This window comes from Flavobacterium sp. GQ95 (assembly GCF_059758655.1).
Map to the genome: position 1 here is coordinate 115,343 of NZ_JCAXEB010000007.1, position 57,671 is coordinate 173,013.

Below are 57,671 nucleotides of genomic sequence, written 5' to 3' on the forward strand. Positions count from 1 at the left end.
GGATATAGAAGTCATCGAGCGTTAAAAAAATAATCTTATGGAAACATTATTAGAATTAAACAGCTTCGCAAAAATCCTGACTGACAAAGGATATAACGAGTATTTCCATACGCAGGGTGCTTATGCAGGAAAGCTGAAAGAAAGCTTAAGCGAATTCTTTGAAAGCTGCCAAAAAGGTACAGATAGTATACCTAAGCATGATTTACTGCTGACAAGCTACCTGCAATGGTCAGGTGATAAAAAGCCACGTATAGAATGTGCAATGTGGGTGAAACACCTTAATGAAGAACTCTCACTAAGCCGAATGGAAATAATAAAAAAAGACCAATTCGGGCAGATCCTAAAAAAAATCGAACTGAAAGACCTTTCTGTAATATCCACACCAAAGTTAACCGAAGCAATTGCAATGGTCAATGACGAGCCAAAGCAACAGACAGGTCAAAGTCCGAAGCGCTTCAAGCTATAACACAGAAATAATAAGGCTATGAAAACAATAAGAACCAATATAAACAAGTGGTTTGACAGGCTGGAAGAAAGCTGGCAGGCATTGCCTTTATATAAACAGCAGCGGTATACACTTTATTTTTTTGGAGCATATCTGCTGCTTACTGCAGGGGTAATTTTTAAAGTATGTTATGATACGGCAAGCCCAGAGCATAACATCAAAATTGAGCATATTAAAAATCCCTTGCTCAAAAAGAAAGAAATTCCCACATCCTTGCGGGACACATTAGTAACAATTTTAAAAGACAAGATTTATGAAAGAAGATGAAAAAAGAGCCGTCGTCCTGTTAGAAGGAGACGGCCCAAGCAGAGTATCCACGGAGACCAATGATAAAAGGAGTATGATTGAAAGATTTAAAAAACCACTGATATTCGTTTTAATGGGGATCGTGTTTTTAGGTTCTATGTACCTCATATTTAAACCATCGTCAGATAAAAAGGGAATCGAAAATATTGGAATGAACGATACTGTTCCTCAAGCGACCGAAGATGGAATGCAGGCAGACAAGCAAAAGGCTTATGAGAAGCAAATGCTGGAAGAAAAAGAACAGCAAAAGCGCGATGCCATTACTACTCTGGCTGATTATTGGAACGAAGGAAGCACAACTAGTGAAGGGGAAGAGGGACTAAATGATGACGAGAACCAAAATCAAAACAATAGCAATAGCAACAGATCGGAAAAACCCATGAATCCGGCATTAAACAGTTATCGAAATGCACAAAGTACACTGGGTTCTTTCTATCAGGATGATAATGGTGAAACACAGGAACTCCGTAAGCAATTGGACGAACTAAAAGAAAAACTGGTTGAAAAGGAAATACCTGCCGGAGTAACGGTAAATGACCAGTTGGCACTCATGGAGAAATCCTATCAGATGGCTGCAAAGTATCTTCCTTCAGGTACAAATGCTGCGGAAAATGCAGGCAATAAGGTTAATGCACCTGTCGTTTTGGATGAGTCGCCGAAAAAATATTTTGCAGCATTCACCAGTGCAAGAAAAAATACGGTATCATCATTATACCGTGAGCCTGCTGATAGTGCTTTTATAGCCGACTGGAGCGAAATCAGAAACCGTAGTTTTTACACAGAAGGTTCGGTGGAGCAGGTGATACAGCCAAAGAACAGCATTAAAGCCTGTGTACAGGAAACACAGACCATTATTGGGGAAAGTAGTGTACGACTTCGTTTATTGGAGCCTGCCCAAGCGGGTAATCTTACCATTGCGAAGGGAACAATCCTAACCGCTAATGCCAAGCTTCAGGGTGGACGCCTTGATTTAAAGGTTACTTCCATAGAACAGCAAGGAAACATCATCCCAGTAGACATCACCATTTATGACCTTGATGGACAGCAGGGATTGTACGTACCGTATTCTCCGGAAATGAATGCCCTTAGTGAAATGGCAGGCAACATGAGCCAAACGTCCGGAACAAGCCTGATGCTTACCCAATCTGCAGGACAACAGGCAGCGGCTGATTTAAGCCGTGGCGTAGTTCAGGGAATTTCAGGTTATTTCTCCAAAAAAGTAAGGACACCAAAAGTTACCCTAAAAGCAGGACATCAAGTATTCCTTGTTTCTAAAAAATAATAATAACTCAAATAAACTAAACAATGAAAAATCATTTTAAAACCTTTTGGGCAATTGCCCTAATGATTGGCTTTGCGATATCTTCTTTTGCACAGCAAAGCGCAAAAACTTCCCTTGCTGTGGGCAGGATAGAACCATACCAAATGGAAGTTACTTATGATAAAACCTCCCATTTGATTTTCCCAACAGCTATACGCTATGTGGATTTGGGCAGTGAATACCTGATCGCAGGGAAGGCAGAAGATGCGGAGAACGTACTTCGTGTAAAGGCTTCAGCAAGGGATTTTGAGCAGGAAACCAATTTTTCGGTCATTACCGATGACGGACACTTTTACAGTTTTGATGTGTATTACAATTCCAACCCTCAGACGCTCAGCTATAACCTGCTGACGATGCAAAAGACAGTAGATAAATATACTGGAAACGATGTGCTTTTTGAAGAATTGGGCAATACTGCACCTTCACTGGCAGGCTTGCTGTTGGAAACCATCTATAAAAAAGATAAACGCATTGTCAAACATATTGGTGCTAAAAGTTTTGGCATCCAGTTTATACTCAAAGGAATTTATATTCATAATGACAAGTACTATTTCCATACACAGCTAACAAACCGAACAAATGTTCCTTTTCAGATTGATTTTATCAATTTCAAGGTAACGGACAAAAAGATTGCAAAACGCACCGTCATACAGGAAAGGTCAATAGTACCACTTCGCAGCTACAAACCACTTAGTGAGATTGGAGGAAAAACTGCCCAGCAGAACGTGTTTTTGTTAGACCAGTTTACCATATCCGATGACAAGTTACTCCTGATCGAAATTTTTGAGAAGAATGGCGGCAGGCATCAAACCATGCAGGTAGAAAATTCCGATTTGATAAAAGCCCGATTGGTTAGCGACATGCATTTGAAATTTTAGTAACGTAATAAAAACAACAATAGAGAAATGAAAAAATATATTTATACAGTGATGTTCGTTTTGATGAGCATTACAATATCGCAGGCACAACGTATGCTTCCCAAACAAAAAGGACTGGAATTGAGTGCGGGAAGCTTTTCGGGGGATTATCCCGGCAGGAACTATTACCTCAATATTGGCATGACCGTAAACGGCAAGAATGGCAATTACCAGCTTTGGGCTTTGGAATATTCCCATCAGTATTACAAATACAAAGACTTGCGAATCCCACAGGAAACCTATACTGGCGAAGGAGGTTATAGTTTCTTCCTTTTAGGTGATGCCGGTAAAAATATTACCCTGAATGCAGCTATCACTGGGGTTGTCGGTTATGAAAGTATCAACAGGGGAGAGGATTTATTATACGATGGAGCTAAAATACTCAGCCAGGATCACTTCATCTATGGTGCTGGTGGGAGGCTGTCTATTGAAACATATTTGTCCGACCGATTTGTACTGTTACTGCAGGTATATACAAAAGTTCTGTTGGGTACAGATCTGGAACAGTTCCGACCATCGGCAGGAGCAGGAGTAAGATTTAATTTTTAAAATGTAAAAACGATGATAGTATTTTTAAATAAATTCACATTAGGATTACTGCCCGTATTTGTGGCAGTCCTGCTAAGTTGCATTACTTTGGTATCTTGCAGTACAGAAGAACTGGAAATACAGAATGATTTTCCTTTTGAAGTGAAAATAATGCCAGTACCCTCAGCTATTGCAAAGGGGAACACAGTAGAGATCAGGATTTCAATAGAGCGAAGCGGTAATTATTCAGGCACGCAATATTTTATCCGTTATTTTCAGTTTGAAGGTCATGGAACTTTACGATATTACGATGAAATGCCATACCTCCCAAACGATTTGTATCCGTTGCAGAAGGATCAATTCAGGTTGTATTACACTTCCAATTCGACCGTTTCCCAATCCTTTGAAGTATGGATTTCTGATAATTTCGGGAACGAAAAACAATTGATTTTTGAGTTTAACAGCACCGATTAACTATTAGATATTGTCTTAAATTTGCATTTAATCGCAACCCGAAGCTCACAGCTTCGGGTTGTTTTGTTTGCTATATTACTATAAGTTGCTAAAGAGATAATTACGTAACTTTAGTAACTTAATACTGATTTGTGATACCCAGTAAATATTTTTAGAAGTGGAACTTTAATTCTATTCTTATGAAAAATATTATAGACCGCACCAATAGATTTTATATCGAAATGTCCAGAAAAGTACTCTCTGATAGGGAGTATGATATACTACAAAAGCTTCTGATCGAAAAGAAGACCCTTCAGGAAGTGGGAAGCATATATGGCGTTACCGGAGAACGGGTTCGTCAAATTTATGAAAGAACCTATAAAAAAGTAAAGAGCATAGCCCAATTACTTGGTGAAATTGACACCTATAAACGCAAATTGCAACAGTTGAAGCACGATTTTAATTTCGAAATCCAGCAAAAGAAAAAAGAAGATAATAAAAATGAAGTTGATTTGTGTAAAAAGCTTTATGCGAGCCATTTTCCTTTCAGTAAGAGAATGTACAGTCTGTTCGAGGTTTTGGATATTCATACTGTAGGAGAACTCGCTGAGATCCCCTTAAAAAGTTTTGAGTGTTTCAAAGGATTTAAAGTGCAGTGTAAAAAAGAGCTGATTGAATTTATAGAATTTGAAAATATCGAGCATCTTTTTGATGATTTTTCTGTTTGGAAAACACAGCCAATTAGTTAGCAATGATAAAATTCAATTATAGTGATGTGGATCTCTTTTACCTCTTTTTTGGTTGCTAATAAGAGAATAAAGTAGAATAAGTAAACGATAAGAATTTAATCATAAAATGAATATAACAAATTGGGTGGAGATTTATTCGTTCATCTTAATAAGTGTGCATAAATATTAAAACAATAACAATAATTGTGAAATATTTCTGATATTTTAGCTATTTTCGGTAAATTATTTAAGATTATATGTTTATATCAAAATTGTCACTAAGAAACTTTAGAAATTTCAGAAATGTATCTCTAGATTTTAATAAAGGGGTAAATACCATTATCGGAGAAAATGGTTCAGGAAAGACAAATCTTTTTCATGCTATTAGGCTACTAATTGATGAAAGTATGCCTAGAGGTATAAGATTATATGAGAACGATTTTAATCGTTCAATTGGAAAATGGGCTGGACATTCCATAATAATTCAAATTGAGTTTCAAGAACTCGACTCCAGTGAGGAAGCGCAGTCAATAGCAATGCACAAAATGGGTGCTGTGAACGATTTTGATGGCTCTCAGGGAACCTATTGTATGTTCTTTCGTCCTAGAATTGAAATAAGACGAAATCTATTTAAACTTTCTCAGAGTGATGATAAGACACCCGAACAATTGGAAACATTATTGAGTGAAATTTCATTAAATGATTATGAATCAGTTTTTACAGGAAGAGGAAATGTAGATTTTTCAGATGATGAAGTATATTCTCAATATATAGGTAATTTTACTGAAATTACATTTCCTGATCCTGACGACGAACAAACGGATGTATATGGTATAAAAATGTACGGTATTTCAATTCCAAATGAATTCGCTTGTACTTTTGCAAAAGCACTTCGTGATGTAGAGTCTGATTTACGCTCGTACAGAGACAATCCATTATTAAACCTGTTACGGGATAAAGAAAAAAATATTTCCATTGACAAAAAACATGAAATCGAAGAGCAAGTAGATACTTTAAATAAAAATATTTCAGGTTTAGATGAAGTAAAAGGTGTTTCTAAAGGTATTACCCAAACCATTAAAGAAGCCGTTGGTGAGACATATGCACCTAATGTAAATATTAAATCGGAGTTACCTTCAGAAATGGAAAAGATACTTCAATCTTTAAAATTATGGGTTGGAGACCCTGATGAAGAAGGGCACGAAGGACGACTATGGGAATTGAGTCTTGGAGGAGCAAACCTGATTTACCTATCCCTGAAATTATTAGAATTTGAAAAAATAAAGAAAGAAAACAAGATTGCAAATTTCATTTTAATTGAAGAGCCCGAAGCGCATATACACACCCATATTCAAAAAACACTTTTTCAAAAGTTAGATAAAGAAAAAACACAGGTGTTTATTTCTACACATTCCACGCATATATCCTCGGTATGTGAAATAAGCTCTATGAATATTTTAGGACGTGGAAAACAAAGAGCTCACGTATATGCACCGTCGCGGAATCTTAAACCAGACAAAATAACAAAACTGGAACGATATTTAGATGCCAACAGAACTAATCTCTTATTTGCAAAAGGAGTTATCCTTGTCGAGGGAGATGCTGAACATATATTGATTCCTGAAATTATAAAAAAGGTGTTTGGGGTATCTTTAGATGAACTTGGTATTTCCATAATAAATATTGGAAGTACTGGATTTGAGAATGTTGCTCAATTATTTCATAAAGACAGAGTACATAGAAATTGTAGTATTCTGACTGATAATGACCTTTCGATTGTTACCTTACCTAAAGACCCAAAGGATGATAATCAATACGAGAGAGATTGTCGTAATTCTCAAATCTCAGGAGTAGAAAGAAAAGAAAAATTAGAACTTTTTTGTAAGGATAATGATTTCGTTAAACCATTCTATGCTAAACATACTTTTGAGGTTGATTTTTTACTTGGAGGAAATTCTCATGAAATTATTCAAACAGTTGAAAAAGAATATAAAAAACAACCCGATAAAGATCGAATTAAAGGATTGCTTGGAAATAAGGATGTTTCCATCTCTGGAAAAGAAGTTTTAAGATTAGCTGAAAAATTTGGAAAAGGCTGGTTTGCAATCATGGTTTCTGAAAAAATAAGTAATATTACAGCTATTCCTAAATATATTTTGGACGCCATAGTATTTGCGTGCCCAACTCTTAACCAAAGTATATTACTTACCATTGCAAAATATAGGCTTATAAAATTAAAAGATAATCATTATATAGGAGATATAACCGATTATGAGTCAATCCTTGATGAGATAATTTTAATTGAAGATGGAGCGGAAGCATTAGAATTCTTTATTGAAAAGTTACCTAAGGATGTGTTATCTAAATTAATCAGTAAATTAAATGCTTAAAGGTTTAAATCCCCAGCAAACTGATGCAGTAATTGAGCCGGGAAATGTTCTTTTAACTGCTTGCCCTGGGAGTGGTAAAACACGTGCGCTTACTTATAAGATTGCTTATGAATTAGAACGTCTTACTAATTCTAAAAAAATTATTATAGCAGTTACCTTTACCAATCGAGCTGCTGATGAAATAAAAAAGAGAATACGTGAACTAAATGCTGATGATACTAATTTGTGGGCCGGCACAATTCATTCCTTTTGCTTGGAGTGGATTCTCAGACCCTATATGTGCTATTTGGATGAACTTAAAAGTGGCTTTTCAATATCAGATGAATACAATTCTGAAAATTTGATGAGTGAGTTGAAAAAAACTTATGGACTCAATTATTGGGATTCCGTCTCTACTAAATATCTGCCAAATGGACAAAAAGAAGAGACAGCTTACAGAAAATTACTAGATGAATACCATGAATCATTAGCCAGTAAAAAATTGATCGATTTTGATCAAATACTTCATTATGCACATAAGTTAATTTTGACGTATCCGAAAATATCTGAAATCCTTAAAAACATGTTTCATTTGGTGTGTGTTGATGAGTACCAAGATACACAACAATTACAGTATTCAATTTTGGCAAAAATAATGAAGGGTGCAACTGGGAATTGTAAGATGTTTTTTGTTGGCGATTCAGATCAGGCAATTTACGGTTCATTGGGAGGTGTGGCAAAAGAAATTCAAGAGATTAAGAAAGAATTTGGTGTTGTTTTCACAAGTAAAGAATTATCGGGCAATTATAGGTCAAATCAACAAATTATTGATTATTACCGTAACTTTCAAACTACTGACATTGATATAAAAGCATTAGGAATAAATGCAGATGATAACGCTGTGATAACCTATAACAGAATAGTTCATAAGGATAATTTGACTGTTAGTATTTCGGAAGTAATAAAGCAGAAAATTGCTGAAGGAGTTCCCGAACATGAGATATGTGTTCTCGCTCCAACTTGGTATCTTGTAATTCCTATGGGAAGGAAATTAAAAGCGCTTTTGCCCGATGTCAAATTTGATGCAGTCGGTTTATCTCCTCTACTCAAAAATAAAGAGAATACTTGGTTTAAGATTGCAAGATTATTTCTTGTTTTACCTTCTCCAAAAGCTTTCCTGACAAGAAAGCGATGGGCATCAGAACTTATCAACGAATTAGAAAGTTTTGGAATTATATTGTTTGAAGATAGAGAATTTAAAGCAAAAACATTATTGAAGTTAATAAACTCTATTTCATCTCAGGAGACCGATGGATTAAAATACTTAGAGGAATGTTTTTTTGAATTATTTGAGAAGTTAGAAATTTCAATTTCTTCAAATGTTATGCTTGAAGTACAATGGGGAGCTTTTTTTGATGGAGCAAAATCAAGACTTGATAACCCTGATTTTGATTTAGCAAAAGACATTGAGAGTTTTAGAAAAATGTTTAAACATGAGGAAGGAGTTGTTATTAATACTTGTCATGGCATTAAAGGAGAGGAATTTGATACAGTCATTGCTTTTGGATTATTACATGGAAAATTACCTAATTGGAATGAAACAGGAAATAGGGCTGCTGAAAAATTATTGTATGTAATTTGTTCAAGAGCAAAACGTGAATTACATCTTGTATCAGAGACAGGTCGTGTAACAAATTCTGGCAGAGCTTATAATCCCACTTATCAACTTAGTTCGCTTGAGTATGATTATGATTGAAGTGAGGGGTTCGCAATCTGATTTACTTATTAATAAAAAGCAGATTTTACTTTGGTATAATCCAGCGAGGTTGTTTTAATATTAGTGTTGCTAATTCGCTCATTTATCAACCTTCCAATCAAATGCTGAGCAAGAGAATTTTCCGTGATAAAAATAAACTGCATTTAATACGGAATCTATTGTCGTCAGTATTAAGAATGAGAGTAAGTTGAAATTTTTTTCACAGTTTTTTTCTCTCCAAAATGATTTAACGAAAAAAGTAATAAGAACGGTACCTCCAAAATGACCTTCTTTTGCTTCTTTTCTTTGGTCGCTATATGGAAAGAAAAGAAGCATTGCAAAAACAACAAAAGGGATAACAAATCCCTTACAAAAATTTACCAACCTGTTTGATAAAATGGCGTAGCATTTCATTTTTGTCAAAGAGGTTGTACCGCTTAAAATGCAAAAAGACTGCCCCGACCATCGGAAGGGAGTGTCTTTTTGCCGCCCGATTTCGGGTCAGGCAATTTTTAATGGATGGGAACTGAAATTTTTAAGATTGAGAAAAAATCCCCTGTTCTCTGTCATACCATAACGGAATAAGTTCCATAAAAGTGAGCATCCCATCTGAGCTAAAGCAGAATTGATAAACAAATCCTGTTTTTCAAGGGCTTCAGCTAACGAACAACTTGGCGTGTCATCCTGCTCTTGGGACTGTATTAATAAATCTCCAAATTCATCGGTCACGAATGGCAGGCTTGCCACAGTTTCGTGTTTTTCAGAATTGGGTTGCTTAACCTTTCCGACAGTAGACAAAATAACCTGACCTGTATACTGGCTGTTTCCAAAGTCCATCCAATATTTTGGTGCGTCCCTTTGGAACCTGTGATTGTTTACAAGGTTTAAAATATCCGCAATATCAAAGCGGGATTTTACACTGTCCACACAGGAAATATAAATAGATGCTTCCGCATTTTTTGGTAATTTGCATAAATGGTTCTTTTCAAATTTTACAGTTTCTGCTTTCCAATTCGTTCCCATAAAACGGTTTACACGATTTATCAGCGTAACGGATTTGTATAACCCAACCTCACATTCTGCAAAACGCTGTCTGCCCAAATTGGCACTCGTTACAATATCATCATCCCATAAGCGAACACATAATCCAGCGTGTCCGAGTTCAATAAGGCTATGGTTCATTTCCATGAGCGCAGTCAACACTTTAGAGCCTGTTCCGCCTGCACCAATTACATTTACGGTAATGGGGTTAGTGGGATTTATTAAATATTCATCCGTAAAATGTATTTTTGTTTTTTCTGTATTCATCACAATAAATTTTCAAGTATTTTATTATTCTTTTTTAATACTTCTTTGGGAAAGGGTTTTCCTGTTTCGATAAGGTCTTTCCAAAGGTTTACACAATTGCCTTTTATAGGACTGTTGCTTCCTAATAAATGGCTGAAATAACTATTGAAAAAATAGTCTTCCCAAGCAAACACAAATTCCTCTATAGAAGCGCAGTTTTTAATGTTAATATTGACTGTACCCATACATACCCTGCCGTATTCATAGATGTTGAAAAATGGTGCGTAATATAAAGGCGTTTTTTCTGTAGGTCTTCGCTCGCTTGCAAGAGCAAAGACCGAAAGACTGTTTTTGGTGGCATACCAAACCATCGGCGGTATATTTGCTATTGCACTGGGAATGTTCAAACTATTCACAAAATATAGTTGTCGCTTTTGCGCCTTAGTATACCACAAAACCGCACCTTTATCCTTGTTCGGATTGATATGCAGAATGTTTGGCGTTAAAATCCCACTTGATTTTAAAAAGGCTTTATCTTTTTCTTTTTCCGTCTGCAATGCCCTTGCTAGCTTATTAGCTTCCCTAATTGTCAAAGGGTGTGCATTGACAGGACTACCATTTTTATCCATATCAAAATGTTCCACATATACCTCTGTATCTGATCCTTTAGTTTCATAGAACATTAAAGCTGATTTAGGATGGTATAATGTTCCAAAACTTGCTGTTATGTTATTTATAGTATTCATCTTCTTGTCGTTTCATAGTTATACAGTACGCTACACATATCATCCAAAAGTGCAAACAACTTATTCTCAAAATCAAGGCTGTTATTTGTTACATTTGCTTCTTTAAAATATTTGCAAATGGTAGGTTCTTCCATTGCCCCGTACTCGTTAAATTCGTTATTGATGGTCTCGGCAATACTTTCATATAACCATCCTTTTGTTTGCGATATAAAGGAAATATACTTTTCCATGCCAATAGTTTCATACTCTTCGCTTTCGTTGTCTTCCTTTTTAGGTGCGTTTCGAAAAATGGTTTCACTTGGATATTCTGTATATAAAGCAAATGCATTCTTTACCATCTTTAAACATTCAAGGTCAAAGCTGTCGTGACATTTAAAAGAATTGATACGCTGTTCAAACACAGATAAATTGATACGGTTAAAAATCTTCTGTTCCATACAATCCCCAATCGATTCTACTTTTTCAAACTCACGTTTGTACGTTTCGTTTTGTTGTGCTTCATCGTCCTGCTCCATCCAATCTTTGTGCATTTCGTACATCCAATACAAATAGGTGTCTTCCTGTCTGAAATAGGGAATGTCCGCAATATTGTACAGGTAAGAGCAAATAGAAATAAGCAATTGGGCATTTCTTTTACGCTTTGGGTCGTGCAACATTTGATACAGCGGTTCAATTGGAATATAATACAGGGTTGTACCTGTATTGTATTTTTCCTCACTGATAAAGTAGGTTTTCTGTTTATCCTGTACCAAACGTATTTCCTGCCAGTTTAAAACATTATGCTGTAGCTTTTCTTCTATGTCCCAAATGGCCAATGCTATATTGTTAGGATATTCAAATTGATTGGTCTGCATCGGTTCAATCTTGTAATGATTGGCAAGTTTAGAAAGAGAATTATAAAAATCTTTCTGCATTTTTTCTGTTTTCTGACAAGCCTGTACCGTTTTGGTTTCTTGCAGTTTAGGCAGGAAAGACGTTCTTAGAAAACCATTGGAAGCATTTGAGCAGGTACTGATTTGCGTTTGTCTTTCTGAACTTCGTGAGCGTCTTTGGGTTTTTGCATCCAATTGGCAAATTCGTTCAATTGTCGATGTAACTGCCTTTGCTGTTTTTGTTCGGGTGGATTGATTTTGCCCGCTATAATAAGTTTCTGCATTGTTCATTGTTTTCAAATTTAGTTTAACCTTTCGTTCCCATTACACTTTCAAATCTGTATTCTACCGCATCGTCCTTAATAACGGGTGCAGATATTTTGGCGGTTGTCAAAATAGCGTAGCTGTTGGCATAAAAATTCAGTACTGCATCCACGCTCCAACGTGGTTCAGGGTCAGTAAGTCTAATTTCCTGTCCCTTATCTTTGAGTACAAACACTCGTTCTAATTGAGTTGCTAATAACATGATTTCCTAATTTTAGAGTTATACATTCTGTACCTGCTCTGCTCCAAAAAGGCTTGGGGCAGAAAACTTGTCGGATAGTTCTGTTTTACGTTTGCGTATCTCGTCAGCCTTTTCGGGAAACTCTGCTATGTCGGGAACTTTCATCCATGCTTCACGATGTTTGCCTTCTTTGTCCAATTCATCAGCCTTTGCCATTCCGTCTTTAAACTTCTTGTCTTTGGTTTCCTGTTCTTTTTTCTGCTTTTCTTCTTTTTCTTTCTCCATTGCCGATTGCTTTTTGGCTTCTTCCAATTGTTTCATAAAGGCTTCAATATCCACCATTAAACCTGAAGCAGACTTTAAGGGTGTGGCTATCTGCTCAAAAAAACCGTTGTCAAGTTCTTCGGCTGTTCCTCGAAGATTAAGCGGAGGTATAATGTTTTTTGCGTTATCTCTGCACCCGTCATTTTGGACAATAACCGATACAATAAGAGTGTTTTTTGCTCCTTTTGCTATGGTAAGATGCAGGTTACCTGTAACCTCCAATTGTGCTATCTGATGAAAAAAATTCGTGTTCATCGTTCTAAAATTTAATTGTTCATTTTGTATAATAACTCAAATACTAAAGTTTTTAAAGGCGACAATTTTAAATACAGTCGCCTGTAAGGATTAATTAAGGTTTAAAATTTCTGTACCATCCATTGCAAAAGCAGTACATAGTTCAAATGCTTTCTGTGATTTGAGTTGGGCAGTACCACCCATTACAATGGATTGCAATTTGGCTTCATTATCTTTGTAGGTGCGTACATTCTGATAGTAGCCTGTCACAGCATTATAAGCGCCGAAGAGTGTGCCTTTTGTAGTTTCCATCTGTTGGGTATCGCTTGCCATAGCATACGCAAAGGCATCTTCTACAGTATTTTTGAATACTGTGGATACTTCATCTTCCGCACCTTTTTCCAGCAAATCCAAAGTTTCCTTGTTGGGGCAAAGTGCCAATTGGATTAATTTTTTTATCTCTCTATCAGTTACCTTTACTTTAGCCCACTCATTAAAGATGCCTTCTAACTGTGTGCTTAGGGTATCTGCCAATCCCATAACTTTGTGGGCATTTTCCAAATGCTGTTTTGCACCTGAAGTATGTTTGATACGTACCACATTGCTCATTGAGCGAAGCGAAGCGTTAAGCGTGTTTTGGCATACGATACGAATAGGAGTAAAGGCTGCCGTAATACTTCCGCTACCATCATGTGAAGTGGTAAGGAAAATATATTTTTCCGTCACATCATCGCCATTCCCTACACGGATATAGTCGGGCAGTTTGGCTGTGATAAATATGCGTTCTCCCTGTCCGAGTGCTCCTGCGGTTTCGTACAATATTCCCTCGCCACCACCTACAATGGCATCAAAGAAGTTGAAGGCTTCACGGTTTTGTACAATGTGATAGTCTTTGCCCACAACGCCCAATACGGCATTGTTATCGGTACGGATATTGGCGTAATAGTTGGGAACGGGCAGTTCATTATTGCCTATTTCAATGCCGTTTGCAGTTTCTATAATCCCCGAACCTTTTGTGTATAGTGTGCTTTTTGCAACCTCATAATCTAAACCTGCGTGTTTGATTGCTTCGGCGCTCGTGGGATATTGCTCCACGATCTGCCCTAAGCCATGCCATGCTTTTTCTTTTACGCTAAAGAATGAATAAGCCCCTGTATTGCTGTTGAAATTGATATTATGTGCCATGATAAAATGATTTAAAAGTTTAAAAATTATTTGAATCCCGTAGTTAAAATGGGAGGTCGTCTTTTGATTTGTTATTGTTCTTTCCTTTGGCAGGTTGTGCGGTTTCTGTTTTTTTTCCACCTGCATGGAGTTTTATCTGCGAGGTATGAAAATTCAGTCCTGCGTGCGCTTCTCCGTCATTTCCCGTCCATGCTCTTGCACTTACTTTTCCCGATAATTCTACGAGTGCGCCTTTGGTGAGTATCTTGGCTACTTTAGGCGTTATCCAATAGGAGCATTCGAAGTAAGTTGTCTGCTCTATGCGTTCGCCCTGTTTATTGCGGTAGCTGTCGTTGGTTGCTACTGAAAAGTTTACTACTTGTTTGTTCTGTGACGTTGTGCGTACTTCCGCATCCCTTGTCAATCTTCCTGTGATGTTCATGATTTCTACGATTTTTAGTGATTGTTTTTTTTGAAATTTTATTCGGCAATGAGAGGAGGTGCTGTTTTGTTTCATCAAATCCATTTTTAATATTTTACTTTTCATTGCTGACATTTTTTTTATTCGTCTAAAGAGCCGGAGTATGCTATGTTTCGTTTCAGGAGCATAAAAAGGTTAGTGTTTAGCAATAGCAAGGTTTTGACAAAAAATACAACCCGGATGGGTGGAGATTTTTTGTCAAACCTGAAGGGCCTGGGCTTGCTATTGCGTTAAGAACACGGAGTTACCTTTGCTGCTGAAATGAGACAAAAGCATACTGGTTTTTTATTAAAAAAATAAAGGGAAGCAATGAGTATTGTATTGGACAAGGGCAAATAAGATTCAATACATATGTCCTCACATTGAATTGGATTCCAGTTCTATTAGAAAACCATCTTTTAGATTTATTGAATAAACGGTAGAAGACTTTTTGTATTAAATCTAAGTTTATAGGAGTTTTTAAATAAAAAGGACAAACACAAAATGAATAATTTAAAATTGTAAGTTTGTGTTAAACCATACCTTATTATAAATGAATTTACATGATTTGAGAGAAGCTCAGGCTAGGTATATAAAAAGAATTGACCGTGTTATTGAAGGGCGTGAAAATATTCACAAAATACGCTCTGAATTTGTTAAGCACTTTAAATACAGTACCATTCGAACTATGCATATAGACGAATATGTTCTCGGCAAGACGGTTCCAGAAAACACATACAATTTTTGTTATACTCTTGAGCGCGAACTTGACGGTTTAGGGAGAATCATTGGTGCGAACGCGTTTAAATTTGGAGTGTATTATGGGAGGATTAAATCCGATCCACAAATTAAATATCGCTTTGCAAAAAAATTTGGTAACAGTGATGTTGTTGCATTTGATAATGTCCGTCTTAAAATCCTTGAACTTCTCGAGGCGGGAGCTACAGGTGACTTAGCTGCGATAGCCAATAATAAGATTTCACCAATGTTTAAAGGAAAAATTCTTTCTACTTACTATCCTGATCTTTACCTGAATGTATTTTCGCCAGAACACTTAAATTATTTTTTACTAAAGTTAGATTTGGATACGGAATGGCTAATTAAAGCAGATGCAATTTACAAAAGGGCGGCACTCATTGAATTTAAAAATAAGGACCTAATCATGAAAGATTGGTCTGCTGATATATTTTCCGATTTTCTTTATACAGAATATCCAGGTCGACCTTTTAGAAAAATTTCTGTATGGCAGGAATCAGGGATGTTGGGAGATTATGAGGATCCTGAATTTTCACCAAATCCAGTAGCATCATTCATCGAATTAGATATTTTACCTTTAACTGAAATTAAAAGAAAGAGTTCAAAAAGCAGGAATAAGAACAAAGAAAAAACTGATTATGAAGCAGAAGCTCGAAAACGTAGAAAGTTGGGCGACCGCGGTGAAAAAATTGTAATGGATTTGGAAGCCAAACGCTTGCGTGATGGAAATAGGGAAGATCTCATAGGAGGAATTGATAGGGTATCTCTCAAGTCTGACTCGTATGGATATGATATTCGTTCATTTGAGCTTGATGGGAGTGAAAGATATATTGAAGTTAAAGCTACAGCGGCTAAGGTGGGTAATGCTAACTTTTTTATTTCTGCAAATGAGTTGAGGGAGGCAGAAGAATCCGAAAATTATTTTATTTACATGGTTTTCGACGTAACATCTGCATCTCCGCAGGTTTGGCCTATTCGAAACCCATTTAATCCGGAAAATGAAAGTTTAAAGAAGACTGCCATTAGTTATCACGTGAACATTTGTACAACGCTAAAATAATTACCAGTGGGATGTAGCGGATGAAAGTAAAACGAGATAAGCAAGAATTACTTAAAAAAAACCGCCGGATACATCGCTGTATATGACGGGCTGTCCATAAACATAATCTTCCATTTTATGTTTACTTGTAATTTTAAAAATATCATTAGATCAAAATGAAATTCGATTTTAATCTGAAAAGATGTTAGCAATAATAAAATCTGATGGGAATATAATTTAAGGCATTAATATTAAGGATTTAAAGATACTTTTTTTGAATTAAAGAATAAAAGATCTACTGACCTGATTCAATTTGGAAGAAGGTACTGATATTCAATCTTGATGATTTATACGGAATGAGACTGTAGTTTCGATATGGAGTGATGATCTTTCATCTGCTAGCTTGACAATCATAGCCAATAGATTCCATCAACTGTCATTTTATATTACGACCGAAATCGCTGTGATAAATTAGATAGCTAGTGCAATTCTGCACAGCTTAAATGATCATGGAAATGAACGATTTCGAGATAAAAAAAATACCATATAAAGAAGCTTTTGAGAAAATGAAAAACGCAGGAATGGATGTAACGTATGAAGAAGCAGTTTTAATAATTGACTTCTTACATAATTTAACATCTCTTGTGTTGAAAAAGCATTTTAAATTGCCCTAAAATATTATCTTTGATAATGCTAATAATCAGTATTATAATGTGTTAACTAAAATTTTGAAGTTATGAAAAGTGCAGTTTTATATATCAGGGTTTCTACAGAAGAGCAAGCTGATAAAGGATATTCCCAGCGTGATCAAGATGAACGCCTGCGCAGGTATTGCGATAATCAGCAGATTCATGTTAGCATGGTTATTTTTGAAGACCATTCTGCTAAAACGTTTAAACGACCAGAATGGCAAAGGCTTCTTGTGGAACTAAAAAAGCGTAAAACAAGACCTGACTATGTACTCTTTACAAAGTGGGATAGATTCAGCAGGAATGCTGGTGATGCCTATCAAATGATAAATATGCTTAATGGACTAGGAATTGAGCCCCAAGCCGTTGAGCAGCCTCTTGATCTCTCTGTCCCTGAAAATAAAATGATGCTTGCCATATATCTAGCAGCACCAGAGGTTGAAAATGACAGACGTGCACTCAATACATTTCATGGTATGCGTCGTGCAAAAAAAGAAGGTCGGGTATTAGGTATGGCTCCTTTTGGTTATATCAACCGCAGTAAAGAAGACGGTAAAAAATATATTGGGCAAAAGGAACCTGAGGCTAGTAATATTAGATGGGCATTTAATGAAATTTCAAAAGGTATATTAGCTGCGGATCAAGTCAGACAAGCCATGAACAAGCGTGGAAAAACGATTAGTAAAAGTGCCTTTCACGTGGCAATGCGTAATCCTGTTTATTGTGGTAAAGTTTTTGTCCAAAAATATAAGGAGGAGGAAGCACATTTAGTGCAAGGTCAGCATGAGCCTATAATTTCAGAACTATTATTTTATAAAGTCCAGGAAGTTATGGATGGAAATAAATCTGAGGTGCGTCCTAATGCTAAAACAATGTCAGATGATAATCTTCCACTAAGAGGATTTTTAATTTGTCCTGATTGCGGAAGAAATTTAACAGGAAGTGCTTCGAAAGGTTCAAAAGGAGGTTATTTCTATTATTATCATTGTATTTCAAAATGTGGATTTAGAAAAAGTGCGGTTAAGGCAAATAAAATATTCGAAGATGATTTGGCGAATTATGAATTTCCAATTGCTATAAAAGATATTTTGCACGAAATTGTAATAATCAATTACAAAAGGTTTACATCTATTTTCGACGATAGACGAAAAGCTATAGCAAGTGAGATTGAACGGTATAATGTAAAACTTGGAAAGGCAAGGGATTTACTTTTTACTGAAAAACTTGATGCAGATGATTACAAAGAAGTAAAAGAAGAATGTAGAAAGAGAATTGAAGAGTTGGAAGGAGAACTTGCAGTTTATCTGTCAGAAAGAAAAAATCTTAATATTAAACACAGTCTCGATAAGGTACTAGAAACACTTTCTAGGTTATCAACTGTATATATAGAAGGTGATATAGAAACGAAACGATGTGTAGTAAGTTCGATATTTCCAGATAAATTGATATTTGATGGGAGTACATATCGAACCCCAAGAGTAAACGTAATTGCGAAGTATATTTCTTTTATTAACAACACTTTGAAGCATAAAAAAAACCGAACAAATGAGTCGTTTTCTCATTTGTCCGGTCTAGTAGCGGGAACAAGACTCGAACCATAATTAATCAGCGGAATTTTTCTATAAAATTTTAAGTATTAATTCTTAGAGCAAAATAAATCAAAGTCGATTTAGAATTGTACTTCTTTATGCTTTATCTTATTTGTACCTCAGTCCATTTTAATTTGTTCCTAACTGAAAACTTAATTTCTGGAGTTGCTATTAATGTGGTGATGTCTAAAAAGGGGAAATTTACCCTTTGGAATTGGGTATATATCCTGCTGTTTTTCAGTTGAATAGTTAATAAATTTGTCTCAATAATAATGATAGTTTCAAAGTTCGTTCTTTTTAGTTGTAAATATCAGATAGAAATACTCATTTTTATTTAGCTTAATTTTACTTTAGTTAGAATCTAAAATTAATATTTTTAATATATATGTGTTTTAAAAACAGGTAGTTATGCTTGTTTGTAAATCTTTTAAAATGATTAGTTTTTTTTGACAATATGTTGATTTTAACTCCAATAAATGGGATTGCTAATTAAATTTTAATTTGTAAATCTTATAAATTATTAAATAAAGTATTCTAATCTAGAAACAATAAATTATTTAGTAAATCGAATTATACTCCTTTAAAAGTCTTTCAACAACAGCCAGAATACCCATCTTATTTATTATTGTTTTATTCAAAAATAATTTATTCAAATAGCAGGATCTTTTGCTTTTGAATGAATTCTACCTTCCAAAGAGCAAGATACTCGCATAAATTCAAATCGGAGTGTGCCGAAAATCCGATCAAAGAGTAGGCATAAAAATTATAGCTATGGCAATAGAATTAGAAATTCGTGACGGAGTACCATATTGGTATCTCAGTCCAGATGTCTGGGTCGTCAAAAATCCGGGAGACACAGTAGAAAGTCAGCCAATTGCTGGCACACCATGTTACTTAATGGCGAAAGTAGCAAATAACGGAACCTCAAATGTAACCAATGCGACTGTTAAATTTTATTGGGCAAATCCATCTATTGGAGTTGACCGAAATACGGCAACATTAGTGGGACAATCTTTTGTAAGTCTAACAACAGGTCAGGTTGAAGATGTTCTTTGTCTTACACCGTGGATTCCAGAATTTTTGAATGAGGGGCATGAATGCATTTTGGCGGAGGCATTTCATGGAAATGATCCCTTACCCGCGACAATTGATTTTAATGTCCCTACTGACAGACATGTAGCCCAGAAAAACCTTTCAGTGTTATTGGCGATGAAATCAATGTTTCATATGAATTTTGAAATGCACAACGGTTCGCGCAAAAAACGAGAATTTACAACAAAGATTCAACAGGTAATGGTGGATAAAATAATTAAGGAATTTCCTGAAATTCAAAAAATGATTAAGGGAAAGGAAGAAGGCAAACTTATTTCTGCTGAATTTACTAATTCACGTTGTCCCGATTCGGATGAAAAATCAAAAAAAACAAATGAAATTGTTGAAAATAAAGAAGTAATTACGCTTGAAGGGTATCAAAAGAAACAAATGGCCGTAACCGGGAAGATAGATGGAGACTTTGCTTTTATTATTGTTTCACAGTATTCGGAAAAAATGGAAACCGGCGGATTAGGATTTTTAATTATTAACCAGTAAATGAAACAAAATGATCACAATCAACAACAGACCATTCGCATCTGATCTTATAACTGGTTTGATGCTGCCTGACGGAATTTTTGAAGCAAGTATTGGCAAAATGAAGCTAAATGCGCATTTTATCAACTCAGGTATCAGTACTCTTTCTAATGTTAATATATATGTAGAAAGCGCTTCGCACCCCGCAATACAAATCACACCGATAACACATACAGTTTCGTCAATTGAAAGTGGAACTGCTTTATTAAAAAATTGGGATATAGATATAGCAGGGGTTCCTGCAGGTGAATATTATATAAGTTTTATAGCAGAGAACTCAGCTGGAAGACAAAGGATAATAAAGAAAATATTTGTAACAAAGGTAGCTTTTAATGCCGCAAATCATACTTTTTCTGCGCAAACACCCGAAGGAACTTATACACTGCAGTACAGAGAAATCACCGAGGTAAACAGTTCAAAATGTTGTAGAGAAAAAGGGGATAAGCGCAATGAGTCCTCCTCTAAATTATTTGAAGATCTTAGTTACACATTTTCAATTGGGCAGCGGAAAATAGAATTATGTCCCGTTTTCTTCCTTCCACTGGAACAGGAAACTAGCTGGATTCCAAACCCACAGTATGCCGGGCAATACAGCGATTTGCCTTTTCAGGACCCGTGGTGGAAAATTCTCATTGCTATTATTGCATTTCTTTTGCTAGTTGCGGCAGCTATTGTAGAAGCCACATCCGGAACAGGGTCCGTTACAGCATCAATAGGATGCCCTTCGACACCATCTGGAGTTTGTGGTTCAGGTGGAGGAACAAGTCCTGTGGCAGCAGGACTCGTCGCGGCCGCCGCAGTTGTGGCCGGGATAGCAGTTTATAGTGATGAAAGGGATTTATTAAGGATTGGACAGGATAAAACTTTACCAGGTATTGGTGAGCTTACAATCAGAGAAAATTTGGTTGCAAGCATCAAATACCTAGAGTCTATAGAATTTGGAAAGCCATTTAAAGTTGGTGTTGATTGGAAATATGAACGAATCACAAAAGATACAGGTGGTATCGAAAAAGCGTATGCTTATTCTGAATCAGTGATAAACTCCAATATCCATTTACTTTCAAGATATGAAGTCAATGCTCCTGATATTGTTAGGGTTTACAAGAAAGAAGCCTTTAAAGTGGAAGCTTCCTTCTATGATGAAAATGGTAAATTATTCAAAGGGTCATCGTTATTTGTCAAATGTTTTCTAGTGCGTAATGATGATGCTAAATGGATTGATTTTATCATGGAGGATAGTGGTAATCAGCCAGACAAAATCAAGAATGATGGGGTGTATACCGGCATTCATTACTTTAACAGAACGGATGATGGAAGATGGAAAATTTATGTAGTAGCGCAGGATGTAAACCATGCCAGTGAAAATATGGAACCTGAAGATGCAGCGAAAATAATCGGTGGAATTGTATTGACGAATCAGGCAACTGTAAGTTTTACCGGTGGAACTTGTCCATTGGTACCAGATGGCGACGTGGAAGTAATAGTATAGCACCTTTATTACTTATTTTGCATTAGAGGTCTTTTAAAATGGAAAAATAAGACTTTAAATAATCTTCATATTTTGACTTGTTTTTAATAAACCAAATATTAATTTATAAATCATTTATCGTTATTCGGTTATTTGACCTAAAAAAAGCCTGAGAAATCTAGATTTATCAGGCTTTTTTTAGATTTCTAGTAGTGGGAATGTGACTCGAACCTATTGATAAAAAAAACAGCGCATATACACTTTCGAACCTAAACTTCTTAGACCTCGGTTTTGCCGGATTCTATTTTTTTAAATCCGCATGTGCCATGATTCTGCCACGAAACTTAGACAGGTGAAAAATCATTAAAAACCGTCTTAATTTTTTGTGACAAAAAAGGTATCCATTCCAAATTAACTTGTGCCCCGTTTTTGCCACAAAACATAATTTCAAGTTTTAAAGATAGTTAGAAGTACTATTTAGTAGCCTAACGGGACAATTCTCGAACCCATTTTATAGATGATTTAGAAAAATTAAACCAATAATAATGAGCTTGTTAATCAAAATATTTGGTTTTTATCTTGTGAAATTTTATTTAATTAGAGATGTTTGTGCTATGTTGTTATTTTAGTAATAGTTCTGTTTTTGAAATTTGATTTATTACTGTCGTAATCCTTTCTTCTTTTTAAAACTTCATAAAGTAAAAAAATTAAGCTTGTATAATCTTATTTTAAAAAGATCAAAATTATTAATTTGGATTTTTAGCTTTAAAACGATTTATTAGTATATTATTTATTACATCATTAATTTCCTGAGAGATTACAAATACGTAATTGATATAAATATATGATATAGCTAATATAAAAGATTTTAAACAGATACTAATTATTGGATGGTATGGAAAATCCCAATAATAAAAAGATAAAAATAAAATAGCTGTTATTATTAAAGAATATACTGTCTGTATAGTAAAAGGAAATAAATGCATTCTCTTTACAACAAAAAGTAGTTTTGCAATACTATAGATTGAAATAGATATTAAAGTTGCAATTGCAACACCCATGATAGAGTATAACGGAATGAAATATGTATTTAAACTTATGGTGAGGAAAACCAATAAGAATCCTAGAAATAATACTATTTTGTAATATTTTGAATTAAAAATAATAGCATTATTATTTCCTAAAATTAAATCAAAATATTTTGACAGACCTATCATAAAAACAACCCAAATACCATTGTTATAATCGGGTGGTAATAGAAGGTATAATTGATTAATATTAACAAATATGCATAACATTACAAAGCCCCCGACCACTTGCAAATTAATGGATGTTTTTTTATATAGAATGTTTAATTCTTCATATTGATTTCTAAACATTAATTGTGCCGTAATTGGATATGTTATTTGATGCATAGATCTGCTTGGAACAGAAATTATTAATGCTATATATGTTGCAACTGAATAATAGGCTATATTTTCAATCGCAATATATTGATTAAGCATTATTTTATCCACATCTAACAATAGGTTAGCAATACTGCCTGAGAGAATAATATAAAAAGTATAGATCAATATTTCTTTTGTATTATGAGGGATTCGAATTTTAAGAATGGGTCTTTTTATGTAACATGCATACACTATCATAGCTATTAATGCTATTAAATATGTGCCTGCCATTACGTATATAAATTCTACTACGGTAATTAGTTTGTAATAGATTGCTATCAAGGAAATTAAAGATAACAGTCTTAGGCCAACTTCTTTTAAAAAATTTCCAAATACTGAATGCATGTGAACCCTTGCCCAAGCATAAAATATTTCAAAATATCCCATACACAATCCTATAAAAGGTATCAGCCAGATAAAATGTTTTACAATCGAATTCTTTTTTGAAACAATATATAATATATCATTAAAAAAAAACATTGTAATTAGTAATAAAGGAATACATAAAACAATAGGAGTAATAATAGTAAAAGATAAAAAAGTAGCCCGATCATCCTCTGTCTTACATTGAGAATAAAATTTTATCAAAGTGTTTTGCATACCAAAAGCCAATAAAGGCATGATAATATTTGAAGCTGATGAAATGTAGCCAATAACGGCATAGTAAACATCACCCAAAAAAAGCGGAAATAAAAAAAGTGTATTTATAGACCCAATTCCAAATCCAAAATAGGTGATTACAGTGTTTTTCAGTGATTGATTTAATACAAGCCCCATGATAAATTTATATTTGTTTATGAATTCAATAATGATTATGATCTTCTATATTTGGTTATGGACACCATTTATTTCCGATTTAAAGTACTATATCGTAAACAAAATATATACTTTCTATTCCATCAGACTATTTGAATATGTTTTTTGCCTTGTTTTATTACCAATAATCCATTTTTATCATAATTTACATAAACCAGAAACGTTCAAAAACGTGATAAGTCTTGAGCTATTTTTGAGTTATCTAAAGTGAATATTAAAACTAAATAAGTGGTGGACAAGAAAATATTTTTAGATTTTATAATTTACATTTTTATAATATCTATATAAAAAATCATAAATGATTAATTCATAAAATCTTTGTTTCGATGTATATTGCCGATTAAGCATCATGTGAATATGACTGGATAAAAAAGAATGTAAAGGAATTTCGATTTCGGATTGAATTTTAAAAATCGTGGGTTGAATTCCTTGCAATTTATTATTTACAATAGCTATTATTTCTGCAAATTCATTAGAATCTGAGAATAATAATTTCATTTGAGGATGCAATAATCTATAACTTTTATCCATTTCCTTTTTTTGTTCTTTTTCTATTTCAAACTCTTTTTTAAAAGAAATTTGTAGATCATCAAGTAATGATAATTTATCCTGATTCGATAATTGGAATGAATTTAAGAAAGAATCGATTGAATAAAAGCTAAATAAGAGAGGGATTTCATTGTTACAAAAGGATGGTTTAATTTCAATATATTGCAAAATCATTTCGGTATCTTTCCAAAAAATAAATTCAGAGTCTAACATAGTAGCCACACCATATCTTTCTAGTTCTTTTTTGTAAGTGTCTGTTTGTATTTTCCATACTAAGTTCTTTTCTAGTAATTCATTAAAAAGAGGATAAAACGCCTGTATTATATTCAATAAATTATTTTGATTATCAACAAAAAAACGAATTCTCAAATGTTCATCTGGATCCCTATAACGAATAAAAAACCATTTTTTAATGATTTTTTCATTTTTTAAATTTGATATAATTGGTTCTAATTTTTGTAGTAAAATGTAATCAGTAGTTTTGACTCCTGTATAAATTTTATAATATAGCCATTGACTGCCCAAGCAAAAATCTCTCTGCATTATTTATGATCTTTCTTTATAATATGATAGTATAATTTGATTGCAAAAATTATTATTCATTGTATCTTTTACAATAAATTTTTCTGCGAATAAAAACTCTTCAAGAATTACTTTTTCGTGGTTTTTAACTGATTTTAAAAATAAGGTGATTCCAATTTGTGTTTCAAGATTGAACAAAAGTGTATTGTCAAAATTAACCCAGTTTACATATTGAGGGATTTTTCTATTTCTTTTAAATTTTGAAAATTCTTCTGCTAGTATATTAGTATTCATTTTGTGAAAATGAATTATTTCTTCATTTTTAATTATCCATCTTGCTTTTAAAAGTATAACATCATCATAAATTACCCTTGGAAAAAAATTATAATGTGTTTCTAATACACCCCAATTAAAAGTAAAAATAGGTTTTTGATTCTGTAATTCTAAGTCGCATAAAAAATGATAGATAGGTAATGAGTTTTTTGTAAAATTATGTGCAGTTGACATGCATGGCATTACTTCTTTATTATGTTTTTCTGAACGCAAAATAATTTCATTCCCTTGAATTGAAATAAATAAATCATCCAGATTCAGATTGTTTTCTTTCGAAACGCCTGTATTACATAAATAAGCAATTTCATGCTTTCTCAACACAGGTCTTCTTAATATGTTCCCTGTTCTTGATTCTGGGATATGTACAATTTCTGCCAAAATTTTATTCGGATAATATTCGTTTTCTTTTTGAACAATTTTTTTAGTTAAATTATCAATAGCATTATTTGCATGGCAAAATCTGCCTAACAATTTTGCGGCACTTACATTACCAGATGATGTTAAAGCTATTTTTTCACCAGTATAGACTTCAATCATTACGGAAAAAGTAACAGGAGCATTTTTAAAACTATTATCAAAATCGGGAAAATCTTTTTCAGAAAGGACAATGCTTTTTTCGTTGTTAAAAAGACTATCATGGAGTTTATTTTGTAAAATAAAATCAAAAGTTGTCCAGACTTGTTTTTTGTCTTTTACTCGGTTATCTGTGAATGAGAACTTTTCTAAGATGTCATGGCTGTCATTCATATCATGATCCTGAACATAACCAATTCCTATTTCCGGATCCAATACGGTTGTTAAAGGCATTTCTTTAGATTCATATCTGTGAATAAAAGCTTTTTTAAAATTTTCCAGATTATGCGATTCTTTCTTAGTTTGAATACCATTTAAAAACTGAAGAGCTTTCAATGTTTTTAAAGAAGTAGTTGTGCTTAAATTATTTTTTAAGGTCGATATATTTAAATCGGTTTGAAAAAGGTATTTTTCATCATAAGTAGTTCCAATTTCATTAAGGGTTATTTTTATTCTTTCATAAATACCCGTGTAGGGAATTAGATTTGAATCTAAATCCGAGAGATGTACTTTTAACTTTTTAAACAATTTAACTTCTTTATTTAAAACCGGGATTGTATCAAAGATCTTTACTAATCTTTTCCATTCATCATTTCCTGTTACAACCGCCTCTAACTCACTAATTAAAAATTGAAATTTAATTAATTGAAAAATAAACTCTTGTGCTTGATCTTTCTCGGAATCGTCATCAGCTAACAGTGAAACCATTTTTGCAATAGTAAGCCCTGATTTTGCATGAAATAAAATCTCTTTTAATAAATTAGATACTCTTAATGCAGAAATATTATATTCTCGTTTTGTTTGTACATATTTATACTCTACATAACGATAAAAATCTCCAACTTCATAAATTGATGAATTAGGAAAAAATTTAAGATGAACAATAACTTCATTTTTTTTTGCAATATCTTGTAGCATTGCTACCCAATATTGCATGTCAAATTGTGTAACCCTAGTGTGGTTATCTAACGAATCTAGTGTAATATTTGTTTTCGAACTTAAATTTCCGACAGAACAACCTGAAAATAAGCCAAATGGAGTACAGCGAGATGATATTCTGGCTGTATATTTTAAGAAAGTATATTCTAATGCTATTTTCTTTTCATAAGATAATGAGGAAAGTTCTGCCGCCCATTTATCTAACTCTGTTCTTAGTTCTGGAGAAGCCAAATTAATAGCTTCTCTTATCACAGAATTATTATTATATAATTCTATTGCTTTTTCTGAAGAATAATTTTTAATTAATTTAAGATAATAAGACAATGGAAATAAAGGCGTTCTCAAAACATACTCTGAAAAACATTTTATTTTAAAATCAGACATCACTTTTTCTGTTTACTCACCTTTTCGGCAAGTTTCATAGCATAATAAACATTTAGTACTTTTCCTGATTTGGATAATTCGGCAAATGAAACTTTTTTATCTTTTGTCCCAGGCACAATTACCTCAAGGTTATAAGGTGTACCTGAATCAAGTATAATTTGCTTTATTTCAACAGCAGTTAGTTTGGGATAATAAGACCAAATAAGGGCAGCTGTTCCTGAAACCATAGGCGCAGCTAATGAAGTTCCCGAATCAGATTCATAACTATTGTCTTTTGTTGTTGTATAAATTTTTTCTCCGGGAGCAAATAAATCAACTTTAATTTTTCCATAGTTTGAAAAACTAGAAACAAATGTACTGTCTAACCTTTCTGAAGTTGAACCAACATTAATAAAATTATTACAAAATTCAGTAGTTTCATTAAAATTGTTGTCACTAGGATAATACGAATTTTCATCAGCATTAAAGCGTCCATTACCTGATCCATGCACTAATAAAACATCATGTTTTTCAGCATATTTAAAAGCATCTGAAACCCAGTGTTGATGTACTGAAAATTCTTTTCCAAAAGACATATTAATCACTTTTGCACCATTATCGACCGCATAATATATTGCCATTGCAATATCCTTATCGTTTTCATCTCCAGAATAAGAGGTAATAAGTGGCATAATTTTTATATTCTCAGAAAACCCTTTAATACCGAGATTATTATTTTTATTTGCTGCTATTATTCCTGTTACTTTTGTAGCATGCCCTTGAAGATTTTTAAATCCCTTTTTTGTGATACTTACATTTTTACTGCCATATCCTTTTTCTAAAACATTAGGGTTATCGCCTATTAGTTTTCTATCATTGAAATTTTTATTTAAATTTCTATTTATAATAGAATCTAATTCAACCTGACTCTTTTTGAGAGCTTCTAAAGTTTGTTCATTATTTCTAATATTAATCATCATATAATAGGTTAATGCGCCTAAGTCTTTATCATTACTTTCTCGCATTTGTCTATAAGTCTTGTCATTTATCTTATGCAGTTTATAAAAGCTATCTAATTGTTTGTAGTTATAATCCTCTTTTGGAAAATAATGTTTTAGAGTATCTTTTACTAGAGGATAAATTGAAATACTATGATTTAAGGAACTTACCCATCTTCCATATGAAATGGTTTCAGTTTCAAAAACTTTAATAGCCCTCTGGTATTCTTTATAGTTAGATAGCTCTTGAGACGGAATTTCAGTTTCTTTTTTGTCTTTAAACAAAGGGTCTAATTGTTTAATTAATCTAACATACTCAAAATTGCCCCAAACTACGTATTCTTCATTTTTATTTGACGTAAAATTCCATCCATTCACATCATCGATATAGCCATTATGATCATCATCAATATTATTATTAGCAATTTCTTTTGGATTTGTCCAAAATTGACCTTGCAAATCTTCATGATTTATATCTACTTGAGTATCTATTACAGCAACAATAATATCTTTTTTTGATTTTTTTTGATTTTCGTTAAACCATTTATCTATCGATATTCCAGGAATTTGATTTAACTGATAATCTTTTTGGTACCAAGACTTCGGTGATAATACTGTTAATTCATTTTTGTTATTAGAAGTAGTATTCTTTTTTTCTTTTAAAGATTTGCAGCCTATAAATAGGCTGCAAATCAACAATAATGTAAAAGGGAATTTCATTGAAATTATTTTTGTGCGAAGTTTAATCTTTTCTATCGTTTCCGTGTAGAGAATCTGTTATAGTTTCATCTCCGGGAGATTTTCCTCCATTGATAGATTGTAAGTTTTTTAATTTTGCAACATTAAATTTTTCTAAATCAAATTTTTTAACCTCTTTTTTACTCTTTTCTGTTTTCATGTTTATAAAATTTATTTTTCAAATATAGGACGGAGTTTTTGCAGAATTTCTTTTTTTCTTTTTTCTTTATCGAAATTCCCGAATTTCGATAAAGAAAAAAATGTAATCATCTAAATATCAGTTCAATGTTTTTTGTCTAGTTCTTGTAATTGTTTGATGAAGTATGTTGGTTTTATACCTGTTTTTTTATAAAAAGCTGTTGAAAATGACTCAGCACTATTAAAACCAAATTCTATTGCGAGAGCTTGGATAGTATATTTTTTTAGTTTGTTATCTTCTTTTAATGCGTTTACAGCGTAGTCAATTCTTAAATCATTTATATATTGAATAAACGTTTTTTCTTTATATACATTTACTATTCTCGAAACATATTTATTATTGGTTTCAAATATTTCGGATAATGATTGAACAGTTATATTAGTTTCTAAAAATCCCTTTGTAATTTCAAAGTCATTTAATTTTTTCAAAATTTGATTTATTAATTCTTCATTTATACCAATAATTTCTGGATTAGATTTATCTGATTTGGATTCTTGTTCTTTTTTTGATATTTTTATTTCATTGGCATTTTCAGAGTTCTGAATTATTTTTTCAAAACGGGAATGATAACTTTTCTTTAATTTATATTGATAAAAAGCTATTGCTATTGTTAACAATGTTAATAAGATCAAAATTCCAATACTCCAATACGATTTGGTATTGTCGTTTTCCAGTGTTTTTATCAAATTTTCTTTTTCTTCAATTAAATTAGGAGTATCATATTCTTTTTGCAATTGTTTGGTCAACTCTTTATAGTTAGTATGAAGAATGCTATCGATATACATGTACCTTGTTAAAAACTTTAATTGGTTTTTTTTGTCATCATTGTTTTTAAAGTAAGAAATTAAATAGGGATATCCACTAACAAATTCAGGCGTAATTCTTTTCGCAATATTATATATGGAATCTACCTTAATAAAATTTTTTACCGCCTCTTTCTTATTATTTAAACCGGTATATACTATGGCAGTATAATAGTAAGCGGCTAGAGTATTTCCTTGATCTTTATAATGGATTATTGTAGGTAATGCTTTATGTATACTATCTAGTGCAACTTTATAATTTCTTTTAAAAGCCTGATTAGCACCCTCATTTAATATAAAAAGAGCGTTGTTAAGCTTTCTTTTCGTTGCTTTAGATTCAAGATAACCTAGTTTATTATAATAGGTTGCCGAATCTGAAAGTTTCAAAGTTTTATATGCATCTGCAAGACCAAAAAGCACTATTTGGTATGAAAAATAATATACAGAATCCCTAACTTTTTTATCCTTATAATAATCAAAACATTCTTTATATAAAGTAAGTGCTTCTTTTACTTGTCCTAATTCTTCAGATCTTAAAACTGCAATAGAAAATTTTGTATCATAATATAAATCTGGATTGTTTTTTTTAGCAATACTTTCAGCAATCAAAAAGTTGTCAATAGCTTCTTTATATTTATATTGTTTTTTATATACATAACCTTTTCCAGAGTAAGCGTAAGCTGGATATTTTGTATCGTTTAATTTTTTGGTGTAATTGATTGCACTATCTAGGTATTGTAAGGCTTTGTCGTTTTCTAATACTAACGATAGTAAATAAGATCCTCGCGCTTTTTCAATAGCATTATTCTCATTTTTTGCTTTTAATAAGTAAGCTTTCGCATAATTTATTTGAAGGCTTTTGTTTTTTTCATTTTGCCAATATGACTCTTTTAATCCCTTGTAAGAAAATTTTAACAAACTCTTTTTTGTTGATTGAGATAAAAGAAGAGTTGGAAAAACTACTAAAAATGTGATGATGATATATTTTAAATATTTCATATGCTTTAATTTCTTTCAAAAATAGAGTATCTCTATAAGATTTTAAGTATAAATATGGCAAAATTAATAGCATTGATAATCATGTTGTTAAGCTTTTTTTTGTACCAAATTCGGGAATTTCATATCGAAATTCCTGAATTCCGATTGACTTAGTTTGCGCTAGATGTCATGTTTATCTAGTTTTGACTTCGAAATATGAGACATTTTTTATGGTAAATGACAACCGAAAGAAATAGCTTACGTTTATAAATTTGAAATAGGAATATTTATCTCAAATAGCAATATTGGTAATTTTTGAATTTTATAAAAAAACAAATTGATTACATGATATTTCAAAGTAAAAAGAATTTAACTACATACTATTTTACAAATGGCCAGTTGTGAAAGAAATGTATATAAATAGAACGCTTGCAAGCAAGCCGATGACACGGTTTATTATGTCAATAAATTTAAAACTATGAAATTAAGTTTAGAAGCTCTAAAAACAAGAGCAGAGGCAATCGCTTCAGAAGAGTTGTTGGAAAGTATTTCAGGGGGAATAATGCAAGACTGTCATCCTAAAGGTGACTGGTTGGGCGATTTTGGACCTTATGAATTACCTCACTAATAAAAATTATTAACCTATTTAAATAAAAATTATGAAACTAAGTTTAGAAGAATTTAAAGAGTTAAATGTAGAAATTCAAGAAGTTGATGTTCTAAGTAAAATCGAAGGTGGAAATATGGTTCAAAGTGACTGCCACGGAATTTGGGGTGGAATTCAGAAATATCTGGAAATGCCAAGAATCTAATTAATCAAATTAAGGCAAAGAATTGTAGATACAATTCTTTGCCTTTTATTAAATGTATTAAAATATATGCACGAATTGTTTGATAATATTGAAAATGAAGTACTAAATCAAATTAGAATACTTCTCTATAAAAAAAATAAGGATATTTTTGAAATCTTAGATTTTGAAAATGAGTTAATTTATAAAGAACCTCTATTATTCGCGTTTTTTAATAGTAAAACTGATACTATTCAAAATATTGAAAGTTTGATTTATGGCTATGCTTCTAAAGATTTAATTTACATGGTTTTTTCTGATGAATACGGACGTATTTATATACCAAATGTAGGATGGCTGCATACGAAATATAAAGATGAAAGTTTTTTATACGATAAGCAGAATTCAAAACTTTTTAAAGAAGGTCAAAAAATTGATTATGAATTTGAGAAACTTCAATTAATTGAAAATACAAAAATTGAATTAGTAAAATACAGTATACCATTGCTTAAAAAGTGTTATTTTAATACTGATTTAAATTTGGTGGATGTAGAGATCGAAAATATTTCAAAAAAACATTTGAACCATCTTACTAACGCGTATAATTTAATAAAGAAATACGTTCCTAAGCAATTTGATTTAATAGAAAAGTATGCTCCTAAGTGTGTGATTTTTGATGTTGATACCTACCAGCGTAACTCATTTGCAACTTTTTTGGCACATGGAATTGGATTTTATAATGCATACCAGAAATGTTATGATGAAGTTTTTTTTGTAGATGATATTGCACATCAGACTGGGCATGTAATTCTTAATTCCATAACTTTTGATGCAGACAAATTCTTTAAGATAAATAAAGAGCATGTTTTAAAAACATTAGAAGGCCCCTTTATAGAAAGACGAAGCATATACATTGTATATCATGCTTTATATACCTATTATACCAGTTTTATTTGTTTGGACAGTTGTATTGAAAATGGCGCTTTTGAAGGAAAGCAAAAACACGAGGCAATAGGTCGGATTGTTTTCTATATTAATAAATGTTATAGTGATTTATTACTTATAGAAAGTGATATTAATTCGGATATAGTATCTAATGATTATTTCACAGATCAGGGCCTTTTAATCTATAAAGTAATAAAGGATAAATGGAAAGAAATGTACAATAAATGGTATAAAGAAGTAAAAATATTAAAACTGGATAATCAGCCTTATAATTTTACTTATGAAAAATTCATAGAATTAAATCCAATAGCGTTGGAATCAAGTGAGTTGAATAAACAATTCTAAGAAACAAAATGTAGAAATGTGTTAAAAATAAATGATCATAGAACCGTATATTTCCAGATACACACACTTTATAACTACTTATACGTGCTTTACTGTGCATGAATGATTGTTTAATAAATGATGGATTTGACTTAAAGTAGAGAAAAGAAGCTCTGGGAAGAGTAGCTTTAATCTCAATAAATGTTCCTCTCATTTAGATAAATTGGAAAAACATAAACTCATTTTATAATGGTATAGAGAATGTTTTAACTCTTAAGGGAATAGAAGCATGTACTTTATTATAGAAAAATATCTTGATATTATATTAAGCAGTCTTACAACTTTGCATTCAAAAATTTTAATCTTCTAAATTACAAAATAATCAATATGATAAAAATAGTCCTTTCACTTGTACTATCTTTTTTTGTGCAGTTTTCAAAAGCTCAGGTGAATCTTGAGACAGTAAAAAAAGGGCAGGAAATCATTATTCAGGAATATTTAACAAATTGTGCTGAACATCATAATTATAATTATAAGATGGTAGAATGGCAGAACTGTCTGGATGAAGGGTTAAAAAAAGACAGTACTATAGCTTATTTATGGCAGCAAAAGGCAATGCCATTTTTTAAAGCCCAAAAGTATGAAGTTGGAATGGCGTTTATTGATAAAGCAGTTCAGTATGACCCAAATGAATGGTTGCCGTATAGGGCATTTATCAAGTGTATTTTTGCTAAAACTTACAAAGATGCAATTGTGGATTTTGAAGATTGTATTAAAAAATATGGAAATGGGTATAGAATGGATCATACCTACAGTTTTTATATTGGATTATGCAATTTACAATTAAATGAATATGAAAAAGCCGAGAATTTATTCAAAGAATATAATGAGGATATTTTTAAAAATAGGCAGGGACTAGAGCATCCTACAGCTTTATTTTATTATGGAATTGCAAAATATGAACTGCAAAAATGGGAAGAAGCAATTGTTTTATTTGATAAAGCATTAAAGATATATCCTAATTTTTCAGATGCAAAATATTACAAGTCAGTTTGTATGGCTAGAATGGGAGCGAGGCCGGAGGATATTAAAGCTTTATTTACAGAAGCAAAAGAAGATGCAAAATTAGGATATACAATAAATGAAGATAATACAGTATACGAAACTTACCCTTATCAAAAAAAATGGCAAAAATAATTGCCATTGAGAATCAAAAGATTAAGATTTTAAATTGTCTAAAAATCGGCTTTACTCACACTCGTTATCTAACAGCAGTGAATTAAAATTTTAATTTGTTAGCCTGTTAACTGACCATTTAATAATAAAAATCAATAAAATAAATTTGCAAAAATATATATAAACGTTGATTTAAGCATAAAACATAAATGACTAAAAAAGAGTTTCCACATTTTAAGCAACTAGATAATAAAGACTGTGGTCCAACTTGTTTGAGAATAATTGCAAAACATTATGGTAAAACTATATCCAGAGAATTTCTCAGAGACAAAGCAGGTATTACCAAAATAGGAGTGACGATGGCCGGAATTGCTGAGGCAGCTGAAGCTATTGAAATGCGTACGTTGGGAATGCGTATTGGTTTAGAAAGTTTGATTAGTGATGCGCCAGTTCCATTTGTTGTACCCTGGCGTCAAAAACACTTTGTTGTAGTTTACAAAACTACAAAAGACAAAATTTTTGTTGCTGATCCTGCATTGGGATTATTAACGTATTCACATCTGGAATTCAAAAAAGCATGGACAAACACGGATGACGGAAATGGTTTTGTGTTATTACTGGAACCTAATGCAAAATTTTACAATCTTGAAGAAGATAAAACCAAAATCGGAGGATTTTCATTTTTGGTGCCTTACTTCAGACCATATAAAAAATTAATATTTCAGTTGTTTGTTGGATTGCTTGTTGGAACTATAATCCAGTTTATATTACCATTTTTAATGCAGTCAGTGGTTGATATTGGAGTAAATCACCGAGATGTTCCTTTTATTTATCTAATCCTAATTTCACAATTGGTTTTAATTTTGTCTCAGACAATTGTTACTGTTTTCAGAGAATGGATTTTAATTCATGTTACAAGCCGTTTCAATATAAAAATGATTTCAGATTTTTTATATAAAATGCTAAAACTGCCAATTTCTTTTTTTGATACCAGAAATACAGGCGAGCATCTCCAAAGAATAACTGATCATACCCGAATTCAAAATTTTGTTTCTTCTTCAACTTTGAATATGCTTTTTTCGATGGTCACTTTTGTTATTTTCAACTTTATTTTGATATACTATAATTTGAAAATCTTTTTTGTGTTTATAGTTGCCTCTGTTCTATATGTAGGTTGGACTTTCTTTTTCTTAAAAAAAAGAGCTGAATTAGATTATAAACGATTTGATCAGACTTCACAAAGTCAAACTAATTTAATTCAAATGATCAATGGTGTCAAGGAAATAAAAATTAATAATTCGCAGAGAAAAAACCGTTGGAAATGGGAGCACACGCAAATTAGTCTTTTTAAAACATCATTAAGCACACTTAAACTTGCGCAATATCAATCCATTGGAGCAACATTGTTAAACGAATTAAAAAACGTCACAATTACTTTTCTTTCCGCAAAAGCAGTTGTTGATGGAGAATTAACAATTGGAATGATGGTGACGATTCAGTATATCGTAGGGCAGTTAAATTTACCATTGGGAAATTTTGTGACTTTTATACAAACCTGGCAAGATGCCAAAATAAGTTTAGAAAGATTAGCACAGGTACATTGTAAAGAAGATGAAGATGATTTGAATGCCCATAAAGTTAATGAACTGTCACAAGTTAAGACTATCGAAATAAAAGATTTATCGTATAGGTACGGTGGGAAATCAACTCCTTATGTTTTAAAAAATCTAAACTGCAGTATACCCGAGGGAAAAACAACAGCTATTGTAGGAGCTAGTGGAAGCGGTAAAACAACTTTAATGAAATTGCTGTTAAAGTTTTATGAACCCACCAACGGCAGTATAACCGTTGGCTCAATAGATTTAATGGATATTAATAACGACTACTGGCGTTCTAATTGTGGTGCAGTGATGCAGGATACATTTATGTTTAATGATTCTATTGCAGGTAATATTTCAGAATCTGAACAAAATGAGGTTATTAATAGAGAGAAATTAAATAATGCTGCATTTGTTGCCAATATTGAAGATTTTATTCAAAAATTACCAAATAAGTACAACACAGAATTAGGGACATCGGGAATAAGATTAAGTGGAGGACAGGAACAACGAATAATGATTGCAAGAGCCGTCTATAAAAACCCGTTTTATGTTTTTTTTGATGAAGCAACATCTGCCCTTGATGCAAATAATGAGAAAGTAATAATGGAAAACTTGGACACTTTTTTGAAAGGCAAAACTGCTATTGTTATTGCTCATCGTCTTAGTACAGTAAAAAATGCTGATAAAATTATTGTTCTTGAAAATGGAGCAGTAGTGGAACAAGGAACTCATGAATACTTAACAATGCTGAAAGGCAAATATTACGAATTGGTTAAAAATCAATTAGAACTGGGAAACTAAGGTATTATGAATGAGAATTAATGATATAATTTTTAGAAACAAAGATCAAGTGTTAATAATAAATAGATAATGTGATGGAATTGAGTGATGGATTAAAAATATATAGCGAGGAAGTAAGAGATGTTCTTTCTGATCCGCCTCATTCAATATTAAAGTGGGGAAACTCACTCTTATTGGGATTTGTTATTATTCTATTAATTTTATCATGGATTATAAAATATCCAGATATTATTGCAACTCCAATAGTACTTACGACAAATATTCCGCCAGAAAAAATAGTAGCAAAATCCTCAGGGGAAATAGAAATTATATTGGTAAATGATAAAGATATTGTAGAGGAAAATACACCCTTAGCTATTGTACAAAACGCGGCCAATTATAAAGATGTATTTTCATTAGAAAAACAAATTCAACAATATTCTAATGGAAGCGATTTTGATTTTACAAAATTAGATAATATACAGCTAGGAGATATAGAAAGTGCTTATTCTCTTTTTCATACTGCTTACGTAGCATATGAATTGAATGCTAATTTAAAACCTTTTCAAGTAGAAGGAAATGCGCAAAATGAAGAAACCGTTCAAATTAGAGAGCGATTAAATCTTTTGGTTCAACAAAAAAAATTAAATGAAAGTGAATTACAATTGCAAAGAAATGATCTTGATCGTTACCAAACTTTGTTTAATAAAGGAATTCTTTCAACTCAGGATTTTGAAAATAAAAAACTTGGGTATATTCAGGCCGAGAAAAGTTATAGAAATTTGTTGAGTAGTATATCACAATTAAAATCTGCTTTAAATGATAATTTTAAGAATAATAAAAACACAAAAATTAATGGAACTAAGGAGGAAATAAATTTAAAAAGAGCTAAAACACAAGCTTTTTATCAGTTGAAGAAGGTTATAAAAGATTGGGAATTAGCTTACGTTTTAAAGTCATCAGTTAATGGAAAAGTATCTTTTTTACAAATTTGGACTGCCAATCAAACTATTTCCAGTGGTGAAACTATTTTTTCGATAATCCCAATTTTAGAAAAAGGTTATGTTGGAAAATTAAAAGCACCAGCGCTAAATTCTGGTAAAATCCAGGAAGGTCAGGAGGTCAATATTAGATTAACAAATTTCCCGGACAGTCAATTTGGTTTGTTAAAAGGTAAAATTAGTAATATTTCACTAACACCGGACAAAGATGGTAATTTATTGGTCGATGTATCTTTGCCAAAAAAACTAGAAACATCATACCATAAAACGATATATTTTCAACAAGAAATGCAAGGAACTGCCGAAATTATCACTGAGGATTTAAGGCTGATTGAACGATTATTATACCAGTTTAGAGATATTTTTAAAAGATAAAGATAATTTTAAAGTGAGAAGGATTATTTGTGCAAAAGTTTTATGAAGCACATAAGAAAAAAGATCATATCGATTACATATATAAATAATTTACGAGAAATCGTTGAACCCTAGACATTGACTTCAGCTAATCAATAATGAACTAAACCTAATTCTTCTAAACGAATAGCCATCGCTTGTCAGAGATTTGCTCACAACCCAACAGATTGATGCAGGGCATTACAGACATATGAAATCAGCAAACAATAGAATCGGATAGTGCCAAATTGACCATATCAAACCACTTAATAGAGCTGTTTTTGTATATCCTAAATTTTAAATAAGCGTGGAACCAAAAAACCTCGCCATCCTATTTCTTCTCCTAATGCATTGGCACAACTCTTTATAATTCCGATAGTACCAGTTAATAAAACGTAAACCACTATCATTATTGATGGGGAAATATTTTTAAATCCAAATGCTTCGGCTTTTAGAACTATAAATTCTTGGTTGTAAAAACCACCAAAACCACCAAAACCACCAAAACCGCAAATCCAAATGATACAATAGGCAACAAATGCATAAAGTAGAGGAATTGAATAGCTCCAAATCTGAAAACTGGTTTTACCCCATTGCCAACCAAGTTCACTAATTTTTAATTTCAATAGTAAGCAAGTTATAATTGCAGTAATGCCTGGCGACCACATTAAGCCAGTTGAAAAAAGACCTGAACCATCTGTATAATCAAAAAATAAAATAGCGAACTTAAAGTTACTGTTATAACTAAAAATAAAAGGATTGGCTTAATTGATTTTGTTTTCATTATTAATACATATTACAATCTATCCATCCAATTTATAATTTCTGGAAAAAAACCAGGTGTAATTTTATTCAACTTATTAACTTTTGCAGCACAAACAGAATTTGTTTCTAAAGCCAAATGCTGGCAGTCTTTTAAAAAATGGATGTTGATGTTTTTGTTTTTTAATTTTAAAATATTATTCTGAACGATTGTTGCAGGTGTAGAATCATCAAACTCCGATACAATTACTAAAGCTGGTTTTTGATATTTTTTCCAGATAGGTAAGGGGTTAAAACCTACTTCCAAGGCATTATACCATTGCGTTTTGTCATTAAAATCTATTTCAGTAGTATTAGGATATAACCACTCTTTAAGTAAAATATCCTTTTTAAGAATTACAGTTATAGCGTTTAATTTATCTCCATTTTTACGATATAACAGGTAGTCAAAAAAATATTTTTGTTGTGAAGTGATTTGTGATTTTTGCAGACTAGTAAATTTATTTTCACATTGCATTTGAGTTTTTACATCATAAATATTTTGTTCAGCAACTGTTATGCCACTGCCTGCTGCATTTATGGCTACAACAAAATCTACATTGTCGCTTTGCTCTATTGCTCTTGCTATAACCCAACCTGCCTGACTGTAACCGCCTAAACCAATTTTAGTTAATTGTAAATCAGTTCTGTCTTTTAAATATTTTATTGCACTTAAAGCATCGTTTGCCAATTCGGTAAAATTTAGTTTTTCCCAATTACCATCTGAACTTCCAACACCTTGTTTATCGAAAGTAAAAACAGTTATTCCTTTTCTAACTAAAACATCTGCCAATATTCTTATGCAAGCGTTGTTGCCATTTCTGTCTTGATTTCCTGAACCGTGTACGATAACGATAGCTTTACCATTTGAACTTACTGGTTTAAAAACCGTCCCCTCTAATTTGATATTATTTTGATTGGTAAAAAATATATTTTCTGTTTTATAAAGACTTAATTTTTCTGCCCTAATTATTAATTTATCATTCTTAAAAACTTCTAATTTGCCTTTATTAAATACAAATTGGTTTATTGAAACACTATCTATAACTGTATTTCCGCCCGTCCAAACGGTGTCATTTATCCTATTCAAACCTCTGTATAATCTTGTTTTTTCAAAATATGCAAACAGTTTTTTTTGAGACCTGCCTATTACAATTATTTCTTTATCGTCAGAAATGTAATCGCCTAATAATTGGTCAAAAAATACAGGATTTAAAATTTCGTTTTTATAATAATCCGATTTATTTACGTTTCCTAAACTTTGCCCACTTAAAGAAAAATAAAAACCAATTATACAGAACAGAACCAATATTGAATTTATTTTTTTCATATTTATTTTTGATAGCATTGATAGTATTTAATGGCGATGTGTCTCCATGATAGCGGGCGTTGTTGTTAATTTTTTTCAGTCCAGATATATGCCCGCCTGGTCGCATATTCTACAGCTTCGTATGGACGTCGTTCTATGGTGTCTATTATTCTAAAACCGGCAGCATCAATCAGTTCCAATATTTTGTCTGTTTGAAAATAATATAAATCAATATCAATGTTCTTATCATGAGCTTTATCAAAATGAACTATCTTGTCCCCGACATGATAGGAAAATAAAAATTGACCTCCTTTTTTCAGCACCTTGTATATTTCATTAAACGCTTTCCCGATCTGGTCGTAATTAAAATGTACAATCGCATAAAATGCAGTCGCCGAGCCAAAATAATCTAATTCAAAAGATAGATCAAGAAGATCACCGGTCTCAAACCTGATTTCAGGAAAAAGTCTTTGGGCATTCTCAATCATTTCGGAGGATAAGTCAACGCCTATTATATTTTTTAAACCGTGATCATGCAGAAATTTTGTGGCGTGTCCGGGCCCGCAACCAAAGTCGACACATAATCCTTTGTGTTTGTTAGCCCTGGCAAATTCCTTTAATAGTAAACGGTCCAAATGTTTTTTAGAAAGTTCGTCAATACGATCGGTTGCGTAACCGGATGCCGTAGTATTATAACACTTTATTATTTTATCCTGGGATTGTGGCTTCGTTTTTTATTTATCAAAACTAATCTTCTTAAAGTTTTTCCTGTTTTAACCATTTCTATTGCTTTATTCATTTCAGAAAATGGCATAACATCCACATTACTTTCAATAGTATGCTTTGCTGAAAAGGCCAACATATCTTTCATGTTTTTCCGACTACCTGTATAATTACCAAAGATAGTTCGTTGAGTATAATCATACAATAAACCGGCGTTGAATGACAGCTTATTTAAGGGTTGAGCTACTAAACAAAACTTTCCCTGCGGTTTCAGCATTTTTAAATAAACGTTCAGATCAAACTCTACATTTTGGGTAGATAGGATAAAATCAAATTTTTTATTATGATCTGTTAAGCTATTTAGATTTAAGCTATCTATATATGCTGCTCCCAATTGCTTAATCATATCTTTTTTCTCAGGAGAATGAGAAAAAGCTGAAACGGTATGACCCATTTTATGAAGAAACTGGACTGCTAATTGACCAAGCCCGCCAATCCCCAGTACTGCAACATTAGATTTTTTTGGCAATTTAGCCCTAACAATTGCCGAGTATACGGTAAGACCTGAGGAAAACAAAGGAACTGATTTTTCTGAGTCTATTTTTCGTGGAAGTTTGAATGCAAATCTTCCATTAACAATAATATTTTCTGCTAAACCTCCGTAGCAATCAACAGCAATTACTTTCTGTTCGGGGCAGAATTGCTCATTACCTTCTTTGCAAAATTGGCACTTAAAGCAAGCTTCCTGCTGATAACCAACACCAACACGATCTCCATTTTTCAAACCTTTTACTGCTGAACCAGTCTTTTCAATTATACCTATAATTTCATGACCGGGTACCATTGGAAATTTTGTATCGCCCCATTCATTGTTAATGCCCTGAATATCTCCTGTTGCAATACTACAATGAGTAATACTGACAAAAACGTCATTTTTACGCAGCGTTCTTTTATAGGAAAAAGGTTCTGCTTTTCCACCTTTCTTTTTAATTGCGTAGGCTTTGATTTTCATAATGATTTAATATCGTTAGCAACTATGGTTAGATCGTTATTGAGTTGATGACCCCCATGGGATATTTCACGAAAAACTGCCCAGGGCATATTTTGCTTATAGATTGTAAAGTGATCAAACGGAACTACATCATCATCCTTGCATTGATAGAAAAAAGTTGGGATGTCTTTCGGTAGGTTATCAGCAAAATCTTCCTGAAGCTTAAGAGGCTGCACCCAGTCTTCGTTACCGCTCCAAAATGGTGGTGCAACGAGAAAAATTCCTGAAATATTTTTTTTGGTCTCCTTTTCGGAAAGATATTTTAACAACATTGAAGCACCAAGAGAGTGGCCAGCCAAAATAACTGCACCTTTTATAGAAGAAATCTCTTCACCTATTTGCTTTGGCCATCCCGAGCCAAAATAAGGTACTTCATCTGTAGGCATCTTTGGAAAATGAACTTTGTAAACAGTTCCCAAAGCTTTTCGTAATGAAGCAACTAACGCAACATCTCCTTCATAACCGCCGTCACCTGCTCCGTGAATAAATAATATGTGCTTATCCATAATCATGAATCATAATTTTTCTTTAAAAAAATTTATAGCCATCTTTTCTACTTCGCTATGTACCTCGTGCCTGTTTACATCTACTGCATCTGTAAAATATAATGGTTCTTCTTTTTGAACGAAATGATTTGCTTCTGGTAGCATTACATAGTGCCCGGTTTTACCCGGGAATTCAAAATATGCAGAACCTTTTAACAAGTGATGATAATGCCTGGCATTAGTTTTAACAGGTGCTAAACTGTCACTCTTTGTACCAATAATATAAACAGGCTGGTCAATTGCCTTCAATTGTTTTCTTTTTAAAAAACCAGAACCCAATGTTGGAGAAATGGCAAAAAACGCTTTAATTCTTTTATCTTTTAATGCGGGTACATTTTTCATCTGATTTAAAAGCTTAACATCATATAAAAATTTACCTGTTCCGGGCATTTCAGGAGTTTCAATCTCCTTCTTACCTATTGTTTTATAATAATTAATGAGTGCATCGTAATCTATTATTCCTCCAGCCAATGCAATAACAGTATACCCTCCAAATGAAAATCCGGCGGCACCTATTTTTGATGTATCAATTATTAATTTTAGTTCAGCATTATTTAACAAACTAGTTAATGCAAAACTAATATCCAATGGTCTTTCCCAAGGTTTAACAAATTCAAGAGGAATTTTATTATCGAATGTATTTCCCCAATGATCAACTGCTGCGACAATAAATCCTTTTTTCACTAAAGCCTGCGCAAGCCATTCTAGAGTAAATCTGCTTCCGCCTGTTCCGTGTGACATTATTATCAGCGGGTATTTAATTGTAGGTAAATGACCGTTTCTGATTGTATAATCTCGTACAAAAGGAGAATTTGCTTTATCGGATGCAATTAAAATATCATCTGTAGGATACCAAATTTCTGTAATAATCTGCCGATTACGGCTGGTATCCATAAAGTCAAACGTGCGTTCCCCAATATTGCTTTGACTAAAACTATAATTTATAATGAAAAATATAAATCCTGATAATAATCGAACACTATTTTTATTAAAATTTAACTGCATCATAATTTGTTTTTAAATTGATAAAACTTAGACAGGCTAAAGTTTACTGGTTAATTCTTTCTATTATTCAATTTGTATTTTAAATGGTTTATATTAATAATCCAACTTCAAAGGCAATGAAGCGGATTTAGAAATACTAATTTTTACCTATACCGAAAATAATATTAAGTATAAAGCTTGATTTAAATACTAATATGCTATTTAGCAAAGCCGATATTTTGCGTTGCTTTACTTATTTGTTACTAATTTCTTCTGCCAGTCCAATAAGAAGTCCTTCGGATCCCCTAATATAGCATAGCCGATAGGAGTTTTCATATTGAACCACTTCTCCGACGAGTTGAGCACCATGTTTAGTTAATCTGGATACCATTTCGTCGATGTCTTCAACGGTAAACATGACACGCAGATAACCAAGAGCATTGACAGGCGCAGTACGGTGATCTGAAATAGTAGGAGGTGCTGTGAATTTTGAAAGTTCGAGTCGACTGTGACCGTCCGGAGTAACCATCATTGCAATCTCCACGCACTGAGAACCAAGTCCGGTAATGCGACCAGCCCATTCTCCTTCTACTATCCCTCGGCCTTCGAGTGTTAAGCCGATTTCTGAAAAAAATGAAATAGCGTCATCAAGGGATTCTACAACAATGCCCACATTGTCCATTCTTAGTAATTTATTTTTTGTCATCAGTAAATTGTCTTTAAAAATCAGCAATAATTAGTTTCTTCATTCTCATCATTTTTTTTAAATGTTCCAGGTTTTTGTTTAGTTCTTCCCAATTATCAGAACACACTTTCCAGTTCCACCCATGTATGTCCTTGAGCCAACAGCAAACACTTTCTTCGCCACCATTTGTCCATTCTACCTATCCATAATAACGGTTTTGAAACTGAATTATTCATTTTTAATTCATTTAAGAGCTTAAATATTCGCTAACTATTCTCCAACTTGATGAAAATTATGGATTAACAATATGTAAAATTGATAATTGCAGTAATTAGCATACAGCCAAAATTATTGTTGATCCTGAAAAGAAGTTGTTGAATTTATATTACTTTATATTTTGATTAGTAGATTATGTAATTGTTCTATATAAGTAGGAATATCCTTGTTGAAATACATTTTTGCTATTTTTTGCAAGTCATCTTATATTGTCGATTAACAATCAGTACTTTGCAGTCTAAAGCCGCCCATGCAATTAGTATTCTATTATTGTAACTAATTAAATTTGTTGAATACGAAATTAGATAAATATAACTTCATCGTATTGGAAAAATGCGACAATTAAAAAATGATAAATCAGTAAAATTAATCCTTGTATAAATATCACTTTGATGCTTATAGTAAAATAAAAAGCAGTTGATTAATTAAAAATATTCACTCAATTTTTATAGTTTTTTATTAAACCTACATATTCTAATTTCTAAATATTTCTAATGCATTTCAGGTAAAAGCCTTACTTTTGAAGTCAAATTGGATAATATATATTTTTCTGGTGTTAATCCAGTGATTTTTTTAAATTCATTATTAAAATGTGATTGATCGTAATAGCCACATGAAAAAGCAATATCAATTAAGTCGTCGTATAAAAGTAAGTGCTGTAATGAATTTTGAAAACGAATATTTGTAATAAATTTTTTAGGTGTTAAGCCAGTTGTTGCTTTAAATTTTCTTTCAAAATTTCTTTTACTGTTTGATACGCTGTAAGCAAGATCATCGACTCTGATTTGTCCTTTTGCATTTGAAATCATATCTATAGAATGGAGAATAGATTTATCAATAACTTTTTTATTTAACCTTTGTTGCAAAAATTCTAGTAGCAAATCTTTTTTATTATTGGCACCTTGAAATTGTTCATTCAAATTTTCGAAAATACTTTTTGAAAATATATTATCCAAAGAAATATTTGTATCTGTAAATTCAGACAAATCAGGAAAGAATTGAGATGCAGTCCATGGTTTAAACTTAATAATAAGAGTTTCACTACCTTCAGTACACAAATACTCTTTCTTTTTAGTTAACAATCCACAAATTCCAAAATTATTTAGGGCTATTGTTTTTGAATTATGCAATTCAGTTATAGGATTTCCAATTTGAATACCCATATATATCGCATTATCTGGTAACACAACTAAATTAGTAGACTTATCAGTATTATTTCCCGCAATTACGATAAAATCAAGGTAGATAGATTTAAATTGCTCTTTGGTCATATTAATTAAATTAAAGTAAGTATATCCACTTTACAACAGAATTTTTGAGTTTCTAGTTTTTTGGCGGGCAGATTAGTCTATGTAATTTATTTTTGATTTTGCGAATTCATCTAAGGTGTGTTGAGTAATTTGATGAACATCCTTGAAAGTTAAATCGGATTTTTCCAAGTAATTTTTAATGTACTCTAGAACTATCCTTTCGATTTTTGCTACTTTTTCAATTTCATCATCTTCATTTGAAATATTAAATATATTCTCAAGGTTTGTTTTTAAATCTTTTTACAATCTCTCTAAATTTTTCATGGTTATTTTCATTTATCAAATATACCTAAATAAAAAAGACACCTACAATAGAGATATCTTAATTTTTTGTAAGTAAGTAACTTAGCTGATTGAGATAGGTGCCTGGTACATTAAGGTGAGTGCCAAGAAGGCGAAAAAGGTACTAATGCTGTAAACGTTGTTGTGGCTTAATCTTCAAGAAGTGATAAAAAAAAGCATCTTGCTCAAAGCAGATGCTTTTTTCTTATGAAAAAACAGTAGGACAGCCACAAAACTTAGACGGGTGAAATGTCTTAAAAACAGCCTTAACTTTTTGTGACAAAAAAGGTATCCACTCTAACCCAAATGTGCCACGATTTTGCCACAAAATTTTTGAGCATTTTTATAAAGATTGAAAAGTGCCGTAAAATAAAAAAACCTGCGAATCCTAGGATTTGCAGGTTTTACCACGTTTTTTATGGGTTTTTGAAAAGTTTGATAAAGTTGCCTTTTTCACTTCTTTTACCCTTTTGTGGGGAGAGCAGGATTCGAACCTGCGAAGTTCACACAGCAGATTTACAGTCTGCCCTCGTTGGCCGCTTGAGTATCTCCCCGATCTCAGCATTGATGCGCTTTGTTGTTCTAAGCGGTTGCAAATATATAAACGTTTTTGATGTTTACAAACTAAAATCGCACTTAATTTTAAGTTATTTTTGAATTAATTTTTAATTAGTTGGTATTGAATAAAATAATAAAGTGTCAATTAGAAATATTTTTTCATCTATACCGAATATTGTTCTTGTTTTTTTTAAAATGGGACTATTTTTGCTTTTAATTTAGGGAGTATAATATATTAAACAAGCATTTTTTCAGATGCATCAAGAATAAGTTATCGAAATTAGTTCAATCTGATATTAAGAAGGAATTGGTTCGTCTCAAAATGCAGCTTCCAAATGCACGTCCATATTAAACAATCTTTTATAATAGCTTTTCTTGCTTACTGTTTTATTTATCTAATGGTAAACGTGCAATATTTGATTCTTTAGAGTGTATTGACTTTAACTAGTAACAACGTCCATTTAAGTTGCTTTCCAATTCATTTTTTAATTCATTGATTATTGGTAAAAACAAAAAAAATCTCCACTAGGGAGATTTTTTATTTTATGCTGAATATTATGCTTATTGGGCTAAAAGCTCTAGAATTTTTGCTCTTAATTCAGGACCTCTTAAGTCCTGAGCAACTACTTTTCCTGATGCATCAAGAATAAAAGTTGCCGGAATTGATTGAACTCCATATTGAGCGGCAATTGGCTCGTCCCAAAATTTTAGGTTCGAAACATGTGTCCAGGTTAAACCATCTTTAGCGATAGCTTCTTTCCACTTGCTAGCTTCTTTATCTAAAGAAACTCCAATTATATTTAATCCTTTAGCGTGTAATTCTTTGTAAATAGCAACAACATTCGGATTCTCTTTTCTGCATGGTCCACACCATGAAGCCCAAAAATCAACGATAGTTACTTTTCCTAAACTTTCTTTAAGCGAAACTACTTTGCCTTCAGGGTTTGGAGCAGAAAAATCTGATCTTCATTTAGCGCTACCAACAGGAGGAGCTGATGCACCAACTGCAGGCAATTTTGCTGCACCGATTTTTGTTTTGATTTCTTTACCAGGTGTAGTGCTTTTTAATGACTCATCTAATGAGTTATATAAAGTTTCTGCCTTTTTAATATCTGTTGTAGGATCACCTAACATACCTTGAATGATCAAAACTGTAATGAATGATTTTGGGTGACCTTCAGCGTACGTAAGATATTTCTTTTTAGAATCTGTCTGAACTTCCGTTTGGATAGCCATATATTGTTTCATCAAACCGTTGATAGTTGCGGTATCCTGAGCTTGTTGAGCTTGTTGCATTTTCTGAGTGTTATTTTTCTGAAAATCGATCAATCTCTTTTGAGTTTTGTTTAGTTCATCCTGGAACTTCACAAACTCTTCATTGCTGTAAGTACCTGCAATTTTAGATTTGTGAATACTGTCTTTATCAATTGCAACAGTAATTTCTCCTGTTTCTAAGATGAAAGGAATTGGTCCCTGTGCATCCTGAAGAATTAATGTATGAAAAGCTGGTTCAGCTACTTTTCCTTTTATTTCAAATTTTTCGTTTTCAACTTTTACTGTATCAAGGGCAACTGTCATTTTTGTTGTTGGATCCTGACCTTGAAGAATGATTGTTTTTCCGTTCGCAATTCCTTTTGCAGTTCCTGTAATTAGGTATTCTCCGTCTTTAACTTTGCTGCATGAAATAATCGCTACAGAAGCTGTAAGTAAAAAAAATATTTTTTTCATTATTAAATATTAATTAGTTAATTGATTTGTGCAACAAAAGTATCTAAAAATATAAAACAGAAAGAATTTTGTAACCTAAAATTTTGTTATAGTTTTTATGACCTTAATGTCCCTAATATCAAGGGATTTGTTTGTTTTGTTCCATTTAAAACTATTAAATATATTTTTATTTTGATAAAAAAGCTACGATTTCTTAATTTTTAGGCATAAAAAAAGCGCTCTGATAATAGAGCGCTTTTGGGTATATAGATAGTAAAAAACTATTCTTGATTTGTTTTCTTTCTCCAGGTAAAAGAGTTCAAAATGTGTCTTTTCGCGAATCTTCCAGGAGAATCAGCGTTGACCATTTTTACGTAAGTTGCTTTAGGAACACTAATGTATTCGTAAACACTTCCGTTAGAAAAATCAATAATTAGACGACCTTCAACAAATTTATAATCAGTAATTGAACAAGTTGAAATCGTTTCTGTATATTCAGGTAAATTTGCTTTAATCGTTTCAGGATTAATACTTACCAAAAAGTGATAAGCTTCAATAATTGCTTTACTTTTTTCTTCAGCCGCTTTCAAACCAGCATCATCACCTTGAAATTTATCAGGATGAGATTCTTTCATTGCATTACGGTAAATGGTTTTTAAATCTTTTAACTCAGCAGTTTTTTCTACGTTTAGTAACTTGCGGTATTCAACTATTTTTTTCATAAATAAAAGGTAACGTATTGTCTATTAGTTTGAAATGAGTGTTTTATACTTCAAAACGACAAATTTTTTGCAAAGGTACACTTTTTTTTAACTTTTTAGTTTTGAAGCAAAAAATATTCGAAAAAATAAAGAATGTGCGTTGATTTAACCGCAAAGTGCGCAAAGTTTTTATCTCTGCAATGTTTTATAAAACGCAAAAGTTCGCAAAGCTATATGGTAACCTTTGCGAACTTTGCGGTTAAATTTTTTTTCTCATTTCAAAACTTGAAACTTGAAACAAGAAAAACCTGAAACAAATTATTTGTTCTCAGGCTTATGATTTGCCTTATCGAAGTTTTTAGACTTCTTTGGATATTTATCATAACTGATATCGCTTGGATTTTCAATTACCGATTTAATGGTAACCCAGTCTCCAAGATTAAAATTCGAATGAGCGATTTTATAATCTAAAAGATATTCACCACAAAAATAATTGTTGTTTTCATCTTTTTCGATGATACCGGTATAAACTCCTTTTTGGGGCATTTTTTCTTGTGAATCTTTAGACATAACTTTTAAATTTAAAATTGATGCTGCAAAGTTAAGCATTTTATGTTTGTTTTAGGGAGTTCGCGACAATCTGAGTATATTTGCACATGCAAAAAAACTTTAAGCCACATCCAAATTCATTTAAAAATACCTTTTGTGTTTTTCATGAAGTGCTTCCGGAAGAAATTGCTGGTTTAAAAAAACAGTTCGAAAGTAAAGCGGGAAGTACCTATTATTATACAGAAGCCGGGATGTATCGCGTTTCGAACCATTGGGGAAGATTAGCCAACAGTAAATGGCGTTTGGTTGCAATGGAACCTGAAACGCCTTCTAAAACTAAAATTGGTTTTGCAGCCTGGAACGAATTTCATCCGGATAATGCTGAAGAAAAACTATACTATATTGAAGCTGATTTTGATAAGAACACGGTAATCTATCAGCATAGAAATAATTCGGTCTATGATAAAAAAGCGATTCTGAGAACGAGTTTTGAAACCACAAAACGTATCAAGCAAATTCGGAATCTGCAGCAATTGACTTCCTGGGCAAAACATTTTGATGAAGATATTGATGTTTTGAGAGAGAGGATTATTACTGAATTGATTTATACCGAAAAAACTTTAGAAGAAATTAAAAGAGAAATATAATGGGACGCAACAACGAAAGAAATATCAAGAAACACAACGACAAATTGCACAAAGCCCAGAATAAAAAGAAACAGGCTGAAGTTGCACGCAAGGAAAAGCTGAAAGAAATTGTGAAAAAGTTTAACGAGAATAAAAAGGAAGAATAAAAAAAAATAATATGAAAAGACAAATACTTTTAAGCATAATTTTATTAGGATCATTTTTGAGAGGTAGTAGTCAAAATGCTACGGTTGCATCACCATTTTTAGATGTTCAAGGACCTCTAAAATTGAGAGGTGATATTTTTATTTTGAATAACGCCCAAAATGATTGGGTTCCGTGGGCCACAAGAGTTGCTACTTTGCCTGAAGTAAGTATAGATTTTACCCATATAAATAATATAGATGTAGGAGGAAGATGTCAAGTAGTTGGTCCATTGTATACCAGGGAAAATTTGTATACTGTAAATAAAGCTGAGAATGCTTGGATTTCTTGGGCAACAAAGAATATTAATACGCCTGAAACAACTATTGATTTATCAAACATTAATAATGCACTTTTTTCAGGTAAATTTGGTCTTGGAACATCTATACCAGATGCAAAAATGGTAGTAGTTGATATGGGTAAAACCTTGACAATAGGTGGAGCTAGTATTGGGTTTAATCGTAATTATATTGATGGAAAAATTTATAATGGTGGTATTGCAGCATGGCAGATCAATGGAGAAAGTACAGGATTTGCTATACAAGGCTTCAATGGTGCATTTAATCAGCCATTTAAAATTTTAAACAATGGAGATGTCGGTATCGGTACCCCTAATCCTAATTATAAATTGGATGTTATAGGAACTATCCGAGCAAGAGAAATAAAGGTAGATTTAAATGGTGCTGATTTTGTTTTCGAAAAAGATTATAAATTAATGCCTATAAAAGACTTAGAAAAATTTGTGAAGAAGAATAAACATTTGCCAGAAATTGCAACTGCGAAAGAAATGGAAGAAAATGGAACTGAGTTAGGAAATTTAAATTCGAAGCTATTACAAAAAATAGAGGAAATGACACTTTATATGATTTTGCAAAATCAATCGATTGAAGAGTTAAAAGTTATGATTAAAGCTCAAAATGATAAAATTTTAAAGTTAGAAACTGCAATAAAATAGTTTTAAATTTTTTAGTTTCAGGGTTTACCCTAAGTAACTTGAAAACTGAAAACTGAAATAAAAAATAAAAACAAGAAAGTATGAAATTCGACGATTTAAAAGTAAGTGTGCAGGAAATCATTGATTTAATCGCTGCAAAAAATGACAGAGAAGCTAATAATAAATTGCTTGAAGTAAATGAAACTTTAGATGAAATGCTGGATCATGCTGAAGAAGATGAAGATTTGAGAGAAATCAGCAGATATCAGGTTTTATTGAATCAGCTGCATGTTAAGATCAATGGTGAAGAGGCAGTTGATGGAGAATAAAAAGTGTTTTTGTGATACTGGATTATTGTTTGAGGATTGCTGCGGATTGTATCTTAAAAACAATCGAAAAGCACCATCCGCATTGGCTTTGATGCGTTCGAGATATTCAGCTTATGCTACTCATAATGCAGAATATCTTTTCGAAACCACTCATGTTTCGGAAAGAGCTTATTATTCAAAAGAAGAAATTCTAAAATGGGCTACTTCCAATAAATGGCAAAAATTAGAAATTTTAAGTTCTTCTGAAGAAACAGTTGAGTTTAAAGCTTATTTTATAGATTCGAATGGAAAACTCCAAACGCATTATGAATTATCGACTTTTAAACAGGAGAATAATACATGGTATTATGTTGATGGAAAGTTTGAATAATTGACAGAAATTGCCTCGATTTTAACCACTTTTGCCTCAATATTTTAACTAAAAATTAATAAACGTTTCTTTTTTCATAATTCTAAAATAGTGTAATTTTAGAATTATGAAAAACGAATTTAAAAAAGGTTTTTATTTTAAGTCGTACGAAGCCCCATTTCAGTCTCCGTTTGAAAAACTTTTTGGCATTTTCAAAGAGCTTATCACCCATACTTCGGGCGATTTTGATGAAGCTATAGACTGGCTTCGGGAGTTAGATAAAGAATATAAACTGACGGATGAGAACTACACTATCGATGATTTTATCGATGATTTAAAAAAGAAAGGCTACATAAAAGACGAAGCAAAACCCGATGGTACGTCTGGTTTTGGAATTACTGCTAAAACAGAAAGAGCGATCAGACAACAAGCTTTAGATCAGATTTTCGGTAATTTAAAACGCTCTGGAAACGGAAATCATAAAACCAAACATGCCGGAAATGGCGATGAACATACCGGAGAATTTCGTGAGTTTAATTTTGGCGACGGGTTAGAGCGAATCGCTTTAACCGAAAGTTTGCGTAATGCACAAATCAACAATGGTGTAGAAGGTTTTATGCTGACCGAAAATGATTTGGTTGTCGAGGAAACGCAATACAAAGCCCAAATGAGTACGGTTTTGATGATCGACATCAGTCACAGTATGATTTTGTACGGAGAAGACCGAATTACGCCTGCTAAAAAAGTAGCCATGGCCCTTGCCGAATTAATCACAACTCGGTACCCAAAAGATACATTGGACATTTTAGTTTTCGGAAATGATGCATGGACAATTCCAATTAAGGATTTGCCTTATTTACAAGTTGGTCCTTATCATACCAACACGGTTGCCGGGCTTCAATTAGCGATGGATATTTTACGCAGAAAACGAAATACCAACAAACAAATTTTCATGATTACCGACGGAAAGCCAAGCTGCGTTCGCGAGCGGGATGGTTCTTATTATATGAACAGTAACGGACTTGACGAATACATCGTTGATAAATGTTACGCACAGGCACAGCAAGCCAGAAAATTACATATTCCGATTACCACTTTTATGATTGCGAACGATCCTTATTTACAGCGTTTTGTGAATCATTTTACAGAAGCCAATCAGGGAAAAGCATTTTACACCGGACTGAAAGGTTTAGGTGAAATGATTTTTGAAGATTATGAAACGAATAGGAAGAAAAGGGTTCGATAATTTTAGGTTCTAAGTTACTAAGATTCTAAGGTTCTAAGGTTCTAAGATTTATATACAACGAATATCGTGGAGACGCACTACTTTGCATCTCTACAAAATACTAAAACAACAACAACTGATATTTCAAAAATGGAAATAAATAATATAAAAACACTCGGTCAATTAAAGGCTTCAGGATATAAGAGCATTAGTATTAAGGATGAATTGCGAAATAACCTTCGTGAGAAAATCAAATCTGGAACGCCTGTTTTTGAAGGAGTTCACGGTTTTGAAAACACGGTAATTCCGGAGTTGGAACGTGCTATTTTATCCCGACATAATATCAATTTATTGGGGCTTCGTGGTCAGGCCAAAACGCGTTTGGCTCGTAAAATGATCGAATTATTAGATGAATATATTCCGTTTGTAACTGGTTCAGAAATTAATGACGATCCGCTAAACCCGATTTCGCGTTTTGCAAAAGATTTGATTGCGGAAAAAGGGGACGAAACGCCGATTTCATGGTTGCACAGAAGTGAGCGTTTCTTCGAAAAACTTGCTACGCCGGATGTAACCGTTGCCGATTTAATAGGAGATGTCGATCCGATAAAAGCAGCGAATTTAAAATTATCTTATGCTGACGATCGTGTGATTCACTTCGGAATGATTCCGAGAGCGAATCGAAGCATTTTTGTAATCAACGAATTACCCGATTTACAAGCCAGAATTCAGGTAGCATTATTTAATATTTTGCAGGAAGGCGATATCCAGATTAGAGGCTTTAAATTGAGAATGCCATTGGATATGCAATTTGTATTTACCGCAAACCCGGAAGATTATACGAACAGAGGAAGCATCGTAACGCCTCTTAAAGATAGAATTGGTTCTCAGATTTTGACACATTATCCAGAGAGTGTTGCCATTGCCAGAACAATTACAGAACAGGAAGCTAAACTAGATGAAACGCAAAGCGAGATCGTTTATGTGCCAAGTTTAGCTAAAGATATTTTAGAACAAATTAGTTTTGAAGCGCGTGACAGCGAATACATTGATAATAAAAGTGGTGTAAGTGCCAGAATGAGTATTACAGCTTTTGAGAATTTAATTAGTACAGCTGAACGTCGTGCCTTAAAAGCCGGAGTTGATCATACGATTTTACGTCTATCTGATTTCATCGGAATCATTCCTGCGATTACCGGAAAAGTAGAGTTAGTTTACGAAGGAGAGCAGGAGGGAGCGGCTGCCGTGGCGCAAAATTTAATTGGTTCTGCCATTCGAATTCTATTTCCTGATTTCTTTCCGAAAATCGAAAAATTAGAAAAACCGGGAGAAAAAACAGCCTATTCTGATTTGATAGAATGGTTTTTTGCAGAAAGTGGTTTCGAATTATTAGACGATGCTTCGGATGCAGAATATCAAAATATTTTAGATGAAGTAACACCGTTGGATACTTTATTGAAGAAATATCAGCCTCAGTTAGATAAAAAAGACCACTATTTTATGAAGGAGTTTATTTTATGGGCTTTGGTAGAATATAAAAAACTAAGCAAAGATCGTTTTGCACAAGGACATCAATTTAAAGATATGTACGGAAGTTATATCAGTAAATTGTAAATTAATATTACGCAGAAATAAACCCGACAAGTTTTTAAAACCTGTCGGTTTTTTTTTTGGTTTCAATTTTGGAAAAGTATGTCATTTCGACGGAGGAGAAATCCTCGCGAGAAGCTCGACAAAGATTGGATCCTCGTTGCGGAGTTACTTGCGAGGATTTCTTCTCCGTCGAAATGACAAGATTGCGCCGAACCTTGCATATTTTTTATTTATTGAAAATAAACCCATTACCAGTTTTATTTCGGCTACCTTGCTCCGTTGGCTGTATTTGCAGTCTTTCCCGAAATAAAAATGGAAGAAGGTTTTGAAGATTTGATTGCGAGTTATATCGAAAATAAAGTGGGTATTTCAGAGTATTTTTTAAGCAACGAATTGGCAGATAATCTAAAACAAAATTTACTTGATTTAAATCAAAGAAGTTTGTTGTCAGAAGCAGGAATAGGGAGTTCAGAGAAACTCTCTTATGATGGCGCAATTAGAAGTGATTCTATTTATTGGCTGGATAAAAAGCATAATAATATTTTTGAAAATGAATTCTTTGCGCAAATTGATGCCTTCATTTTGTATTTAAATGAAAGCTGTTACGCCGGAATAACAGGTTACGAATTTCATTATTCTTTATATGAAAAAGGTGATTTTTATCTGAAGCATTTAGATCAATTCAAAAATAATCCGAGTCGGAAATATTCTATGATCAGTTATCTCAACAATAATTGGCAGGAAAGTGATGGCGGCGAATTAATGATTCATCAGGAAAATAACAATCAAAAAATTTCGCCTACTCAAGGCAAAACCGTTTTCTTTAAAAGCAATGAATTGGTTCACGAAGTTTTGGTTACTCAAAATACCAGAATGAGTATTACGGGTTGGCTGAAAAGTGATTAAATTTAAAAATATTATTTTTGATTTTGATAAAATGAAAAAATGGAAATCAAATATATTTTAGAACTCGACGGTGTAATAATAGGTTATACAGAATTTGAATTTGCAGACCCGCCAATGGGAGTAGTGCATGGAAAAATAATATTTGATGGGATTGATTCTCCGTATAACTTTTTTAAAAATCATTGTAAAAAGTTTAATATTGAAATAACTTCTGATTTTCCAGAAGATAAATTAATTACTACTTACATAATTCCTCAATTGAAAGTGATTTTAGAAAATGGAAATCAATTGCAGGGTTGGGGAGGAGCGATTGAAGGAATGGATTCAGATGAATTTAAAATCGAATTTTCCGGAGTTTCATCTGAATTAATGCAAACGGAATTTAGACATCATTTCAAGAAATATTATGGGCAGGAATGATAAGAAGTGGATAAACCTTATTTTTGTATTCAAAATTTGAACTTATGTTATTCCTTATCTTAAGTATTTTCTGTAGTGTAATAGTTGGTGTGATATTCAAAATCACCAGAAAATACAATGCTAATCCCATACAAATTGTAGCGTTTAATTATGTATTTGCCCTAATACTTTGCTATTTTACTTTTAGCCCAGATATTACTCAGGTTGATGAAAGTGCTCCCTGGAGTATTTATATTGCCATTGGTATTTTATTACCAATCGTTTTCCTGTTTTTAATTGCTTCGATTAAACATATGGGAATCGTAAAAACAGACGCTGCTCAACGATTATCCCTTTTTATTCCGATACTGGCTGCCTGGTTTATTTTTAAAGAAGAATTTAATTCTTATAAAGTTATCGGGCTATTAATTGGCTTCGTGGCTCTTTTATTCATTCTCAAAAAACAATCCGAAAACACAGAAAACAAGTGGATCTATCCAACGGTTGTTTTACTTGGTTTTGGAGTAATTGACATTCTTTTTAAGCAAATTGCACTTTATACTACTTTGCCTTACACAACTTCTTTATTTGTAGTTTTTGATATTTCTTTGGCTATTTCTTTATTGGTAGTTGTTTATGAAACCGTTTTGAAAAAAGTAAAATTAGAAACTAAAAATATTCTTTTCGGAGGTTTGGTCGGACTTTTTAATTTCGGTAATATATTGTTTTACTTAAAAGCACATAAAGCATTTTCAGATAATCCCTCAACTGTTTTTGCCGGAATGAACATGGGCGTTATTGTTTTAGGAAGTCTTGTTGGCTTGCTTTTTTTTAAGGAAAAATTATCTAAAATTAACTTCATAGGCCTCTTTTTGGCCTTGATTGCGATTGTGTTTATCGTTATTTCACAATTTACGTAGATTTTTTCTGTAGCTTAATTCGTTAATTTACAGGTTCTTCAATGTTAAGTTTTAAATTATTTCAAATAAACTCGACTAATTCTATAGAATTTAAGAAATATATTTATAAATTTGTCCCAACAATGAAATACTCTAGTCAATATATCATTCAGGTCATGTGTAGCACCACGTTGTGTTGCATGGTGAACTATACAGTGAAATGGCGTTAATAGAAAATCACTTGTTAGTTATTTTTTTTTTTAGCCTTTCATGCACCATGAAAGGCTTTTTTTAGAACTATTAAAAAATAAAGAAAATGAGATCAAATAGAAATACGAATATTATGATGCAGTGTTGTCTGATAAAAATTCCATGTTGTCGAATGTGCATGTGAAATAAACGCTTTTCATTAAAAGAATGAAAAGGAGTTTTTAATGATGAAAAAAAAATACAAAATCAAATATTCAAATTCAAAAGATATATACTATGAGCGCAGAAATAATTAAACAGAACCCCTTTCAATCGATGATTGACCGTTTTAATGTTGCGGCTGATATTCTTAATTTAGAAGAATCGATCAGAGAAAAATTACAGCGTCCGGAAAAACAAATCGTCGTTAATTTCTCGATTGTGTTGGACAACGGAAAAACGCAAAATTTTGAAGGATATCGTGTTATTCACAATACAGCTTTGGGCCCATCAAAAGGTGGAATCCGTTATGATACCGCAGTAAATCTTGATGAAGTTAAGGCACTTGCAGCCTGGATGACCTGGAAATCTGCCGTAACCGGAATTCCTTTTGGAGGAGCAAAAG

General features: G+C 32.6%; 56 protein-coding genes, 1 tRNA gene and 1 pseudogene (2 of these 58 running past the window's edge). 32 read left to right on the plus strand and 26 right to left on the minus strand.

From position 1 onward, the window contains the following. From traK to AC6CH4_RS14695, 10 genes are all read left to right on the plus strand, one after another. Positions 1–25: the end of a conjugative transposon protein TraK gene (gene traK / locus AC6CH4_RS14650; RefSeq protein WP_498104157.1), read on the plus strand. The gene continues 599 nt to the left of window position 1, outside the view; the window shows 25 of its 624 coding nt (coding positions 600–624); its start codon lies off the left edge, out of view; the stop codon is at positions 23–25. A gap of 12 nt (positions 26–37) precedes the next feature. Continuing rightward, complete coding sequence (locus AC6CH4_RS14655; RefSeq protein WP_498104159.1) at positions 38–466, plus strand: hypothetical protein; 429 nt, start codon at positions 38–40, stop codon at positions 464–466. 18 nt (positions 467–484) lie between these two features. After that, a complete protein-coding gene (locus AC6CH4_RS14660; RefSeq protein WP_498104161.1) occupies positions 485–772 on the plus strand; it encodes a nitrogen regulatory IIA protein in 288 nt (95 codons plus the stop codon). Beyond that, positions 759–2,093 (plus strand): conjugative transposon protein TraM, encoded by a 1,335-nt coding sequence (gene traM, locus AC6CH4_RS14665; RefSeq protein ID WP_498104163.1) that lies wholly within the window; start codon positions 759–761, stop codon positions 2,091–2,093. Before AC6CH4_RS14660 ends, traM begins: the two co-directional genes overlap by 14 nt. Before the next feature lie 23 nt (positions 2,094–2,116). Beyond that, the gene (traN, locus tag AC6CH4_RS14670) at positions 2,117–3,010 is read left to right on the plus strand and encodes a conjugative transposon protein TraN (protein ID WP_498104165.1); all 894 of its coding nucleotides are present in this window, start codon (positions 2,117–2,119) and stop codon (positions 3,008–3,010) included. Positions 3,011–3,037: 27 nt separating this feature from the next. Then, positions 3,038–3,598, plus strand: coding sequence for a conjugal transfer protein TraO (locus AC6CH4_RS14675; protein ID WP_498104167.1), 561 nt, complete (start codon positions 3,038–3,040; stop codon positions 3,596–3,598). A 12-nt stretch (positions 3,599–3,610) separates the two neighbouring features. Next, positions 3,611–4,051, plus strand: a complete 441-nt coding sequence (locus AC6CH4_RS14680) for a DUF3872 domain-containing protein (RefSeq protein ID WP_498104169.1) — start codon at positions 3,611–3,613, stop codon at positions 4,049–4,051. A 179-nt stretch (positions 4,052–4,230) separates the two neighbouring features. Then, on the plus strand, positions 4,231–4,779 hold the full coding sequence (locus AC6CH4_RS14685) for a sigma factor-like helix-turn-helix DNA-binding protein (RefSeq protein WP_498104171.1): 549 nt from the start codon (positions 4,231–4,233) through the stop codon (positions 4,777–4,779). A gap of 236 nt (positions 4,780–5,015) precedes the next feature. Continuing rightward, complete coding sequence (locus AC6CH4_RS14690) at positions 5,016–7,148, plus strand: ATP-dependent nuclease (RefSeq protein ID WP_498104173.1); 2,133 nt, start codon at positions 5,016–5,018, stop codon at positions 7,146–7,148. Further along, positions 7,141–8,883, plus strand: coding sequence for a UvrD-helicase domain-containing protein (locus AC6CH4_RS14695; protein WP_498104175.1), 1,743 nt, complete (start codon positions 7,141–7,143; stop codon positions 8,881–8,883). The genes AC6CH4_RS14690 and AC6CH4_RS14695 overlap by 8 nt, the downstream gene beginning before the upstream one ends. A 501-nt stretch (positions 8,884–9,384) precedes the next feature. Here AC6CH4_RS14695 and AC6CH4_RS14700 read toward each other — a convergent pair. The 7 genes from AC6CH4_RS14700 to AC6CH4_RS14730 form a co-directional block, all read right to left on the minus strand. Beyond that, a complete protein-coding gene (locus AC6CH4_RS14700) occupies positions 9,385–10,191 on the minus strand; it encodes a PRTRC system ThiF family protein (RefSeq protein WP_498104177.1) in 807 nt (268 codons plus the stop codon). Further along, positions 10,191–10,916: a PRTRC system protein B gene (locus AC6CH4_RS14705; protein WP_498104179.1), complete on the minus strand. Its 726-nt coding sequence runs from the start codon at positions 10,914–10,916 to the stop codon at positions 10,191–10,193. Before AC6CH4_RS14705 ends, AC6CH4_RS14700 begins: the two co-directional genes overlap by 1 nt. Then, the gene (locus AC6CH4_RS14710) at positions 10,913–12,079 is read right to left on the minus strand and encodes a hypothetical protein (RefSeq protein ID WP_498104181.1); all 1,167 of its coding nucleotides are present in this window, start codon (positions 12,077–12,079) and stop codon (positions 10,913–10,915) included. Before AC6CH4_RS14710 ends, AC6CH4_RS14705 begins: the two co-directional genes overlap by 4 nt. Before the next feature lie 16 nt (positions 12,080–12,095). After that, positions 12,096–12,314: a PRTRC system protein C gene (locus tag AC6CH4_RS14715; RefSeq protein ID WP_498104183.1), complete on the minus strand. Its 219-nt coding sequence runs from the start codon at positions 12,312–12,314 to the stop codon at positions 12,096–12,098. Positions 12,315–12,332: 18 nt separating this feature from the next. Next, positions 12,333–12,872, minus strand: a complete 540-nt coding sequence (locus tag AC6CH4_RS14720; protein ID WP_498104185.1) for a PRTRC system protein E — start codon at positions 12,870–12,872, stop codon at positions 12,333–12,335. 90 nt (positions 12,873–12,962) lie between these two features. After that, entirely contained in the window at positions 12,963–14,036 is a 1,074-nt protein-coding gene (locus tag AC6CH4_RS14725; protein ID WP_498104187.1) for a DUF932 domain-containing protein, read from the minus strand. A 43-nt stretch (positions 14,037–14,079) separates the two neighbouring features. Continuing rightward, entirely contained in the window at positions 14,080–14,457 is a 378-nt protein-coding gene (locus AC6CH4_RS14730) for a single-stranded DNA-binding protein (protein ID WP_498104510.1), read from the minus strand. A gap of 571 nt (positions 14,458–15,028) precedes the next feature. Here AC6CH4_RS14730 and AC6CH4_RS14735 point away from each other — a divergent pair. From AC6CH4_RS14735 to AC6CH4_RS14755, 5 genes are all read left to right on the plus strand, one after another. Beyond that, a complete protein-coding gene (locus AC6CH4_RS14735) occupies positions 15,029–16,291 on the plus strand; it encodes a protein NO VEIN domain-containing protein (protein WP_498104189.1) in 1,263 nt (420 codons plus the stop codon). Between the two features lie 494 nt (positions 16,292–16,785). Then, a complete protein-coding gene (locus AC6CH4_RS14740) occupies positions 16,786–16,944 on the plus strand; it encodes a hypothetical protein (RefSeq protein WP_498104191.1) in 159 nt (52 codons plus the stop codon). 62 nt (positions 16,945–17,006) lie between these two features. Then, on the plus strand, positions 17,007–18,560 hold the full coding sequence (locus tag AC6CH4_RS14745; RefSeq protein WP_498104193.1) for a recombinase family protein: 1,554 nt from the start codon (positions 17,007–17,009) through the stop codon (positions 18,558–18,560). A 759-nt stretch (positions 18,561–19,319) separates the two neighbouring features. Further along, complete coding sequence (locus AC6CH4_RS14750; protein ID WP_498104195.1) at positions 19,320–20,138, plus strand: hypothetical protein; 819 nt, start codon at positions 19,320–19,322, stop codon at positions 20,136–20,138. 10 nt (positions 20,139–20,148) lie between these two features. After that, a complete protein-coding gene (locus AC6CH4_RS14755) occupies positions 20,149–21,666 on the plus strand; it encodes a hypothetical protein (protein WP_498104197.1) in 1,518 nt (505 codons plus the stop codon). A 725-nt stretch (positions 21,667–22,391) separates the two neighbouring features. Here AC6CH4_RS14755 and AC6CH4_RS14760 read toward each other — a convergent pair. The 6 genes from AC6CH4_RS14760 to AC6CH4_RS14785 all read right to left on the minus strand — a co-directional run bounded on the left by AC6CH4_RS14760 (position 22,392) and on the right by AC6CH4_RS14785 (position 30,925). Then, positions 22,392–23,870: a lipopolysaccharide biosynthesis protein gene (locus AC6CH4_RS14760; RefSeq protein WP_498104199.1), complete on the minus strand. Its 1,479-nt coding sequence runs from the start codon at positions 23,868–23,870 to the stop codon at positions 22,392–22,394. A gap of 288 nt (positions 23,871–24,158) precedes the next feature. Next, positions 24,159–25,001, minus strand: a complete 843-nt coding sequence (locus tag AC6CH4_RS14765; RefSeq protein ID WP_498104201.1) for a thiopeptide-type bacteriocin biosynthesis protein — start codon at positions 24,999–25,001, stop codon at positions 24,159–24,161. 3 nt (positions 25,002–25,004) lie between these two features. Continuing rightward, positions 25,005–27,209, minus strand: coding sequence for a lantibiotic dehydratase family protein (locus AC6CH4_RS14770; RefSeq protein ID WP_498104203.1), 2,205 nt, complete (start codon positions 27,207–27,209; stop codon positions 25,005–25,007). After that, complete coding sequence (locus tag AC6CH4_RS14775; RefSeq protein ID WP_498104205.1) at positions 27,209–28,906, minus strand: S8 family peptidase; 1,698 nt, start codon at positions 28,904–28,906, stop codon at positions 27,209–27,211. Before AC6CH4_RS14775 ends, AC6CH4_RS14770 begins: the two co-directional genes overlap by 1 nt. Positions 28,907–28,928: 22 nt before the next feature. Next, positions 28,929–29,084: a hypothetical protein gene (locus tag AC6CH4_RS14780; RefSeq protein WP_498104207.1), complete on the minus strand. Its 156-nt coding sequence runs from the start codon at positions 29,082–29,084 to the stop codon at positions 28,929–28,931. Positions 29,085–29,206: 122 nt separating this feature from the next. Further along, positions 29,207–30,925 carry a helix-turn-helix domain-containing protein gene (locus tag AC6CH4_RS14785; RefSeq protein WP_498104209.1) on the minus strand — a complete coding sequence of 573 codons (1,719 nt, stop codon included), beginning with the start codon at positions 30,923–30,925 and terminating at the stop codon, positions 29,207–29,209. A gap of 457 nt (positions 30,926–31,382) precedes the next feature. On the opposite strand from AC6CH4_RS14785, the gene AC6CH4_RS14790 reads away from it, so the two are divergent. The 6 genes from AC6CH4_RS14790 (at position 31,383) to AC6CH4_RS14815 (ending at position 37,894) form a co-directional block, all read left to right on the plus strand. Then, complete coding sequence (locus AC6CH4_RS14790) at positions 31,383–31,532, plus strand: hypothetical protein (protein WP_498104211.1); 150 nt, start codon at positions 31,383–31,385, stop codon at positions 31,530–31,532. A 31-nt stretch (positions 31,533–31,563) separates the two neighbouring features. Beyond that, complete coding sequence (locus tag AC6CH4_RS14795; protein WP_498104213.1) at positions 31,564–31,716, plus strand: hypothetical protein; 153 nt, start codon at positions 31,564–31,566, stop codon at positions 31,714–31,716. Between the two features lie 66 nt (positions 31,717–31,782). Continuing rightward, entirely contained in the window at positions 31,783–32,982 is a 1,200-nt protein-coding gene (locus AC6CH4_RS14800) for a hypothetical protein (RefSeq protein WP_498104215.1), read from the plus strand. Positions 32,983–33,348: 366 nt separating this feature from the next. Then, positions 33,349–34,158, plus strand: a complete 810-nt coding sequence (locus AC6CH4_RS14805; protein ID WP_498104217.1) for a tetratricopeptide repeat protein — start codon at positions 33,349–33,351, stop codon at positions 34,156–34,158. A gap of 188 nt (positions 34,159–34,346) precedes the next feature. Further along, on the plus strand, positions 34,347–36,539 hold the full coding sequence (locus tag AC6CH4_RS14810) for a peptidase domain-containing ABC transporter (RefSeq protein WP_498104219.1): 2,193 nt from the start codon (positions 34,347–34,349) through the stop codon (positions 36,537–36,539). A 74-nt stretch (positions 36,540–36,613) separates the two neighbouring features. Then, positions 36,614–37,894: an HlyD family secretion protein gene (locus AC6CH4_RS14815; RefSeq protein ID WP_498104221.1), complete on the plus strand. Its 1,281-nt coding sequence runs from the start codon at positions 36,614–36,616 to the stop codon at positions 37,892–37,894. 308 nt (positions 37,895–38,202) lie between these two features. On the opposite strand, the gene AC6CH4_RS14820 is transcribed toward AC6CH4_RS14815, so the two are convergent. The 13 genes and pseudogenes from AC6CH4_RS14820 to AC6CH4_RS14880 all read right to left on the minus strand — a co-directional run bounded on the left by AC6CH4_RS14820 (position 38,203) and on the right by AC6CH4_RS14880 (position 49,414). Beyond that, a complete protein-coding gene (locus AC6CH4_RS14820) occupies positions 38,203–38,538 on the minus strand; it encodes a hypothetical protein (protein ID WP_498104223.1) in 336 nt (111 codons plus the stop codon). Positions 38,539–38,708: 170 nt separating this feature from the next. Next, on the minus strand, positions 38,709–40,043 hold the full coding sequence (locus AC6CH4_RS14825) for an alpha/beta hydrolase family protein (protein ID WP_498104225.1): 1,335 nt from the start codon (positions 40,041–40,043) through the stop codon (positions 38,709–38,711). Positions 40,044–40,108: 65 nt separating this feature from the next. Beyond that, positions 40,109–40,657 carry a class I SAM-dependent methyltransferase gene (locus tag AC6CH4_RS14830; protein WP_498104227.1) on the minus strand — a complete coding sequence of 183 codons (549 nt, stop codon included), beginning with the start codon at positions 40,655–40,657 and terminating at the stop codon, positions 40,109–40,111. Between the two features lie 68 nt (positions 40,658–40,725). Beyond that, positions 40,726–41,757: an NAD(P)-dependent alcohol dehydrogenase gene (locus tag AC6CH4_RS14835; RefSeq protein WP_498104229.1), complete on the minus strand. Its 1,032-nt coding sequence runs from the start codon at positions 41,755–41,757 to the stop codon at positions 40,726–40,728. After that, positions 41,754–42,308, minus strand: coding sequence for an alpha/beta fold hydrolase (locus tag AC6CH4_RS14840; RefSeq protein ID WP_498104231.1), 555 nt, complete (start codon positions 42,306–42,308; stop codon positions 41,754–41,756). The genes AC6CH4_RS14835 and AC6CH4_RS14840 overlap by 4 nt, the downstream gene beginning before the upstream one ends. A gap of 3 nt (positions 42,309–42,311) precedes the next feature. After that, a complete protein-coding gene (locus tag AC6CH4_RS14845) occupies positions 42,312–43,349 on the minus strand; it encodes an alpha/beta hydrolase family protein (protein WP_498104233.1) in 1,038 nt (345 codons plus the stop codon). Between the two features lie 229 nt (positions 43,350–43,578). Then, complete coding sequence (locus tag AC6CH4_RS14850) at positions 43,579–44,031, minus strand: VOC family protein (protein WP_498104235.1); 453 nt, start codon at positions 44,029–44,031, stop codon at positions 43,579–43,581. A gap of 746 nt (positions 44,032–44,777) precedes the next feature. Beyond that, complete coding sequence (locus tag AC6CH4_RS14855; RefSeq protein WP_498104237.1) at positions 44,778–45,557, minus strand: AraC family transcriptional regulator; 780 nt, start codon at positions 45,555–45,557, stop codon at positions 44,778–44,780. A 794-nt stretch (positions 45,558–46,351) separates the two neighbouring features. Then, a tRNA-Tyr gene (locus tag AC6CH4_RS14860) sits at positions 46,352–46,432 on the minus strand. A gap of 565 nt (positions 46,433–46,997) precedes the next feature. Further along, a pseudogene (locus AC6CH4_RS14865) lies at positions 46,998–47,384 on the minus strand (peroxiredoxin family protein); the annotation flags it as partial. 18 nt (positions 47,385–47,402) lie between these two features. Then, the gene (locus AC6CH4_RS14870; RefSeq protein ID WP_498104239.1) at positions 47,403–48,164 is read right to left on the minus strand and encodes a DUF4369 domain-containing protein; all 762 of its coding nucleotides are present in this window, start codon (positions 48,162–48,164) and stop codon (positions 47,403–47,405) included. Positions 48,165–48,424: 260 nt separating this feature from the next. Beyond that, entirely contained in the window at positions 48,425–48,865 is a 441-nt protein-coding gene (locus AC6CH4_RS14875; protein ID WP_056192381.1) for a KTSC domain-containing protein, read from the minus strand. Between the two features lie 297 nt (positions 48,866–49,162). Beyond that, positions 49,163–49,414 carry a hypothetical protein gene (locus tag AC6CH4_RS14880; protein WP_074662021.1) on the minus strand — a complete coding sequence of 84 codons (252 nt, stop codon included), beginning with the start codon at positions 49,412–49,414 and terminating at the stop codon, positions 49,163–49,165. Positions 49,415–49,500: 86 nt separating this feature from the next. Here AC6CH4_RS14880 and AC6CH4_RS14885 point away from each other — a divergent pair, with 86 nt between their 5' ends. The 11 genes from AC6CH4_RS14885 to AC6CH4_RS14935 all read left to right on the plus strand — a co-directional run. Further along, complete coding sequence (locus AC6CH4_RS14885) at positions 49,501–50,040, plus strand: hypothetical protein (RefSeq protein ID WP_498104241.1); 540 nt, start codon at positions 49,501–49,503, stop codon at positions 50,038–50,040. Beyond that, positions 50,040–50,186: a hypothetical protein gene (locus AC6CH4_RS14890; protein WP_498104243.1), complete on the plus strand. Its 147-nt coding sequence runs from the start codon at positions 50,040–50,042 to the stop codon at positions 50,184–50,186. The genes AC6CH4_RS14885 and AC6CH4_RS14890 overlap by 1 nt, the downstream gene beginning before the upstream one ends. 11 nt (positions 50,187–50,197) lie before the next feature. Continuing rightward, positions 50,198–51,178, plus strand: coding sequence for a hypothetical protein (locus AC6CH4_RS14895; RefSeq protein WP_498104245.1), 981 nt, complete (start codon positions 50,198–50,200; stop codon positions 51,176–51,178). A gap of 80 nt (positions 51,179–51,258) precedes the next feature. Further along, positions 51,259–51,486 (plus strand): hypothetical protein, encoded by a 228-nt coding sequence (locus tag AC6CH4_RS14900; RefSeq protein ID WP_498104247.1) that lies wholly within the window; start codon positions 51,259–51,261, stop codon positions 51,484–51,486. Continuing rightward, positions 51,476–51,856, plus strand: a complete 381-nt coding sequence (locus AC6CH4_RS14905; protein ID WP_498104249.1) for a YchJ family protein — start codon at positions 51,476–51,478, stop codon at positions 51,854–51,856. The genes AC6CH4_RS14900 and AC6CH4_RS14905 overlap by 11 nt, the downstream gene beginning before the upstream one ends. Positions 51,857–51,962: 106 nt before the next feature. Continuing rightward, positions 51,963–53,081 carry a vWA domain-containing protein gene (locus AC6CH4_RS14910; protein ID WP_498104251.1) on the plus strand — a complete coding sequence of 373 codons (1,119 nt, stop codon included), beginning with the start codon at positions 51,963–51,965 and terminating at the stop codon, positions 53,079–53,081. A gap of 129 nt (positions 53,082–53,210) precedes the next feature. Further along, positions 53,211–54,674, plus strand: coding sequence for a magnesium chelatase (locus AC6CH4_RS14915; RefSeq protein ID WP_498104253.1), 1,464 nt, complete (start codon positions 53,211–53,213; stop codon positions 54,672–54,674). Between the two features lie 291 nt (positions 54,675–54,965). Then, positions 54,966–55,559 (plus strand): 2OG-Fe(II) oxygenase, encoded by a 594-nt coding sequence (locus AC6CH4_RS14920; protein WP_498104255.1) that lies wholly within the window; start codon positions 54,966–54,968, stop codon positions 55,557–55,559. Between the two features lie 39 nt (positions 55,560–55,598). Continuing rightward, positions 55,599–55,979 (plus strand): hypothetical protein, encoded by a 381-nt coding sequence (locus AC6CH4_RS14925; RefSeq protein WP_498104257.1) that lies wholly within the window; start codon positions 55,599–55,601, stop codon positions 55,977–55,979. 44 nt (positions 55,980–56,023) lie between these two features. Continuing rightward, positions 56,024–56,878 (plus strand): EamA family transporter, encoded by an 855-nt coding sequence (locus tag AC6CH4_RS14930; RefSeq protein WP_498104259.1) that lies wholly within the window; start codon positions 56,024–56,026, stop codon positions 56,876–56,878. A gap of 465 nt (positions 56,879–57,343) precedes the next feature. Beyond that, positions 57,344–57,671: the start of a Glu/Leu/Phe/Val family dehydrogenase gene (locus tag AC6CH4_RS14935; RefSeq protein WP_498104261.1), read on the plus strand. The gene runs 959 nt beyond the window's last position; the window shows 328 of its 1,287 coding nt (coding positions 1–328); the start codon lies at positions 57,344–57,346; the stop codon falls past the right edge of the window.

Bases quoted from the DNA above. Each gene is read 5' to 3' on its own strand.
- AC6CH4_RS14850 (WP_498104235.1), bottom strand. From the start codon at position 44,031: ATGACAAAAAATAAATTACTAAGAATGGACAATGTGGGCATTGTTGTA.
- AC6CH4_RS14770 (WP_498104203.1), bottom strand. From the start codon at position 27,209: ATGTCTGATTTTAAAATAAAATGTTTTTCAGAGTATGTTTTGAGAACG.
- AC6CH4_RS14730 (WP_498104510.1), bottom strand. From the start codon at position 14,457: ATGAACATCACAGGAAGATTGACAAGGGATGCGGAAGTACGCACAACG.
- AC6CH4_RS14905 (WP_498104249.1), top strand. From the start codon at position 51,476: ATGGAGAATAAAAAGTGTTTTTGTGATACTGGATTATTGTTTGAGGAT.
- AC6CH4_RS14740 (WP_498104191.1), top strand. From the start codon at position 16,786: ATGAACGATTTCGAGATAAAAAAAATACCATATAAAGAAGCTTTTGAG.
- AC6CH4_RS14695 (WP_498104175.1), top strand. From the start codon at position 7,141: ATGCTTAAAGGTTTAAATCCCCAGCAAACTGATGCAGTAATTGAGCCG.
- AC6CH4_RS14855 (WP_498104237.1), bottom strand. From the start codon at position 45,557: ATGACCAAAGAGCAATTTAAATCTATCTACCTTGATTTTATCGTAATT.
- AC6CH4_RS14680 (WP_498104169.1), top strand. From the start codon at position 3,611: ATGATAGTATTTTTAAATAAATTCACATTAGGATTACTGCCCGTATTT.
- AC6CH4_RS14710 (WP_498104181.1), bottom strand. From the start codon at position 12,079: ATGAACAATGCAGAAACTTATTATAGCGGGCAAAATCAATCCACCCGA.
- traM (WP_498104163.1), top strand. From the start codon at position 759: ATGAAAGAAGATGAAAAAAGAGCCGTCGTCCTGTTAGAAGGAGACGGC.
- AC6CH4_RS14890 (WP_498104243.1), top strand. From the start codon at position 50,040: ATGGGACGCAACAACGAAAGAAATATCAAGAAACACAACGACAAATTG.
- AC6CH4_RS14900 (WP_498104247.1), top strand. From the start codon at position 51,259: ATGAAATTCGACGATTTAAAAGTAAGTGTGCAGGAAATCATTGATTTA.
- AC6CH4_RS14835 (WP_498104229.1), bottom strand. From the start codon at position 41,757: ATGAAAATCAAAGCCTACGCAATTAAAAAGAAAGGTGGAAAAGCAGAA.
- AC6CH4_RS14885 (WP_498104241.1), top strand. From the start codon at position 49,501: ATGCAAAAAAACTTTAAGCCACATCCAAATTCATTTAAAAATACCTTT.
- AC6CH4_RS14800 (WP_498104215.1), top strand. From the start codon at position 31,783: ATGCACGAATTGTTTGATAATATTGAAAATGAAGTACTAAATCAAATT.
- AC6CH4_RS14790 (WP_498104211.1), top strand. From the start codon at position 31,383: ATGAAATTAAGTTTAGAAGCTCTAAAAACAAGAGCAGAGGCAATCGCT.
- AC6CH4_RS14720 (WP_498104185.1), bottom strand. From the start codon at position 12,872: ATGAACACGAATTTTTTTCATCAGATAGCACAATTGGAGGTTACAGGT.
- AC6CH4_RS14785 (WP_498104209.1), bottom strand. From the start codon at position 30,925: ATGAAATATTTAAAATATATCATCATCACATTTTTAGTAGTTTTTCCA.
- AC6CH4_RS14870 (WP_498104239.1), bottom strand. From the start codon at position 48,164: ATGAAAAAAATATTTTTTTTACTTACAGCTTCTGTAGCGATTATTTCA.
- AC6CH4_RS14925 (WP_498104257.1), top strand. From the start codon at position 55,599: ATGGAAATCAAATATATTTTAGAACTCGACGGTGTAATAATAGGTTAT.
- AC6CH4_RS14910 (WP_498104251.1), top strand. From the start codon at position 51,963: ATGAAAAACGAATTTAAAAAAGGTTTTTATTTTAAGTCGTACGAAGCC.
- AC6CH4_RS14775 (WP_498104205.1), bottom strand. From the start codon at position 28,906: ATGAAATTCCCTTTTACATTATTGTTGATTTGCAGCCTATTTATAGGC.
- AC6CH4_RS14700 (WP_498104177.1), bottom strand. From the start codon at position 10,191: ATGAATACAGAAAAAACAAAAATACATTTTACGGATGAATATTTAATA.
- AC6CH4_RS14690 (WP_498104173.1), top strand. From the start codon at position 5,016: ATGTTTATATCAAAATTGTCACTAAGAAACTTTAGAAATTTCAGAAAT.
- AC6CH4_RS14875 (WP_056192381.1), bottom strand. From the start codon at position 48,865: ATGAAAAAAATAGTTGAATACCGCAAGTTACTAAACGTAGAAAAAACT.
- AC6CH4_RS14880 (WP_074662021.1), bottom strand. From the start codon at position 49,414: ATGTCTAAAGATTCACAAGAAAAAATGCCCCAAAAAGGAGTTTATACC.
- AC6CH4_RS14915 (WP_498104253.1), top strand. From the start codon at position 53,211: ATGGAAATAAATAATATAAAAACACTCGGTCAATTAAAGGCTTCAGGA.
- AC6CH4_RS14655 (WP_498104159.1), top strand. From the start codon at position 38: ATGGAAACATTATTAGAATTAAACAGCTTCGCAAAAATCCTGACTGAC.
- AC6CH4_RS14840 (WP_498104231.1), bottom strand. From the start codon at position 42,308: ATGATTATGGATAAGCACATATTATTTATTCACGGAGCAGGTGACGGC.
- AC6CH4_RS14810 (WP_498104219.1), top strand. From the start codon at position 34,347: ATGACTAAAAAAGAGTTTCCACATTTTAAGCAACTAGATAATAAAGAC.
- AC6CH4_RS14685 (WP_498104171.1), top strand. From the start codon at position 4,231: ATGAAAAATATTATAGACCGCACCAATAGATTTTATATCGAAATGTCC.
- AC6CH4_RS14755 (WP_498104197.1), top strand. From the start codon at position 20,149: ATGATCACAATCAACAACAGACCATTCGCATCTGATCTTATAACTGGT.
- AC6CH4_RS14765 (WP_498104201.1), bottom strand. From the start codon at position 25,001: ATGCAGAGAGATTTTTGCTTGGGCAGTCAATGGCTATATTATAAAATT.
- AC6CH4_RS14715 (WP_498104183.1), bottom strand. From the start codon at position 12,314: ATGTTATTAGCAACTCAATTAGAACGAGTGTTTGTACTCAAAGATAAG.
- AC6CH4_RS14895 (WP_498104245.1), top strand. From the start codon at position 50,198: ATGAAAAGACAAATACTTTTAAGCATAATTTTATTAGGATCATTTTTG.
- AC6CH4_RS14750 (WP_498104195.1), top strand. From the start codon at position 19,320: ATGGCAATAGAATTAGAAATTCGTGACGGAGTACCATATTGGTATCTC.
- AC6CH4_RS14705 (WP_498104179.1), bottom strand. From the start codon at position 10,916: ATGAATACTATAAATAACATAACAGCAAGTTTTGGAACATTATACCAT.
- AC6CH4_RS14795 (WP_498104213.1), top strand. From the start codon at position 31,564: ATGAAACTAAGTTTAGAAGAATTTAAAGAGTTAAATGTAGAAATTCAA.
- AC6CH4_RS14725 (WP_498104187.1), bottom strand. From the start codon at position 14,036: ATGGCACATAATATCAATTTCAACAGCAATACAGGGGCTTATTCATTC.
- AC6CH4_RS14745 (WP_498104193.1), top strand. From the start codon at position 17,007: ATGAAAAGTGCAGTTTTATATATCAGGGTTTCTACAGAAGAGCAAGCT.
- traN (WP_498104165.1), top strand. From the start codon at position 2,117: ATGAAAAATCATTTTAAAACCTTTTGGGCAATTGCCCTAATGATTGGC.
- AC6CH4_RS14825 (WP_498104225.1), bottom strand. From the start codon at position 40,043: ATGAAAAAAATAAATTCAATATTGGTTCTGTTCTGTATAATTGGTTTT.
- AC6CH4_RS14845 (WP_498104233.1), bottom strand. From the start codon at position 43,349: ATGATGCAGTTAAATTTTAATAAAAATAGTGTTCGATTATTATCAGGA.
- AC6CH4_RS14735 (WP_498104189.1), top strand. From the start codon at position 15,029: ATGAATTTACATGATTTGAGAGAAGCTCAGGCTAGGTATATAAAAAGA.
- AC6CH4_RS14920 (WP_498104255.1), top strand. From the start codon at position 54,966: ATGGAAGAAGGTTTTGAAGATTTGATTGCGAGTTATATCGAAAATAAA.
- AC6CH4_RS14780 (WP_498104207.1), bottom strand. From the start codon at position 29,084: ATGAAAACAGAAAAGAGTAAAAAAGAGGTTAAAAAATTTGATTTAGAA.
- AC6CH4_RS14805 (WP_498104217.1), top strand. From the start codon at position 33,349: ATGATAAAAATAGTCCTTTCACTTGTACTATCTTTTTTTGTGCAGTTT.
- AC6CH4_RS14675 (WP_498104167.1), top strand. From the start codon at position 3,038: ATGAAAAAATATATTTATACAGTGATGTTCGTTTTGATGAGCATTACA.
- AC6CH4_RS14660 (WP_498104161.1), top strand. From the start codon at position 485: ATGAAAACAATAAGAACCAATATAAACAAGTGGTTTGACAGGCTGGAA.
- AC6CH4_RS14815 (WP_498104221.1), top strand. From the start codon at position 36,614: ATGGAATTGAGTGATGGATTAAAAATATATAGCGAGGAAGTAAGAGAT.
- AC6CH4_RS14930 (WP_498104259.1), top strand. From the start codon at position 56,024: ATGTTATTCCTTATCTTAAGTATTTTCTGTAGTGTAATAGTTGGTGTG.
- AC6CH4_RS14760 (WP_498104199.1), bottom strand. From the start codon at position 23,870: ATGGGGCTTGTATTAAATCAATCACTGAAAAACACTGTAATCACCTAT.